Source organism: Atlanticothrix silvestris CENA357, assembly GCF_016056295.1.
Taxonomy (GTDB): Bacteria; Cyanobacteriota; Cyanobacteriia; order Cyanobacteriales; family Nostocaceae; genus Atlanticothrix; species Atlanticothrix silvestris.
This window is the reverse complement of the sequence record NZ_JAECZB010000072.1, coordinates 1-40,930: the sequence shown is the minus strand read 5'-3', so window position 1 is coordinate 40,930 and position 40,930 is coordinate 1. Positions and strand designations below refer to the sequence as shown.

The 40,930-nt window shown below is 40.6% G+C and carries 38 protein-coding genes and 2 pseudogenes; 18 read left to right on the top strand and 22 right to left on the bottom strand.

The genetic code is table 11. From position 1 onward, the window contains the following. Window positions 1-415, bottom strand: a 415-nt coding sequence (locus tag I8751_RS18990) for a transposase (protein ID WP_214440679.1), incomplete at its 3' end; no start/stop codon positions are given. A 357-nt stretch (window positions 416-772) separates the two neighbouring features. Beyond that, window positions 773-2,278 carry a bifunctional metallophosphatase/5'-nucleotidase gene (locus I8751_RS18985; protein WP_214440678.1) on the bottom strand — a complete coding sequence of 502 codons (1,506 nt, stop codon included), beginning with the start codon at window positions 2,276-2,278 and terminating at the stop codon, window positions 773-775. 251 nt (window positions 2,279-2,529) lie between these two features. Here I8751_RS18985 and I8751_RS18980 point away from each other — a divergent pair, with 251 nt between their 5' ends. After that, complete coding sequence (locus tag I8751_RS18980; protein ID WP_214440677.1) at window positions 2,530-3,084, top strand: Uma2 family endonuclease; 555 nt, start codon at window positions 2,530-2,532, stop codon at window positions 3,082-3,084. 171 nt (window positions 3,085-3,255) lie between these two features. On the opposite strand, the gene I8751_RS18975 is transcribed toward I8751_RS18980, so the two are convergent. Then, complete coding sequence (locus I8751_RS18975) at window positions 3,256-3,636, bottom strand: hypothetical protein (RefSeq protein ID WP_214440676.1); 381 nt, start codon at window positions 3,634-3,636, stop codon at window positions 3,256-3,258. A 421-nt stretch (window positions 3,637-4,057) separates the two neighbouring features. Between I8751_RS18975 and I8751_RS18970 the strand changes: the two genes are divergently transcribed. Next, the gene (locus I8751_RS18970; RefSeq protein ID WP_214440675.1) at window positions 4,058-4,771 is read left to right on the top strand and encodes a rubrerythrin family protein; all 714 of its coding nucleotides are present in this window, start codon (window positions 4,058-4,060) and stop codon (window positions 4,769-4,771) included. A gap of 228 nt (window positions 4,772-4,999) precedes the next feature. On the opposite strand, the gene dhaK is transcribed toward I8751_RS18970, so the two are convergent. The 6 genes from dhaK to I8751_RS18940 all read right to left on the bottom strand — a co-directional run bounded on the left by dhaK (window position 5,000) and on the right by I8751_RS18940 (window position 10,597). Beyond that, the gene (dhaK, locus tag I8751_RS18965; RefSeq protein ID WP_214440674.1) at window positions 5,000-6,067 is read right to left on the bottom strand and encodes a dihydroxyacetone kinase subunit DhaK; all 1,068 of its coding nucleotides are present in this window, start codon (window positions 6,065-6,067) and stop codon (window positions 5,000-5,002) included. Between the two features lie 114 nt (window positions 6,068-6,181). Then, window positions 6,182-6,766, bottom strand: a complete 585-nt coding sequence (locus I8751_RS18960) for an HMA2 domain-containing protein (RefSeq protein ID WP_214440673.1) — start codon at window positions 6,764-6,766, stop codon at window positions 6,182-6,184. 202 nt (window positions 6,767-6,968) lie between these two features. After that, the gene (locus I8751_RS18955) at window positions 6,969-7,277 is read right to left on the bottom strand and encodes a DUF5132 domain-containing protein (protein ID WP_214440672.1); all 309 of its coding nucleotides are present in this window, start codon (window positions 7,275-7,277) and stop codon (window positions 6,969-6,971) included. Window positions 7,278-7,467: 190 nt separating this feature from the next. Next, window positions 7,468-8,595: an HMA2 domain-containing protein gene (locus tag I8751_RS18950; RefSeq protein WP_214440671.1), complete on the bottom strand. Its 1,128-nt coding sequence runs from the start codon at window positions 8,593-8,595 to the stop codon at window positions 7,468-7,470. A gap of 93 nt (window positions 8,596-8,688) precedes the next feature. Continuing rightward, window positions 8,689-9,222 (bottom strand): peptide deformylase, encoded by a 534-nt coding sequence (gene def / locus I8751_RS18945; RefSeq protein WP_214440670.1) that lies wholly within the window; start codon window positions 9,220-9,222, stop codon window positions 8,689-8,691. A 103-nt stretch (window positions 9,223-9,325) separates the two neighbouring features. After that, window positions 9,326-10,597, bottom strand: coding sequence for an HhoA/HhoB/HtrA family serine endopeptidase (locus tag I8751_RS18940; protein WP_214440669.1), 1,272 nt, complete (start codon window positions 10,595-10,597; stop codon window positions 9,326-9,328). Window positions 10,598-10,739: 142 nt separating this feature from the next. Between I8751_RS18940 and dnaA the strand changes: the two genes are divergently transcribed. Further along, on the top strand, window positions 10,740-12,128 hold the full coding sequence (gene dnaA / locus I8751_RS18935; RefSeq protein WP_214440668.1) for a chromosomal replication initiator protein DnaA: 1,389 nt from the start codon (window positions 10,740-10,742) through the stop codon (window positions 12,126-12,128). Window positions 12,129-12,603: 475 nt separating this feature from the next. On the opposite strand, the gene I8751_RS18930 is transcribed toward dnaA, so the two are convergent. Together I8751_RS18930 and I8751_RS18925 are read right to left on the bottom strand one after the other, a co-directional pair. Further along, window positions 12,604-13,236, bottom strand: coding sequence for a class I SAM-dependent methyltransferase (locus I8751_RS18930; protein WP_225894250.1), 633 nt, complete (start codon window positions 13,234-13,236; stop codon window positions 12,604-12,606). A 113-nt stretch (window positions 13,237-13,349) separates the two neighbouring features. Beyond that, window positions 13,350-13,610 carry a hypothetical protein gene (locus I8751_RS18925; protein WP_214440666.1) on the bottom strand — a complete coding sequence of 87 codons (261 nt, stop codon included), beginning with the start codon at window positions 13,608-13,610 and terminating at the stop codon, window positions 13,350-13,352. Between the two features lie 198 nt (window positions 13,611-13,808). On the opposite strand from I8751_RS18925, the pseudogene I8751_RS18920 reads away from it, so the two are divergent. Next, window positions 13,809-14,372 (top strand): annotated as a pseudogene (locus I8751_RS18920) (Uma2 family endonuclease). 61 nt (window positions 14,373-14,433) lie between these two features. Here the strand turns inward: I8751_RS18920 and I8751_RS18915 are convergent. The 3 genes from I8751_RS18915 to I8751_RS18905 all read right to left on the bottom strand — a co-directional run bounded on the left by I8751_RS18915 (window position 14,434) and on the right by I8751_RS18905 (window position 16,789). Next, on the bottom strand, window positions 14,434-15,114 hold the full coding sequence (locus I8751_RS18915; RefSeq protein WP_214440665.1) for a Uma2 family endonuclease: 681 nt from the start codon (window positions 15,112-15,114) through the stop codon (window positions 14,434-14,436). A gap of 38 nt (window positions 15,115-15,152) precedes the next feature. Continuing rightward, window positions 15,153-15,851, bottom strand: coding sequence for a 5'-methylthioadenosine/S-adenosylhomocysteine nucleosidase family protein (locus I8751_RS18910; RefSeq protein ID WP_214440681.1), 699 nt, complete (start codon window positions 15,849-15,851; stop codon window positions 15,153-15,155). A 101-nt stretch (window positions 15,852-15,952) separates the two neighbouring features. Then, window positions 15,953-16,789: a dienelactone hydrolase family protein gene (locus tag I8751_RS18905; RefSeq protein WP_214440664.1), complete on the bottom strand. Its 837-nt coding sequence runs from the start codon at window positions 16,787-16,789 to the stop codon at window positions 15,953-15,955. A 299-nt stretch (window positions 16,790-17,088) separates the two neighbouring features. On the opposite strand from I8751_RS18905, the gene I8751_RS18900 reads away from it, so the two are divergent. Then, window positions 17,089-19,755, top strand: a complete 2,667-nt coding sequence (locus I8751_RS18900; protein ID WP_214440663.1) for an efflux RND transporter permease subunit — start codon at window positions 17,089-17,091, stop codon at window positions 19,753-19,755. Between the two features lie 119 nt (window positions 19,756-19,874). On the opposite strand, the gene I8751_RS18895 is transcribed toward I8751_RS18900, so the two are convergent. Together I8751_RS18895 and I8751_RS30480 are read right to left on the bottom strand one after the other, a co-directional pair. Beyond that, window positions 19,875-20,237 carry a hypothetical protein gene (locus I8751_RS18895; protein ID WP_214440662.1) on the bottom strand — a complete coding sequence of 121 codons (363 nt, stop codon included), beginning with the start codon at window positions 20,235-20,237 and terminating at the stop codon, window positions 19,875-19,877. A 406-nt stretch (window positions 20,238-20,643) separates the two neighbouring features. Continuing rightward, a complete protein-coding gene (locus I8751_RS30480; RefSeq protein WP_404800441.1) occupies window positions 20,644-20,766 on the bottom strand; it encodes a hypothetical protein in 123 nt (40 codons plus the stop codon). Window positions 20,767-20,856: 90 nt separating this feature from the next. On the opposite strand from I8751_RS30480, the gene I8751_RS18890 reads away from it, so the two are divergent. After that, the gene (locus I8751_RS18890; protein ID WP_214440661.1) at window positions 20,857-21,054 is read left to right on the top strand and encodes a hypothetical protein; all 198 of its coding nucleotides are present in this window, start codon (window positions 20,857-20,859) and stop codon (window positions 21,052-21,054) included. Next, window positions 21,051-21,434 (top strand): type II toxin-antitoxin system VapC family toxin, encoded by a 384-nt coding sequence (locus I8751_RS18885; RefSeq protein WP_214440660.1) that lies wholly within the window; start codon window positions 21,051-21,053, stop codon window positions 21,432-21,434. The genes I8751_RS18890 and I8751_RS18885 overlap by 4 nt, the downstream gene beginning before the upstream one ends. Here the strand turns inward: I8751_RS18885 and I8751_RS18880 are convergent. Beyond that, window positions 21,426-21,572 carry a hypothetical protein gene (locus I8751_RS18880; RefSeq protein WP_214440682.1) on the bottom strand — a complete coding sequence of 49 codons (147 nt, stop codon included), beginning with the start codon at window positions 21,570-21,572 and terminating at the stop codon, window positions 21,426-21,428. The two genes, I8751_RS18885 and I8751_RS18880, sit on opposite strands and share 9 nt — an antisense overlap. A gap of 135 nt (window positions 21,573-21,707) precedes the next feature. Here I8751_RS18880 and hpnA point away from each other — a divergent pair, with 135 nt between their 5' ends. Continuing rightward, window positions 21,708-22,736, top strand: coding sequence for a hopanoid-associated sugar epimerase (gene hpnA / locus I8751_RS18875; protein ID WP_214440659.1), 1,029 nt, complete (start codon window positions 21,708-21,710; stop codon window positions 22,734-22,736). Window positions 22,737-22,815: 79 nt separating this feature from the next. Next, window positions 22,816-23,835 (top strand): adenosyl-hopene transferase HpnH, encoded by a 1,020-nt coding sequence (gene hpnH / locus I8751_RS18870; protein WP_214440658.1) that lies wholly within the window; start codon window positions 22,816-22,818, stop codon window positions 23,833-23,835. Window positions 23,836-23,975: 140 nt separating this feature from the next. Here the strand turns inward: hpnH and I8751_RS18865 are convergent, their stop codons facing one another. Further along, window positions 23,976-24,845 carry a shikimate dehydrogenase gene (locus tag I8751_RS18865; protein ID WP_214440657.1) on the bottom strand — a complete coding sequence of 290 codons (870 nt, stop codon included), beginning with the start codon at window positions 24,843-24,845 and terminating at the stop codon, window positions 23,976-23,978. 150 nt (window positions 24,846-24,995) lie between these two features. Here I8751_RS18865 and I8751_RS18860 point away from each other — a divergent pair, with 150 nt between their 5' ends. Together I8751_RS18860 and I8751_RS18855 are read left to right on the top strand one after the other, a co-directional pair. Beyond that, window positions 24,996-25,949, top strand: coding sequence for an alpha/beta fold hydrolase (locus I8751_RS18860; protein WP_214440656.1), 954 nt, complete (start codon window positions 24,996-24,998; stop codon window positions 25,947-25,949). Between the two features lie 373 nt (window positions 25,950-26,322). Continuing rightward, entirely contained in the window at window positions 26,323-26,697 is a 375-nt protein-coding gene (locus tag I8751_RS18855; protein WP_214440655.1) for a 2TM domain-containing protein, read from the top strand. A 169-nt stretch (window positions 26,698-26,866) separates the two neighbouring features. On the opposite strand, the gene I8751_RS18850 is transcribed toward I8751_RS18855, so the two are convergent. Both I8751_RS18850 and I8751_RS18845 read right to left on the bottom strand, forming a co-directional pair. Continuing rightward, window positions 26,867-27,529 (bottom strand): hypothetical protein, encoded by a 663-nt coding sequence (locus tag I8751_RS18850; RefSeq protein ID WP_214440654.1) that lies wholly within the window; start codon window positions 27,527-27,529, stop codon window positions 26,867-26,869. A gap of 384 nt (window positions 27,530-27,913) precedes the next feature. After that, complete coding sequence (locus I8751_RS18845) at window positions 27,914-28,564, bottom strand: class I SAM-dependent methyltransferase (RefSeq protein WP_214440653.1); 651 nt, start codon at window positions 28,562-28,564, stop codon at window positions 27,914-27,916. Between the two features lie 141 nt (window positions 28,565-28,705). On the opposite strand from I8751_RS18845, the gene I8751_RS18840 reads away from it, so the two are divergent. The 5 genes from I8751_RS18840 (at window position 28,706) to I8751_RS18820 (ending at window position 34,914) form a co-directional block, all read left to right on the top strand. Next, window positions 28,706-30,310, top strand: a complete 1,605-nt coding sequence (locus I8751_RS18840) for an ArnT family glycosyltransferase (protein WP_214440652.1) — start codon at window positions 28,706-28,708, stop codon at window positions 30,308-30,310. A gap of 532 nt (window positions 30,311-30,842) precedes the next feature. Next, window positions 30,843-31,910 carry a DUF1350 family protein gene (locus tag I8751_RS18835; RefSeq protein ID WP_214440651.1) on the top strand — a complete coding sequence of 356 codons (1,068 nt, stop codon included), beginning with the start codon at window positions 30,843-30,845 and terminating at the stop codon, window positions 31,908-31,910. 184 nt (window positions 31,911-32,094) lie between these two features. Further along, window positions 32,095-32,616, top strand: a complete 522-nt coding sequence (locus I8751_RS18830; RefSeq protein WP_214440650.1) for a hypothetical protein — start codon at window positions 32,095-32,097, stop codon at window positions 32,614-32,616. Between the two features lie 259 nt (window positions 32,617-32,875). Next, a complete protein-coding gene (locus tag I8751_RS18825; RefSeq protein ID WP_214440649.1) occupies window positions 32,876-33,343 on the top strand; it encodes a MarR family winged helix-turn-helix transcriptional regulator in 468 nt (155 codons plus the stop codon). A 293-nt stretch (window positions 33,344-33,636) separates the two neighbouring features. After that, a complete protein-coding gene (locus I8751_RS18820; RefSeq protein WP_214440648.1) occupies window positions 33,637-34,914 on the top strand; it encodes an MFS transporter in 1,278 nt (425 codons plus the stop codon). A 215-nt stretch (window positions 34,915-35,129) separates the two neighbouring features. Here I8751_RS18820 and I8751_RS18815 read toward each other — a convergent pair whose 3' ends face one another. Then, complete coding sequence (locus tag I8751_RS18815; protein WP_214440647.1) at window positions 35,130-37,847, bottom strand: DUF3536 domain-containing protein; 2,718 nt, start codon at window positions 37,845-37,847, stop codon at window positions 35,130-35,132. Between the two features lie 513 nt (window positions 37,848-38,360). Here I8751_RS18815 and cax point away from each other — a divergent pair. After that, window positions 38,361-39,452 carry a calcium/proton exchanger gene (cax, locus tag I8751_RS18810; protein ID WP_214440646.1) on the top strand — a complete coding sequence of 364 codons (1,092 nt, stop codon included), beginning with the start codon at window positions 38,361-38,363 and terminating at the stop codon, window positions 39,450-39,452. Between the two features lie 345 nt (window positions 39,453-39,797). Continuing rightward, on the top strand, window positions 39,798-40,493 hold the full coding sequence (locus I8751_RS18805) for a peptidoglycan-binding domain-containing protein (protein ID WP_318780348.1): 696 nt from the start codon (window positions 39,798-39,800) through the stop codon (window positions 40,491-40,493). Window positions 40,494-40,664: 171 nt separating this feature from the next. Here I8751_RS18805 and I8751_RS18800 read toward each other — a convergent pair. Then, window positions 40,665-40,930, bottom strand: a pseudogene (locus tag I8751_RS18800) (IS4 family transposase); the annotation flags it as partial.

The following is a 40,930-nucleotide window of genomic DNA, read 5'->3' as shown; positions in this document are numbered from 1 at the left end:
CTATCCCATTCTCTATCTTTCCTAGATTGCCTATATATTGTCTATCTACATAGTCCGTTGTTGTACCTTTCTTTTTATCCCCTGTTTCATCTATACACACAAGGAATGATGCACCATTTAGGGCTTTATTTAAAATTTTCAATCTTCTATTTTTTAGGTTTTTTACCTCCCAAGGCGACTTCCATAAAAAATGATGTAGCCCTTGAGCATCTTCTAATCCTACGGCACGAGCAATTGCTGGCAATGTTTTCCTTTTTATTTCCGAAATCATTCCCAAATGTAAATATTTAAAATACTCGAAACTTCTTACTTCTGGAAATAAATCTTGGTACAACTTACAGTATTCATCAATCAACGTTACTGTTTCAATTGCTGGTCTTGCTTTATGTTGCAGCACTTCGAGTGGTACATCCATTACTCCAAGCAGCCTTCAACGTCTGCTAGCATCCTTTCAAATATTTTACTCTTTGGAGAGTGATAGAAGAGGGATAATACCAATTCGCAATTCGCAATTAAAGAACTTAGATGCAGCAAAGTTTTCAGGGTTTACATCTGTATCAGATTTTTTGTGAAATGGTATAAGACAGGGGGTGCATCCCAGTTTTTAAAATGCCCACAGGCTATAAGCCTGGGGCTACAAATACGAAGCCTACCTTTCCTTTCGGAACGCTACGCGAACGCAGGCTTTGTTCGTGTAGCAATACCCTTCTAGGGTATTTATTGAAAAAGTGGGATGCTCCCTAAGACAGGCGATCGCTTTTCTTTTACCAATTTATTTTAAAATTTGATTAGCCGCTGCTTGGATCTTTAATTGGTCAATCACAGCAAAACGGATATCTCGTTTTTCTGTAATCAGCTTAATCCCTGGTTGTTGAAGATTTAAGAAATCTAACCCTTGTTCTTTACCACTGAGTAAGAAGTCATTAATGGCGACTTTGTAAGTTTGTTTGGGATCAAGAACTTTACCATTAATTAACCAATTATCTGAATCTAATTTTTGAGTAATTTTGGCTGTTTGCAGATATCCGCCAGAACCTTTATTGGCTTGTCCTTGCTCCAATACTCTTTTCAACAACGCCCCATTTATTTCTACCGCTACTATTTTGCCTCCAAAAGGCAATATCCGAATGACATCGTACTGAGTAATTGGGCCTGGAGGAATTACATCATCAATCCGAATTGAACCGCCGTTAAATAATGCTAAATCAGCATCTTGCACTTCTTTCAACATCGCTTGAGTAATTAACTCTGTTAACTTAGTAGATTTGTTGCGGACGCTAGATTCTAAACCATCTAGAGCATCTGTAACTTTGGCAATTTCTTGTTCTGGCTCGAAACCATTGGCGCGAAATGCTTGATAACCTCGTGCTAACCATTGTTTGATCACTTTAGCTGTTTTAGGTTCGTCGGGTATTTCGTCGGTAATCGGTACGAGACGGGAGTTAATCTCAAGGCTGCGCTTGATTGTATCGTAACTCAATTTATGAACGTATACTGTCCGAGCATTGGCATCTGCTTTAAATATCGGTGTAAAATCTCGACCCCGCCATTGCTGCATATTTTCATGTTCGTGACCACCAATAATGATGTCAATTTCTGGTACAGTTTCCGCTAGTTGGCGATCGCTTTCAATGGAAAGATGGGTAATAGCAACGATAATGTCCGCTTTACCCTTGAGTACCTGCACCTGCTGTTTAGCTGTGGCAATCGGGTCGGTGTAACTAACGTACTGGGGCTGATTACTATTAAGAGTTACACCAATTAACCCAACTCTAACTGTAGCACCGCGATCGCCTTTGACATTCAATACTAGCGATCGGGGAACTCCAGAAAAAGGCTGCCCTTTACTATTTGATACATTACTAGAAACCCAGCGAAAGCGAGATTCTTTCAATCTTTGATAAAAAAAGTTTTCCGGTAGGTCAAATTCATGGTTGCCAAAAGTCGCATAGTCAAACCCTAAAGTATTCATCACAGCTACCATTTGCTGACCTGCTAAGGGTATACCGTTAATTTTGGCAGTTCCTAAAGCCGAAGGACTAAAAGCATCTCCAGCTAACACAGTGTAGGTGCGAGGGTTTTCTTTATAAAGTTGTTGTCGTAGGGTAGCGACACGCGCCAAACCACCACGAGTTCCCCCTTCTACAGGAGTAATTTCGTAAATGTCGTTGAGTTGTAGCAGATTGATATCAACGATTTCTGCAAATGCAGGAGTAGCTAAAGTGACTGTCGCTAGTACCTGTAAAACTACGCTGAATCCTTTTTGGATAAGTTTCATATTTAGCTTTGAATAACTGTAATCTACGGAATCGATTTTAAGCGTTACTGTTTGTCAAAGCTAGTCCAAAAATTACTTTAAACCAATATTCTTAACCAACCAGTATGGGATTTACTATTTTCCACCCCCTACTACTCCCGGATGACCATTTATATATCGTGAATGAAGAAATATAGCAATTTTCTTAAGGATAGAATACACAACTGTAGCCCCTAATCCCTAGTTCCTAGCCCCTTTTCTCCAAGTTATTTATGACTTCATCTCCATCTTCTTTAGCAGAGTTTTTTAAATCACCAGAAACTAAACCAGCTAGTGAGTATATTGATGGCAAAATATACCAAAAGCCAATGCCTCAAGGAAAGCATAGCAGAATCCGAACTGAGTTATCATCTGCTATTAATACTCTCAGTGAATTTGAACGTAAAGCATTAGCGCTAATCGAGTTACGCTGTACATTTGATGAAAGTTCTTTGGTTCCAGATATTGCTGTATTTGATTGGTCACGCCTTCCTGTCGATGAACATGGAGAAATTGCCAACAGATTTGAAATATGTCCAGATTGGATAATTGAAATTCTGTCACCTGACCAGTTTCCTAATCGCGTCATTAATAAAATTATTTTTTGTGTTAACCAAGGAACCACGTTAGGTTGGTTAATCGACCCTGAGGATAAATCTGTAATGATATTTAAACCTAACCAATTGCCAGAGGTGAAATATGATGATGATAAATTACCTGTTCTGGGTGTGTTAGCAGATTGGCAAATTTCACCCGTAGATATATTTAGTTGGTTGAAAGTAAAATAAGTTGCTTGTTTGTAAAATTTATTTTCTTACCTTTGAGCCTGTTAAATACTCAGCATTAGTTTATCGATATTTTATACCACAATTTGCAGCGACAAAATAATATAAGGTAGGTAAGAGCGATCGTTCTTACCTACCTGTCATGTTGAATGAAGATTTGTTTGTGAAATACTTTTATTTGACTTCGCCAGGGGCAAATTTAGTTATCTTGCCCTTTTTCACTGCTACAACTACATCATAAGTTGCACAGTAGGAGATCGTTAAATCATTGGCTTTATTGTAAAGGTTAACTACCATACCTGCACCACCAGGTTGAACTGCGATCGGTTCAAGATCACCAAAAAAGAAACGACGTAATTGATCACCGCTACCAAACTGACCCTTATTCTTGATCAGCATGTCAATTTTTTGTTGCGTACTTAAGCCTGTAGCATCTTTCTTTTCTGCGGCTGATGCTTGAACCAATGAAGGGTTTACAACCTGAAGTGGAATATTCCCAACTGTCAATATACCAGCTAAGGCAGCACTTGCAAGCAGCGATGAGCTAAGTTTCATTTGTTACTCCTGTTGTTTCAGTTGACCGACTCAATAAAGCATCTCATCTGTTACTGAAGCTCATCTGAAGCCAAGCTATAAAGTATCTGAATTTATTCCTTGAGAATATTAATTTTTAACTCAGCATTTTCTCAGATATAGGACTATTATTGGATTTTTAGGGAGATCGAACTCGAAAATTCTTTTTTTCATTGCCTACTAAGCAAAGTAAGTTCAGAAATCAAAATGGACTGCTATATAAATGAAAAATATAATTTACCAGCTACAAAACTTTTCAGTTTTATAATTGTCCTGGAGCAATGAATAAAACGGGTAGTTCGTGGATATTAAACGTTTCTAGCATATTTATTTATCTACTTATTTACCCCGATTTTAAGTCTATTGGTCTCCGTAAAATAGTACATTACTGCATCCCAAAATTATGGATTTATCAAACTTTACAACCCTCCAAAACTTAGAAGCTGCCTTTGGTGGTGAATCGATGGCCAATCGAAAATATCTATTTTTTGCTGAAGTGGCGCGTAAACTTGGTTTTAAAGACTTAGCGAAACTGTTCAAAGAAACAGCAGAACAAGAAACTGAACATGCTTTTGCACATTTTGTTTTGCTACATCCAGAACTCGTTGTAGAAGATCCAAATGCTTTAACTGATGAACAGAAACGAGAAATTATTTCTCGCTGCTTGTCTTTAGCAATTGAAGGCGAAACCTATGAATACACTACAATGTATCCTGATTTTGCCGAGGCTGCTAAACGCGATCGCGATAATCCGGCTGTAGAAGAATTTCTCAAACAAGCTAAAGAATCTACCGATCATGCCAATACATTTCGAGAAGCTGCACATCGTTTTGGCTTATTAAAATTCATCGAAAATTATCACGCAGATCGCTATGCTGAAGCTTTAGAAGTATTAAATGGAGGACAAGCAGCAACCAGAGTTGCAGGCGATGATCCTCAAACTCGTAAGTGGATTTGCAGACAATGCAGCATGATTTACGATCCTGTAACTGGTGATCCTGATTCGGGAATTGCTCCTGGGACACCTTTTGAAGAAATTCCTGATGACTGGAAATGCCCAATTTGTGGTGCTAGCAAAAAAACTTTTCAACCATTTGAAGAGAAAGCTGCTGCTTAAAATTTTTATTCAAAATTCCACCCACAGGGGGATAGAGTTTTGTCAGTAGTCAGTGGTCAGTGGTAAAGAAACAACTGACAACTGACTACTGACTACTAACAACTGGCCAAAGAGGTGTAATCTATTTAACTATTACGAGTGAAAAATACCGCAGCCAGCACAATTAAACCTAACAACGCCAAGGGTATCCAGAGATTAGGAAGATCTGACCAACTCATAAATTTATTATTACCAACGTAAACTTGCCGTTTTTACGGGTGTATCCCATAACTGAATCATTTCATCATCCAACTTCAGCAATGTAATCGAGCAACCTTGCATTTCCAAAGAAGTGATATAAGAACCAATCAAGTTTCGTACAATTTGCAGTCCTTGTTGTTCACAAATTTCAGCTAATTTGCGATAAACAAGATATAGTTCAGAAACAGGAGTACCTCCCATACTATTAACGAAAGCTAGCAAGCGATCGCCTGTTTGCAAGGATTGATTTATCAGTTCCACATCAACCCACTCTCCTTGATCTTCGTCCCATTCTCTGACTACACGACGATAAGGTACATCATCAATTATTGATCGTGCTAATCTTTCAGTTATCTGATCAACTGATTCTAAAGAAATACGCTCTCTACCTGGCTCACCATGAATCCCAATACCTATTTCTATTTCGCGATCGCTTAATGCAAATGTCGGTGATCCTTTTGCTGGTACTGTGCAAGATGTTAGGGCAATTCCCATACTCCGCCCATTCAGATTTACCCGACGGCACAAATCTGCTATTCGTTTTAAATCATATCCCTGCTCAGCTGCCGCCCCACAAATTTTTTCTGCCAATACGGTCGTTCCCACACCCCGGCGACCTTGAGTATAAAGACTATCTTGTACAGCCACATCATCATCAATTAAGATATTTAGCACTCGGATACCCTCACTACGAGCTATTTCCGTCGCCATCTCAAAGTTCATGACATCGCCGCTATAATTTTTGACGATATAAATAATACCCGCACCACCATCTACCTGTTTGGCTGCTGCCAACATTTGGTCAGGAGTAGGTGAAGTGAACACCTCTCCAGGACAAGCAGCATCTAACATTCCTTTGCCCACGAAACCAGCGTGCATCGGATCGTGTCCACTGCCACCACCAGAAATAATTGCTACTTTACCTTGTATAGGTGCATCGGCTCGATAGACAAAGTTAGGGTCATAGTTGACTTTAATCAAATCTGAATGAGCCGCCGCCATACCTTCTAGACTCTCTCGCACAAAGTCTTCTGGCTTGTTAATCAGCTTCTTCATAGTCTATATCTGGTTGAGAAGGTGCTAAAACCCAGGATAAACGACTATATGTCTGGTTTTAACACCAGATATTTGCATTTTTTCAACTAGGATCAAACTAATTGGGAAAATATTTCAGCCTATTTGCTCGTCTAACTCTTTCTGGCTTGTACCATTCAGTTTCATAAAACTATCAAAGGCATACCATGCCAATACATACCAGGGAATAGCTTCAAATTGCAAACCCTTAACTAATAGTTGTCTAATAGCAAGCATACTTAATCCTAAAGGGAAAAGAACGCGCAAATCAATTTCACCATTTGTGACTCGTTCAACTCGTTTATTGAGATTAATAATTGCATTTGTAATTCCTTTTGCTGCCTCAGATTCTTCTTCAGTAATATCTGTGAAGATAATTCCTAAATCTATGAGGGTGGCAACCACATTTTTTAAACTTTCATCTTTACCATCATGGTTAATGACAATACTACCGTGGCTGATATTAGTTCGTACTTGGCTAATATTTGGTTGTGCTTTTAAACTATTAACAATACGTTGCATTTCCTGCGGTTGACGATGGCATCTAGTAATTCTTAACCGCAACCTTCCTGGGGTATCACTAACAATTTTTGTAGATATAGATTTGGATGCCTTGTTTGAGGCTCTTTGTTCCATATTTTTGGATATTTTAGTAAGATTAATATGACTATTTGTTAACACATTGTCATCCTCAATTACGAATTACGAATTATATCTCTAGTGGCAATAAATAAGATTTGAATAATTATAAATAATCAAGAGATGGGCAATATACCCATCTCTGACTAACAGGACTATCTTATTTTGGCGAATTGTAGTCACTGTCTTACAAACTAAGTCCGCAGACTTTATCTAACTCACCCATAAAAATTGGGTTTCAAATTTATACGCCATTACCTGTGGTGCTATCAGCAGGGTTGCCAGCAGCTTCAAATGCTGGTGTTTCCTTATCTTCTGCAAGTTCGGCTTTCGCTTCGGCTAGAATGTCTTCCCAGGTTTCGCCCAGTTCTGCAAAAGCTCCCTTGCTTTTTTCGTAAGCAACAATTCCACCTTTGATTAGTGACTTGGCTATTGGTTTACCAATTCCTGCCATAACGGGAATGATAACGGGTGCTAATAGTACTGCTCCAATGCCGGCGATAATTCCAGGAGCGCCAGCGTCTTCTACAAAATCGGTAATTTTAGGTGCCATAGTTAATTTACCTCTATTAAAATTACAAAATTGTTGGAAAGCTATCTACCGTAATTCACCTGCAATAGAGATATCATCTTGCTGATGGTAGAGTCTTATAAGGTGAATGTTTAATAATTGGACGCAAACAGTATTTTGCTGAATTAGTTGCTGAGCTTGGCGATCGCTCGCCTCTAATCAACCATGCAAGTCAAAAACACAAGTTCGCCATATAGTCTAGAGAAAAAGACAACCCTGGAGATTTCATATCAGCCCATACACTCGATAAATCTATAGCTTGATTTTCAGGCTCAGACGTTGTTGTTGTGTCTATAGCTTGTGCAGGCTGACTCACCGATTCTACAGGCAACTGCTGATCTACCGTCTTAACAAGAGGTGTTGGTGGGTTCTTCTCTAGGGCTAATTCTATCAAATTTACCCAATGAGTTACACTCACCTCACGAGGTTGATAAGCGATCGCGATCGATGCTGCATCATAGTTTATCCGCACGCTGTTGACTTGGGGATCTGTTTTGATTAACCTTTCCAATCGCTCTGCATAAGCGCGATCTTGGGCGAGTTGAGGGATATGAAACCTCATCCTCCCAGGAATTGCATGGGCTACTTTGTAGTCTACTTTTGCAGGTTGGGGAATTTCTGATAGGCGATCATCGCTTGTTGAAGAAGAAGACTGAGACGATTTGGTTACAGAATTAGTATGTGAACTTTTGCTGCTTTCTGATGCGGAAACTTGTGGTTCTAGATAATCAATCACCCGACGAGTAGCACTTGATGTAATCATGTAGACTGGAATCGCTACAAAGCCATTGATTTTCAATCCAGTTGTCACCGCCAACCCTGTCATCAACGGGATCAAAGAAACGGTTTGCTCTTTCCAAAAATCAAAGGATTTCCACGCCGCAAAGGGATCTATATTGTCCACTGACTGAAGCGGAGTTTGAGATTGTTGAATATCCAATTTGTGTAGAATCTCCAACATCTGCGGCAATGATATGAGATTTTCATCAAAGGTAACTACCAAACTCCCTGTTTGCTGATTGACAGAAGCTTCTTTTACCCCTTTTCCCCGCCGTAAATGTTTGGATATAATTTCTAGTTTTGAGTTCAAACTAGCGTCAGTAGTGCGAATACGGATGCGCCCATTGGTTGCATGGACAATTTGCAGTTCCTCAGTCAATGCTGGCACTTTTGACTGTGCAACTGATTCATTAGTGCTTTTATTTACTTTTTCATCAGGGTTTTGACACTGCGATGAGATTAAGTCAGGAGGAATTGTTGACTGCGGACTTAATTCACAACTACTAATAGCTTTTGTCATTTAACCGATAGTTGCACCAAAAGCAAAGTTAACAATAGGTTAAATATAGCTTAAGTTTCAGTATTCTTCCTCATACTTAAGAGTTATTCTGCATTAAGCATTGTTAACTACTCGATTTTGGTATTCTTGCTCAGTGATCATGTCGAGAGTAGTTTCTAGGCGATCTACAAATACGATACCGTCAAGATGATCATATTCGTGTTGAAAGATGCGTGCGACAAAATCAGTTAATTCTTGTGTTTGTAATTTACCATTGCGATCGCTGTATTCAACTTCAATTGCTTGATACCGGGGAACCAGTCCTCTAATACCAGGGACACTTAAACAACCTTCCCAGCCTTTTATAACCTCAGGCGAATGAGTAACTATCCTAGGATTGATCATGGCAGTAGGTTCCATTTCTGGGGCGTTGGGATACCTGGGGTTAGGATGAGATGCCACAATAAATAAACGATAAGGTTGTGCTACTTGAGGTGCAGCAATGCCTACGCCATTAGCTTTAGCAACTGTAGCGATTAATTCATCGATTAATTGTTGAATACTTTCATCTTGAATATTGTCAACCCAAGCAGCTTTTTGCCGCAATTGAGGATCACCTAATTGAATGATTGGACTTATTACCGTCATGAAAAAACTCCTAATAATTCGTAATTCGTAATTCGTAATTGTTAGAGGGACAGAGCAACCACTAATTGTCTTTCCCCCCTGCCCCCTGCTCCCTGCCTCCTAATCACCCTTCACGTTGTATTGGTAAAGGTGCGGGGGTAACTACAATTTGAGCAGCTTGCCCATTACGATCTACTTGGATTTGGAGGGGACTACCGATTTTGCTACTTTCTACTAGTTTTTGAACTTCTTCAATTTTGGTTACAGGTTGGTTGTTAATGCTTTGAATGACATCGCCTGATCGTAGTCCAGCAACCGATGCTGGGGAGCGAGGAACAATATCAATTAACAGAACACCTTTGTCTACTGCTAAGTTTAGGCGATCGCCTCCTGCATTAATTTTTTCTTTAATTTCTGGCGTTAATGTCACCATCTGAATGCCCAAATAAGGATGATCAACCCTGCCTTTAGTGATTAATTCCTGAGCAATTCTTTGCACTGTGTTGATGGGAATAGCAAATCCCAAACCCTGAGCGCCTCTAATAATGGCTGTGTTCATCCCAATTACCTGACCGCGAGCATTCAGCAATGGCCCGCCAGAGTTACCTGGGTTAATCGCTGCATCAGTTTGCAAATAGTCAACGCGCTTATCGCTAGCACCAATGTCATTACTAGAACGGCCTGTAGCACTGATAATTCCAGAGGTAACGGTATTGTTTAACCCTAAAGGATTACCAATGGCGATTACAGCTTCTCCTGGCTGTAAAACATCGGAATTACCCAAAGCTAAAGTTGGCAAATTATTAGCATCAATTTTAATCGCAGCTACATCTGTTACCGGATCTTCACCCAGTACTTTACCGTTAAAAGTTCTACCATCCTTCAAGGTAACGGTTACAGTATCAGCACCATCCACTACATGAGAATTAGTTAAAATTCGACCTGAAGAATCAATAATAAATCCAGAGCCGCTACCTCGTTCAACCCGCTGTCTAGGCTCTGATGGTACTGCATTGCCAAAAAATCGCCGGAAAAATGGATCGTTAAATTCATCTGGTACGCGAGAAGTGATTGTTCTGGAAGAATCAATGCGAACTACTGCACCTCCGATCTTTTGTACTACTCCAACCACAAAGTTAGGATCTCCGGACGATGAAATAATTGGCGGGGGAGCAATTATCGGATTGGTATTATTTGTCTGTTCCCCTGGAACCTGAGACAAAGGATCATTGGTTTGCTTTTCAAAGATTCTGGCAGGTAAAAGAGAGCAGCTCCCTAGGGACAACGCTGCTACCCCACCCAATAGCATTAACATAATATTGGTTGATCCTCTCCTGTGGGTCAAGCCCCAGGTATCATTTCCTTGGCCTTCCAAGTTATGCTCTGTTGTCTTCATGTGTCTTTGCTTCTCCGTGCTAGTCAGTGGGTGGTAGGATATATTACCTACCTAATATGTCCCAGGTCTAGGGCTGATGAATGATAAATTTGTGCTTGCTTATATCTTCTATTGTGACGATTAGCAGCAAAGGTGGTAAATAATGGAAATTCCCATTGAAAGTCTATGGAATCAGGTACTAGAGCGTCTACAGGTAGAACTATCCCGTCCCACCTTTGAAACTTGGATTAAAACTGCTAGTGCGGAGCGCTTGGAAAACAACTGCTTGGTAATTATCACTCCTAACCCTTTTGCTCGTAATTGGTTACAAAAATATTACATCAACACTATTGCCAATGTGGTACAAGATATTCTGGGTGAACCTGTAGAAATTTATATTACTGTTGCTCAGGGTGATGGGGTCTCGAATCTGGATGAACAAAAAGTTACAGGGTACTTACCAAACCAAAGCATTGCTGCTGAAACTGTTCCGAAAAAAGGACAGGCAACTACGGAATTAAACTCTAAATATGTATTTTCTCGCTTTGTAGTTGGTGCTAACAATCGTATGGCTCATGCAGCATCCTTGGCTGTTGCTGAATCTCCAGGTAGGGAGTTTAATCCCTTATTTTTATGTGGTGGTGTCGGCTTGGGTAAAACTCACCTCATGCAAGCTATTGGTCATTATCGCTGCGAAATTTGCCCAGATTCCAAAATATTTTATGTGTCTACCGAACAGTTTACTAACGACTTAATTACAGCAATCCGCAATGATAGTATGCAAGTTTTTCGAGAGCATTATCGGGCTGCTGATGTGTTGTTAGTAGATGACATTCAGTTTCTTGAAGGTAAAGAATATACCCAAGAAGAGTTTTTTCATACTTTTAATACTTTACATGAAGCTGGCAAGCAAGTTGTGATTGCGTCCGATCGCCCTCCTAATCAAATTCCTCGGCTGCAAGAACGTCTGTGTTCTCGTTTTTCTATGGGTTTAATTGCTGATGTGCAAACTCCAGACTTAGAAACCAGGATGGCCATTCTCCAGAAAAAGGCTGAATACGAAAATATTCACCTTTCCAGAGATGTCATTGAATATATTGCTGCTAACTATACTTCTAATATTCGGGAACTAGAAGGAGCTTTAATTCGGGCGGTAGCTTATATTTCCATTTGGGGTTTATCTATGACTGTGGAAAATCTCGCGCCAGTTTTAGAGACACCCAGCGAGAAAGTAGAGGCTACCCCCGAAGCAATTTTAACGGTTATTGCTGATGCTTTTGGTATTTCGATTGAAGATCTCAAGAGCAACTCGCGGCGACGAGAAATTAGTTGGGCGCGTCAAATAGGGATGTATCTCATGCGTCAACATACGGATTTGAGTTTGCCGAGAATTGGTGAAGAGTTTGGTGGTAAAGACCATACAACGGTGATCTATAGTTATGACAAAATCAACCAACTCCGAGAAAGCGATCGCGCTTTAGTACAAACTCTACGTCAACTGAGCGATCGTATCAACATGACTACCCGTTCTCAAAAATCATCGGGAAAATAAGTTTCATTTTCCTCAACTAAGAATAGTATCATGTCCCTCAATACCTTGGGGTGAAGGGGCAAAGGTGAAGGGAAAAGGGGAATAAAAAGCTTTAACCTTTTCCCAAAATCTAATTTAAAGTTAAAAATGTTTAACCGAGCAGTATTGTCATGCACCTTGCTGACGGAGTAATTAATTGAGTGTATTAAGTAAAGTATAAAAACTGATTAAGTTTAACTTTCTCTGTGGAAAAATAATAATATTTTGGGGAAAACTTATATTAAGTATAATTACCCTGTGGAAAAACTAGGGAAGTTTTCCACAAGTTTTCCACAGATATTAATCCACCAAACCATCATTTCAATAGATTTTTAAGACGTTTTCCACAGTTTCCACAACTCTATACTTGTTGCTAGGAATCAACCTCAGTTACTAATTATAAACATTCCTGTTTCAACCACAAAATGAACATAAGTAATTGAGGGATCAAGAAACTTTACTTTGTGGCAACCCCAATAATATGAGGACTAACAATCGGGAATGGTGCATCAAAATGCTCATAATTCACGCTGGCAAATCCTGCTTTTTCCAAAGCTAACCAAGTTTCTCGATCGGGATGACAGCCATCACCCAGAAACTGCCAAATTGGGCGAACTGTAGTTTGAACTTTTCGCAATAAAGTACCACGAGGTGAGGCAACATGTTCAATAAATAAGAAGCGTCCACCCGGTTTGAGAACTCTTAAAATTGCCTGTAGTGTATCCTCTAACTTGGGTACGGAACATAACACTAATGTACTAACCACAGCATCTATGCTGTTATCTTCAGCATCTATCCATTCCGCAGTTCCCACGCGGAGGTCGATGTTTAAACCCAACTTTTCAGCTTCTTGTCGTAGATAGGAATGCATATATAGGTTTGGCTCAATTCCTATCCAGTCGATATCTTTTGGGTAATAGGGTAGGTTGGGGCCAGTTCCTGAGCCAATTTCTAATACTTTACCGTGGAGATTGGCAAAAAGTGCGCGCTTGCGATCGCTTACCGCCTGTTCGTATGTACTGCTACCTTGAGCCATCATCCAGGCAAACAGACGTTTACCACAATTGCCGCAAGCTTGATTTACTGCCATTGTCTGCATCCCTAATGTTTTAGTCTTGTTTGTTAATCTCAGATTACAAATTGACGCGCAGACTACACATCAGCCAGTCGGTTCATCTAACTGGGTGATTTTAGAGGGATTAATTAAGCATGAAGGTTTGCTTGTTCTTGTAACCAAGGATCTACAGGCTGTCCATCTTTGCGATGCAATTCAATTTCTACTACCATCACTTCTTTTGAACCAGGGGGAGCAGGTTTTTGATGGAAAATAATGTCATAATCCAAGGGATCGTGATTGCGTTCCTTTAACCAGTCCTGCACTTTAGTAGTAGCAAAGAATGATTGCCCTTGTTCAAACATTCGGGTAATTTGCATTTGTAGCGTGTAGGGATTGATGCGACCCATGTTTTACCACCTATGTAAAGTAATTTGTACTGTGAAAAATGTCTGAGTTGTCTAAATTAATAAATGATCTGATATTAATTTAACTTTAGATCAAATGCCTATGCTTTTGAATAGAAGGTAATCACGTTAATTTACCCCTGCTAAACTTTTAACTAAAGGTAACTGAGTATTAGCAAAAAAGGCACGAGGAAAGGTTCAATGAATACTGTTGTGCTTAATCTAGAACCGATCGCTCATTTGACTGATGAGCAATTTTATCAATTATGTATTGCCAATAGCGATTTAAACCTAGAAATGAATGCAACGGGAGAATTAATAATTGTGCCACCAGTAGGAGGAGAAAGCGGAAATCAAGAAGCTGAACTGATAACCGACTTGGAAATTTGGAATCGTCAAGCTAAATTAGGCAAAGTTTTTAGTTCTTCAACTATCTTCATATTTCCAAACGGTGCAAAACGTTCCCCTGATGCGGCTTGTGTAAAGTTGGAACGCTGGGAAGCTTTAACACCAGAACAGTGACAAAAATTTCCGCCACTTGTACCCGATTTTGTGATTGAATTATGTTCCCAGACAGATCGCCTTGCATCTATCCAAGCGAAAATGAACGAATACATCCAAAATGGGCTGCGTTTGGGTTGGCTAATTAATCCTCAAGATCAGCAAGTAGAAATTTACCGACTGGGAAAAACTGTAGAAGTTATTCAAATGCCAGCGATTGTTTCGGGCGAAGATGTATTACCTGGATTGGAGTTGCAAATATAACTACTATTACTGCATTGTCCTAAAAAAGACTACACTGATAATACAGCGCGATCACTTGAACTTATTCTCCATTCAACTTTTGCATAAATTCTTGATGTTCAGTGGTAGCTAAACCTGCCTGTAACACAGATAACACCGTTGCCATTTCTCCTAACAGTAAAGCGGTTACTGCCAACCATAACCCCGGAAACACCTGAGAGCGAATTATTCCTTGTTCATCTGTTGATAGTGAAACATATTCATCCGCTTGCAGCCTAAACCAATCCAACTGATTATCTAATGTTCGCCAGACAATATATTCCTGCACTCCATTCCGTCGATAAGTGCGTTTCTTGTCATGTAAATCGATTGCTGCACTGCTTGCTGCTACTTCTATCACCAGTTCAGGTGCGCCTTCGATATAATCATCTTCACTAATCAACGCCTGTCTACCCGGAATGAATAATACTGCATCAGGCTGGGGTTCATTATCTGGATCTAAACGCACTGTGGGTTCAATCCCTAGAACAACACTAGGCGTTGCCGTTTTATAATTCCACAACCACCCGATCAGGTTTCCATGTGGTTCGCCATGACTTTTAATTCTCAATGGCGATGCCATGATATACACAACTCCTTCAACCAGTTCAGCTTTTCTTAAATGCGGCATTGCCTGATAGCGACGCTCAAACTCGCACCTAGATAAGCGATCGCCATTTTCTAGAGGTAAAATCGAAATCATTTTTTTAGGAGTTGTAGCCATTACTTTATCCTCTGGCGCACATACCTATGATAAAAGACCTATGACTTATTTACCCATAGCGATGTTGTTACTTCTTCTAATACTTTGAGTCCTTTTAAAGAACCTCTAATTAATCTAATAGCAGCAAGGGGTTGTTTAAGTAAGCCAATTGCTAAGGGTAAAGGATTAAGGGAACCATCAGAGTTGATTGCTGCTGTCAGGTCAGGAATATCATGGTGACAGTCGTCACTAACTACTCGCAACATTGCCACTGCTACCCCAGTATTTTTGAAAAACTCTAAAGCAGCAAATCCTTCCATGTCAACAACATCAACCTTTAATGTTTCACCGAGATGGTATTTTTGGGCAGCAGACCAAACTACGCGATCGCTTGTTAATGATTTGACCAAAGATACTTTTTCTAGTAAAGCAGATTGCATCTGTGCGGTAAAACTGCGATCGCACTCTTGTAGTTTCCCTTGATAAACACAATCCTGGTACAGCACAATGTCACCGACTCTATAACGCTGGCTTAAGCTGCCACATATACCCATAACCAGCACTCTTGATTGTGGTCGGTTCCAGGAGTTTTTATCCACTGGTAATTGTTGCAGATATTGAGTTAAAGGCTTGATGCCAACTGGTATCGGCATCACAGTTGGAGTAGTACCAGAAACTCGGCTTAAGCCGCGACACACAGCTTTGTATTCGGCTCCCTGCGGTACCAAAATTGTGTTAAGGCTGGGGAAATGAAACATTAAACTAAATAATTCGTAATGACGCTCCTGCGTCGCTAACGCTGCGCTAACGTAATTCGTAATTAAAGAGGGCACAAACCCCCATTGATTGCAATTACGAATTATGTTGACAAGCTATGCTGATTAAACCATGCTTTTAAGCGTTGCCAACCATCCTTAGCTGCTTGCTCGCGGTAGGAAGGGCGATAATCGGCAAAAAAGGCATGGGGTGCATCAGGATAGACAATGATTTTAGATTCGCTGCTGCTAGACTTAAGAGCCTCACGCATTTGCTCTACTATATCGAGAGGAATGCCCGTATCTTTACCACCGTAAAGTCCAAGAACAGGAACTTTTAAATTAGCTGCAATATCTACAGGATGCTTGGGTGTTAGTTCAGTCTCATCGCCCACCAATCGGCCATACCATGCCACACCAGCATTAACTTGAGGATTATGTGCCGCATACAACCAAGTAATACGACCACCCCAGCAGAAACCCGTAATCCCTAATTTATTGGCATTACCCTTTGATGACTTCACAGCCCAGTTTACTGTGGCATCGAGATCAGACATGACTTGGGCATCTGGAACTTTAGCTACTATGGGGCGAATTTCATCTATATTACTTAACTTCGAGACATCACCCTGACGCACAAACATTTCTGGGGCGATCGCCAAGTACCCCAATTTAGCAAAACGACGACAAATATCCTGCAAGTGTTCGTGTACACCAAAGATTTCCTGGATTACTAGGATAGTCGGGAAATTTTCACCCTTAGCAGGCATCGCTCTGTATGCTGGGATTTCCCCATCTTTGACAGGAATTTTCACTGCACCAGCTACCAATCCCTTGGTATCAGTAGTAATAACTTGGGCAGAAATGGGTTGCACTGCTAGAGCAAAACCCGTCGCCAAAGTGGCGGTGGCGATAAATTGGCGGCGTGTTATTTCTTTCATTGTTTTTATACTTCTAGCTATCCAGTTCTTATCTTAAATGAACTGCAAGTTTCTTGTATGCTCAGACACATAGGAATCAAACGAAATCTCTCTGTTCATGCCCCATGCCCAATACTTCGACTCCTTTCGACTTCGCTCAAGGCAAGCCGCTCAGTACAAGTGCCCAATGCCCAATGTCCCATATCTAAATAATTAAGGCTACATATCCTATATGCTTTTTTAAGAGGACAATTAATCAATATTGCTGATTAAAACCACTAGGTTTCCAAACTCCCACGAGTTTTTTATGATTTTCCAATATGGTAAAGCTTAGTAGCTCAAAATCCGCACGAGAACGTTTCAATATTTCCAAGTTGGCAATTGACTTTTCGTGGTTGACGGTAAGTTTTTGGATTGCTGTAACGGTAGCTGGAATTTTAGCTTTCAGTTCCCTCAAATATGCTTTGTTTCCAGATATTACATTTCCAGTGGTGGTGGTGAATGCTACAGCATCCCTAACCAATGCTCTGGATACAGAGGCCAAGCTCACCCAACCTCTTGAAGAAAACCTCCGCTCTTTGGAAGGATTAGAAAATATCCGTTCCTCCACTTATCCTGGTCAAGCTGCCGTTAGTTTATCTTTTGCTGTTGGCACGAATTTAGAAACATCGACTCGCAGTGTTGAAACTGCGCTGAAACGGTTGACTTTACCTGAGGGAGCGAATTACAAAATTATTCCCCTGAATTTGAACGAGTCAGCCGCCATTAGCTATGCCATTGAGAGTCCCAAACAGAGTCTAACAGCACTGAGTCAATTGGCGAAAAACCAAATTGTGCCAGCGATCGCTAAACTGCCAGGAGTTCTCAAAGTCTCACTACTTGGTGATCCTACTTTAAAACCATCGAATACAAGCGCAACTGCTCTTCCTGTAGGAGGGGCGACATTAGTGCGCTTTAATGGTCAAGAAGCTTTGGCATTTCAGGTAATTAAACGCGGTAGCGCCAACACTTTAGAAGTGGTGAGTCAAGTAGAAAAAGAAGTCCAAAAGTTACGTACTAACCTCAAAGATGTCAAACTCACCTTGGCTGCTACTCAGGCAGAATATATCCGCCAAGCCACTCAGTCAACAATAGATGCGCTGATGGAAGCCGTTGTATTGTCGATTGTGGTAATTTTTCCTTTTTTATGGAACTGGCGAGCCACTCTGATCTCTGCTTTGGCGATTCCTACGTCTTTGTTGGCAACGTTTATCGTCATGGCAATTTTTGGCTTTAATCTAGAAACGATTACGTTACTAGCTTTAGCCTTGGTAATTGGCAGTGTAATTGACGATGCAATCATTGATGTAGAAAACATCATGCGACACATCGAAGATGGGGAAAGTCCTCGTCAAGCTGCTTTTTCAGCTACAGCTGAAATTGGTTTAACAGTCGTCGCCACCACTGCTACTGCTGTAGCAGTTTTTTTACCCATTGGTTTGATGGGTGGAGTCGTTGGGCAATTCTTCAAGCCATTCGGGATTACGGTTTCAGCAGCGATGATTGCTTCAACGCTGGTTGCTCGGACTTTATCCCCAGTGTTGGCTATTTACTGGTTGAAACCTGCCGCATCCAGTTCTGTGAGGCGAGAAGGAACTAAATGGGCTGCTTTTACCCAAATTTACCGAAATTTACTGCACTGGTCTTTAAATCACCGCAAAATAGTGATTGGATTAGCCATACTTAGCTTTATTGCAGGTATGGCAATAGTTCCCCTGATTCCCAAAGGATTTATTCCTAAATTAGATCGGGGTGAATTCAACATTACTTATACGGCTCCTTTGCCGAGTATCCCTGCGGGTTTAGAGGGGCTGAGGAGCAGAGGAGCAGAGGGGCTGAGGGGAAATGTTAGTCCTCAATCTCCAATTCCCAATCCCCTAAATGATTCTTTGGAAGTTGCTAAAAAACTAGAAGCAGTAGTCAGAAAATCCCCAGCAGTGGAAACGGTATTTACTACTGTTGGTTCTCGTGAGGGTGAGCCAAATAAAGGCACGCTATATGTGAAGCTCAAGGATGACCGCAATATCCAAACTGCGGAACTACAAGACCAGTTTCGCTCGACTTTGCCTGTTTTACCTGGGGTAACTACCAGTGTCGAAGATATTCAATTTGTAGATACTGGCGGTCAAAAACCACTCCAGATCTCTTTAAGGGGCAATGATCTGCAAGCTCTCAATAAAGCTGCTAAGGCTATTAAAGAGAGAATTGAGAAAAAACCAGGATTCGCTGATGTCACAGTCACTGGTGAAGCAAATCAACAGGGTGCGGTTTTTCAGATTGAGCGTCTCGACAATCAACGGGTAGCTTATGTCAGCGCTAACCTCGGCAAAGATTTGTCTTTGGGCGATGCTACAGATCAAGTCGTAGCTGAAGCTAAGGCGGTGTTACCTCCGAACGTCTCCCTTGATTTGGGAGGAGATTCTGCCCGCCAAGGTGAAGTGTTTAGCAGTTTCGGCACTACCCTGATTTTATCGGCACTATGTATTATCTTGGTACTGATTTTATTGTTTAGAAGTTGGGTAGACCCGGTGGTAATTGGTGTCTCTCTACCTTTGGCAGTTGTAGGGGCGATGCTGGCATTACTCTTCACTAAAAGCGACTTCGGCATGATTTCGTTGATCGGCTTTGTATTTTTATTAGGATTAGCCAACAAAAATGCCATTTTACTGGTAGATTACATTAACCAACTCCGCAAAACTGGTTTAAGTAAAAAAGAAGCGATTCTCCAAGCTGGGCCAGTACGTCTAAGACCAATTATGATGACCACTGCTTCCACCATTTTAGGGATGTTACCACTGGCTTTAGGCTTTGGTGCTGGTTCGGAATTACGATCGCCTATGGCAATTGCGATCGCTGGTGGATTGGTAACTTCAACTATTCTCAGTTTGATTGTCGTGCCTGTGGTTTACGCCATTTTAGATGATTGGTTTCCCCAGAGGAGATTTTAGATTTTCCTGCTGAACGCTGCGCGTATGTCTACAACAAGCTACGGCGTAAGTTCCCTTACATCCCCGACTTTTTTAAGCAGTTGGGGATGTAAGTCAGAAATTTTGCGTCCGCTTTAGCTTTAGGTATTAGTCAAAACCATACTTTGACGCACAGTACGCTTGCGGTCGCGCTTCCGTGTACCTCCAGCCATTTGATACTCATGGCTATTATTACCAAATTTATAAGCAATACCACGTAAAATATTCTCAGAATAATCTCCTAAATCTTGTTCATATTCGACAATCTGAGTTAATAAAACATCAATAGTAGAAAGGGTAGTATTGTATGCCTCCAGAGATGTTCTGAGGCTTTCGATTTTCTTGGTATAATCTTGAACCGTCAATCCCTCTCCTAAATCTAGAGTTGGACTAATAGATTTAATGCTTGCTAGACGTATCTCAGCTTTATCAAGCATACGTGAATTGCGTTTTTGCCTTGCCATAATTAATACTCCACTTCCAAATTGACCCTAACTCTATAGTGGACAATTGTTTAAGGCGTTGTCATACGTAAAATTGTTGATTTTTATGAAAAAATCTCAAGATTAACTACTTAACGTCAAGGCAAAAGCTGCTACAGACTACGCAAAACACTTAAACGGGAAGGCGAAAGTAACTTTAGGGAAGGCGGAAATAACTTCAAGGAAAACGGAAGTAGCTTCAGGGAAGACGGAAGTTTCTTCAAGGAAGACGGAAGTTTCTTCAAGGAAGACGGAAGTTTCTTCAAGGAAGACGAAACAGAGAAATTTGTCAGTATATGAAGTTTTTTACCACAGTTGTTAATGGTAAGGGTTTAACACTGATGATTTGAGAGTTTAGATTTGCGCTGACTCTGAAAGAGTATCGCCTTTAATCTTTCTCCAAAGCGCAAAGGCTAAAACCCTTTTTTCCCTGCTCAGTAGCAATGGTTTTTCCATAGGGGCTGAAACTCACACTATTGACACCTTCCTGATGCCCCTTAAATTCTTGCAGCAGTTCCCCCTTTAAGTTCCACTACCATCCAGAGGTGAGCCGTAGGGTTTTTGTGCTTTTATAATTATGGATATTTGGGAGAGATAAACTGTGCCACTAATCAAAATACCAAGACATTATCTTGTGTCTCAGGATGAAGATTCAATTACGGTAGATGTGCCAGAGTCAATCCTGTTACATTGGAAAAGGGATTATGAAAAAATCACTAAAGCCAAAGGTATTTTAAAGGATAAAAAAGAAGCAATACTCACTCACTTAGACACTCTTCGCCAAGAGTGGGATGAATGAAATATATTTACGATACAAATATTTTCATCTACTATCTTGCTGGTGAGCCAATAGTTGATTCATTGTTTGCAGAAGACTTTTTGAATTTACATGACATTTTAATGTCGCCGATTGTCCGTATTGAATTACTGAGTTTTTCCGGCTTATCAGAGGGTGAGGAGCAGGCTATCGAAGATTTACTTTCGCAGTTTAGCTCGGTTTCATTATCGCAAGAAATTGAAGACCAGACAATCGAGTTAAAACGACGGCACAAAATTAAGCTCCCCGATGCAATTATTGCGGCAACTGCACTAAATCAAGATGCATTTTTGGTTACAAGAAATGTCAGGGATTTTAAAGGAATTTTTGCACTCAAAGTTGAGAATCCGTTTTCAGATTAAGGAAAATTGAGTGCAGTTCTTCTTAATCAAGGTTTTCAACCCCTGATAGGCATCTTTCACGGCTGTTCCTGCGGTATCTTTAGCAGCAGCGATCGCACCAGCGCCTAAAGCAGCAATAATTATAGAAATAGGTTCCATAGTTAATCTTTAATAATTTATAGCAGTGAAAATAGTTATTTTTAATGTTTAGACTATCACAGAAAGCATACAGGCTTAAATTGTCATCAGTACTTCCCAGTCCCCAATCTCGAATTTAAAACAGGAAATTCCAAATTGCTAAATCCAAAATCTCAAAAGGTTTTTGTTACAGGGGGTACGGGTTTTGTTGGCGCTCACTTGGTACGGTTGTTATTGCAGCAGAAATACACAGTGAAAGCGCTGGTACGCCCTAGCAGCAACTTAGAAAATCTCCGTGGTTTAGAGGTGGAAGTTGTCAAAGGTAACTTAAATGACCCAAATCTCTGGCGACAGATGGTAGGTTGCCAATACCTATTTCATGTAGCAGCCCATTACTCCCTGTGGCAAACAGACCAAGAATTACTTTACCAGCACAATGTTTTAGGTACGCGCAATGTACTAGCAGCAGCCCAAAAAGCAGGGATTGAACGCACTGTTTACACTAGTTCGGTGGCGGCGATTGGGGTGGGATCATCTGGTAAAGTCGTAGATGAAACTCATCAAAGCCCTTTAGAAAAATTGGTGGGTAATTACAAAAAATCTAAGTTTCTCGCAGAACAAGAAGCCATAAAAGCCGCTGCTCAAGGTCAAGAAATAGTTGTAGTCAATCCCAGTAGCCCTATTGGATCGTTAGATATCAAACCTACTCCCACAGGTGATATTATCCTGCGGTTTTTGCGGCGACAAATGCCAGTATACTTAGATACTGGTTTAAATTTTATTGATGTGCGAGATGTAGCTTGGGGACATTTACTAGCTTTGCAACGAGGTAAATCAGGCGATCGCTATATTTTAGGTCATCAAAACCTCACCTTGAAGCAATTACTAGAGCAACTTGCTGAGATTACAGGGCTTCCAGCACCCCAACGGACTGTACCTGCTTGGTTGCCCCTCAGTGTGGCATGGATTGATGAAAAAATTCTCGCACCACTAGGAAAAATACCCTCAGTACCTTTAGATGGTGTGCGGATGGCGAAACAACCTATGTATTACGATGCCTCAAAGGCAGTACGAGAGTTGGGTTTACCCCAGTCTCCGGTGCAAGCAGCGCTCAAGGATGCTGTGGATTGGTTTGTTACTCAGGGTTATGTCAACCCCTCTGGGGAATTAAAAATTAAAAATTAAAAATTAAAAATCAAAGACCCCACAGATAATCTTGGGGTTGAAAACGTGGTGTTTTGATCAATAGAGGAGTGATTGGAAAATGGCAGTTAATCTACAACAAGCTATGGATATTGGGAAGTATCTTGTTACTCAGCGTTTCTTAGGACGCAAACGCTTCCCATTAGTATTGATGCTAGAACCGCTTTTTAGATGTAATTTAGCTTGTACTGGTTGTGGTAAAATCCAGCATCCAACGGAGATACTAAAGCAAAACCTCACCCCAGAACAGTGCTTTGCCGCAGTGGAAGAGTGTGGCGCACCTGTTGTTTCAATTCCTGGTGGAGAACCACTACTACATCCCCAAATTGATCAGATTGTGCAGGGATTAGTTGAGCGCAAGAAGTATGTTTATTTGTGTACCAATGGTTTGTTATTAGAAAAAAGCTTAGATAAGTTTCAACCTTCACCTTATCTGACTTTTAGTGTCCACCTTGATGGAATGCGAGAGTGGCACGATAAATGTGTAGATCGCAAAGGTGTTTTTGATGTTGCTGTGCAAGCAATTCGCGCTGCTAAAGCCAAAGGCTTTCGAGTCACTACTAACACTACTATTTTTGAAGGTTGCGATCGCCAAGAAATGCAGGAGTTTTTTGACTTTCTAGGAACATTGAATATCGATGGAATGATGATTTCTCCTGGTTACAGCTATGAATGGGCACCAGATCAAGATCATTTTCTCCAACGCGAACAAACACGCGCCCTCTTTCGGGAAATTCTCTCTCCCTATAAAGCTGGCACAAAAAACTGGAACTTCAATCACAATCCCCTATTTCTAGATTTTCTTACTGGTGAAAAGGACTACGAATGTACCCCTTGGGGTAGCCCTAGTTATAGTGTTCTCGGTTGGCAAAAACCTTGCTATCTATTAAATGAAGGTTATTACAGTACCTTTAAAGAATTATTAGCAGAAACTGACTGGAGTCAATACGGCCGCGCCAGTGGTAATCCTAAATGTGCTGATTGCATGGTTCACTGTGGTTACGAACCAACAGCAGCAATGGATGCGATGCAACCGCAAAATATGGCGCGTGCCCTTGGTAGTGTGTTTGGAAAGAATTAGGGCGTTGCTGAATCATGGGATGAAATTGGATTTATTAGAATCTCAAACTCGTTATCCTCTCTGCGTCTCTGCGCCTCTGCGTGAGGTAAATCATCCCGCATTTATGCAACGCCAGAATTAGGAGTTATCCCAATTCTTTTTCAATCTAAATTTAGGTGATTTCGCACTGCAAAACGCATCTCATCGACAGGCACTATTTCTCGTTGCAACCAGATTTTTAAGGCTGTAACTCCTTGTTGCACGAGCATTTCTAAGCCATCGATCGCAATTGCACCGTGTTTTTCTGCTAACTGAAGAAATTGCGTCGGCTGAGGAATGTATATCAAATCATAAGCGATCGCACTTGGTGGCAAGTTTTTAATTTCATCTGCACTCAAAGGTGACTCATCCACTTTGGGATACATCCCGATAGGGGTTGTGTTTACCAATAAATCTGTTTGAGGAATCAGTTTTCCTAGTTCATCCCATGTACCAACTTGCAAATTCTCTTCTATAGGGGAATTGCTCCAACTATTGCAGAATGCTTGTAATTTCTGTACATTGCGCCCCAACACATAAATTTTGGCAAAACCTAGTTGGTGACAACCTGCGACAACAGCCCTAGCTGCACCACCATTGCCTAAAATTACCGCCGTTTTATGACTCCAATCTTGTTTATAGGTTGTTTGCAGAGGAGCGATAAATCCCTCTATATCTGTGTTTGTCCCTATCCATCTATTATCTTGACGGCTCACAGTATTAACTGCGCCTATGGCTTGGGCAATAGGTGTAATTTCTGAAAGTAGGGGCATAATTGCCTGTTTGTGAGGTATTGTAACGCTAAAACCGACAACCCCAACAGCGGCGAAACCTGCGATCGCTACTTCTAAATTTCCTGGTGCTATAGGAAAGGGAAGATAAATATAATCTAATCCCAACTTGGCGATCGCTGCATTATGCATCACCGGCGACAGCGAATGTTCCACCGGATGTCCAATTACTCCTAAAAGTTTCGTTTTGCCTGTAATCATAATTTTGTCAGTTGTCAGTTGTCAGTGGTCAGTGGTCAGTGGTCAGTTGTTAGTTGTTATTCTCCTCTGCTTCCTCTGTTTCCCCTGCTCCCTCACATCCCCTTGCCCTAGCCTACAATTATTAGAAGTGACTTAACATTTCTTTATATCATGCAGGCAACTAAAGTCTCTTCTACAACTCCAATTCCTGGTCAATACTGGCAGTGGCGAGGGCATAAGATTTACTATGTCCGTGCAGGAGAGAAACAACCGCAACGTCCACCCTTACTATTGGTGCATGGGTTTGGTGCTTCTACTGACCACTGGCGCAAGAATATCATAGGACTGTGCCCAGATTTTGAAGTATTTGCGATCGATCTTTTGGGATTTGGGCGTTCAGCAAAACCGAAATTGCAGTATGGCGGTGACTTATGGCGCGACCAACTGAATGATTTTATCAGTGAAGTAATTGGTCAAAAAGCCGTATTAGCAGGTAACTCTCTGGGTGGTTATGCTTGCTTGTGTGTTGCTGCACAACGTCCTGATAGTGCAGCTGGTTTAGTATTGCTCAATAGTGCAGGCCCTTTTAACCAAATTCAGTCTACATCTGAACCGGAAGCTTTACAAACCCAAATTCAGCCACCCAAACAATCTTCCTCTTTACAGAAACTCTTAGGTGACTCTGTAAAGTGGATGTTTCAACAACCTTTAGCTCAATTTCTCTTATTTCAATACGTGCGGCAACGTTGGGTAATTCGCCAAACCCTAGAAAAAGTTTATCTAGATAAAAGCGCAATTACAGACCAATTAATAGAAGAAATTTCTCGCCCTGCTTATGATACTGGGGCGCTGGATGTGTTTGTTTCAGTGTTTAGCACTCCCCAAGGGGAAAAAGTGGATGTGCTATTGAAGCAGTTAACTTGTTCTTTGTTGCTGTTATGGGGAGAAGCTGACCCTTGGATGAATGCTAGAGAACGTTCTCAAAAGTTTCGTCAATATTATCCTGAACTTACAGAACATTTTCTCAAGGCGGGTCATTGTCCCCATGACGAAGTACCCAATCAGGTAAACCCTCTTTTACGCGATTGGGCTTTGTCTATTCCCCATTCAGGGACTTCTAATTAAAAAAACTATTTTGTAGTGTGCGTTACGGCATTTTGCCTAACGCCCTGCAATAGATGAAATTAAAATGAAAAATAAGGAAATAAATTCATCGAGCCTTTGATAGTAACTTCTCTATGAGAATATAGCCAATATTTTAGTCATTAAATTAATCTTATGTTTATTTTCATAGTTTAGATTAGCAATAAAAACAAGATAGACGTATTGACAAATACAGTAGTAACTAATCAAGGATGAGAAAATAATCAAGTTGTGAATGCAACTAAGTATTGGGTGCAAAATGTGGATGCGATCGCTAATTAAATTTGTCGAAAAAAAATCGAGAACTTCGCGAGGTTAACCGCGCATTTACACACAAACTTATCAGGTAATTAAAATGGCTTATGATTCGGAAGATGTAGAAAAAATACTGCAAATAGCCCTTACTCGTAAACAAGAAGGTGAATTTTCACGAGAACAGCTTCTAGAAATGGCATCTGAGTTAGGCATTTCTGCTAGTACTTTGGAAAAAACTGAACAAAAGTGGTTAATGGAACAAAAAGAAGAACGTTCACGGCGCAGATTAAATACTTCCCGACGCAGAGGCTTCTGGGGACACTTGGTTGCCTACCTAGCAGTGAATTTATTCCTAATTCTGTTGAATTTAATAACTAGTCCTGGTTATTTTTGGGCTATCTTCCCACTATTGGGATGGGGATTAGGACTATTTTTTCATTGGTGGAATGTTTATCAGACTAATACAGAAAAATAGGAAATAGCTTTTGAGAAATGGTGCGCTCAAGCTTAACTTCTTTCTACTTTGATCAACTACCGTTTTTGTAGTGGCGTGGCGCGACTAAATTTGTACATGAACAAAAATTTTAAGTGTGCCATTAGGTCATGATCTAGAGGTGATTGAGATTCGGTGACAGCGTTATCCATCACCTCTGGCTTAATATATTGGCTTTTTGATTATGTCGGCATAGCAGGAAAGTAGTACTAATCGCGCCCATAGCCACCAGCGCTGCAAAATTTCCCGGTTCCGGTACAGACGCAGGTGTTTGGAAGGAGCCTTCAATTAAAGCCTGACCTATCAACGGAGCAGTTGGGTCTGGACTAATGGTGTAATTTTCGGTAAGGGTTAGTGTCCCAGTAGCAGCGCTAAATCTACCTGTACCACCAGTAATATTCAGAATAGCAAAAGCTGATGCTGTCAGATTTTCGAGGTTAATTGTAGCAGTAGTGGTACTGTTTCCAATCAAACTATTATCACTTTCGTTGCTATAAAGCCTGTCACCGAACACTGGTAAACCTTCTAAACCAAACACTGCTGCGTCTGGAACGATTGTAGACACACCAGTAGTAGGATCGAGCCGAGAGTAACCCATGCTTGATAATTGAGTCAAGCTATATGGAGCATCAAGACTATTACCAACCGCCGTTACCACCGAGATGTTCGGCGCGATTTCATTCAACCTAATTTCTAGATTGTAGATAGCTTCAAATTCATAATTAGTTTGCGCGATTGCTTTTGTAGTATCTAAGCCTAAACTTGCTAGCGAAAGAACTACGGGAACAAACCATACACTGTTTGAACGCAGCATTAATTTACTTCATTTTAAGGTTAATTTTTAGGTAAAAAAGTCTTACCTTTGTGCTTGTTGAAAACAGCATACAGCACATTGAATTGCGGCTGCAATAAAAAAGTTTGTTGATATGCTTGATCTATCTTTAGATATTTTTGTTAAGTCAGGTTTAACTCATTCAACAAACCTCTGATGATCATCAAAGACGTGTGTAATTAAATCTAGAAATTTATGAGGATGTTAAGTAATTGTCTAAAAATCATTGAGCATCACTCTACAAGTCGGGGAAACCGACTTGTAGCAACTGTCGTCTTCCTACCCTTCGGGTGAATCCTACGGATACGCTGCGCGATCGCCCACGTCCACCGGAGTGGCTCACCTCCTGCTATATATTGCGTTTGTTTAAACTTCACTACGATGAGCTATCACCGCATAAAATGGATCTCCTCCGGCTGCACCCAACCACTGCAAAAAGTTAGGTGCTGTGGACTTATGGACAATGGCTTCTGGGGTAGTAAATCCTGGTATTGAAGTGAAGTAGTTTTTAACTAATTCCACCCTAGTAGCTTCTGAAGCATCCCGCCAAGCTTGAATTGCTTTTTGAAAAAACATGCGGTTAGAAAAGCTGATAATAGCTATACCACCGGGTTTGAGAATGCGATAAATTTCAGAAAAGACTGCCTCTGGATATTGGATATATTGCACTGAAACGCAATTGAGGACAGCATCAAAATCTTGATCCCGAAAGGGTAACTGCGGATTTTCGTTGATATTTTGTACAAAGTAATGATCTAAGCGGGGATTACGTGAGAGTTCTTCAGCGTTAAGTCCATGTCCCTCAACATGGGCAAATTGCATTTCTTCTGGTAAATGCGATACCCAGCTACCCATCATATCTAGTATGCGCGTGTTGGGTTGCAGGCGATCGCGATATAAATCTGTCAGCTGTTGAATAAATCCTTCATCGACATGGGTGACGAAGCGTGGATAGGCATAAAATAGCTTGTCGTCTGCGTCATCTAATTTTTGACGTTGATTCGGTTTTAGCATCATAAATCTCTGTTTTGCAGGTCTTTTTTACCAAAAGTGGTGCAACTTCAGGTATTATTTGGAGCAAGTATATGTAACATATTTTAATAACAAAAAGGCTCCTAAACGAGGCCAGTCAACAGCATTCTTTTTGCATCAATATCAATGTTGTATAGATTACATTCTTTGCGGCCTATCTGGCGGCAAATATATTTATCCTCTGTATTTCCTTATATCAGTTTGTTGATTTGGATACTCCCGTTATTGCTATTCAGTTCTGGACAGAATAGCTTGATGGCACACGATGAAGGGCTGTACGCTTGGCGGGCGCGCCAAATGTTCGACTCTGGCGACTGGATAGCTCCTTGGGATAATGTTCATCATAAAACCCCTGGCCCTTATTGGTTAATTGCTATTTCCTACACGCTATTTGGTATTAGTGAATTAAGTACGCGAATTATTAGCATGATTGCTGGCATTTTCAGCCTATTACTGGTATATGAAATCGGCAAAATTATGCTAGGTAAAAAGTTAGCTTGGCTAGCTGTGGCGATTTTGAGTGTAGAATTTCTCTGGCTGCAATATTGTCGCTTAGGCACACCTGACGTGCCAATGATTTTTTTGGTACTTTTAGCTATTTGGTCTTTGTTCAAAGCTGAATTGCATTTTAAATATCGCTATTTTTGGAGTTTGATTGCTGGTTTAAGTTTGGGTTTAGGCTTTTTAGTCAGAAGTTTTATGATTTTCTTGCCGATGATGGCTTTATTACCTTATTTAATTGGTGAACATCGCCGTCATCGTCATCTTGCTAACCCCATGTTGTATTTAGGGTTTGTCATCGGCTTAATTCCTACTTTGGGTTGGCTGTGGTTCAGTTGGCTACGCTATGGAAACGCTAGTTTTGCAGAATTATTTAGGTTTGTTTTTCAATTAGGTACTCATGAACGTGGTGGCAATGGAATAATATTCTATTTCTGGAATGTGCCAGCCAAAGCTTTTCCTTGGTCTTTTTTGAGTCTTTTAGGTTTAATTTTAGTATTTCGCCGTCCCATTCCTCGCTACCATCTGATATTAGTGGGCTTTCCGCTGGTGCTATTTGCTGAACTGAGTATTTTCTCTACTCGTCTATCTCACTATAGTCTTAGTCTTTATCCGTTTATCGCTTTTTTGGCAGCGGTTGGTTTAGATTGGTTGAGCAAAATCTATCAAAGAGGCTTGACAAAAAATATTCCCCGTAACCTCAGTTATGCTTCTGGTGCATTAGGTATTTTACTTATGCTTGCGGGTATAGTCATTTTGGCGTGGGGTAATGCCAATATGCGTCACTATGCAATTCTGGGCTTGGTTGTGGGATTGAGTTGGTTAATTTTACCTTTGATATGGATTGCTCGTTACCAGTTTGGTATGAAGTTTCTCACAGCAAGATACTGGGTGGCTGGTTGGCTAATTCCCTGCTGGCTGGCTTTGGCTATGACTGGTAGTCTCGGCTTGTTAGGTAACTATAATCCTGATGTTAAGGCATTTATTCAAAAACCTGCGATCGCCTCAATTCTGCAAAATCATCCTATCTACTTTGTGCAAGTCGGTGGAAAAACTGCTGTATTACTTAATTTTTACACTCCCGTACATGGCACAAAAGTAGACTCCATTTCTCAAGTTCCTGTCTTGAACTACGCTTGGATTTCTCCAAAACAGGTGGCTAAATTATCCATACCTCACCGTGTTCTTGGGAGTGTACAGAAACATCAATTGATTCAAGTTATCCCATAAATCGCCGTCTTTACAAGAATCTATCCTTCGTAGAGACGGCGACTTCTCGCGTCTGGTGCCTTAACTAAAACAACTGGTCAAATGTAAATAAAAGTTACAAAAAGCGTAATCAGCAGTTAATCTTAAGTATTTAATCACAAATCACAAAAATAATTACCGGAATTTCTGGAAAAGCTCCTGTTTAACTTTTGAATCACAATATTAGGTTCTTAGCAGTTAGCTTATTTTATATTTCCAGAAAATATTCCGATTTTATTTAACGTGAGTTCGACGGTTGAAAAAACCTTGCTTCCAAACCTCTCCCCTGCAAGGATAAGCCACTGTGTTGGGCGGCTTTACCGACTTAAAGTATATGGCATCAGAGGCTTTAAAACCTTAATTTTTCTTCGTGGTTTAAGCTATTTAAGCCCCTCTCCGCGTCGGAGAGGGGTTGGGGTGAGGTTCATCGAATTCACATTTTATTTAATGTCACTGTGGTGTTTTCTGTAGTGAAAATACCGTCATTTTTTGCTGTCGCTAAATCAGGATAATCATGAGTTTAAAACTGAAATTCCAACCAGTATCTTTTAGTTGGGTTGCTTTGCATCCCCAACCTAAAGGAGTAATTCAATTCATTGGCGGGGCTTTTTTTGGTACATTTGGCCCAATGTTTTTTTATCGCTATCTACTCGAATGTTTATTCAAGCAAGGCTATACAATCATTCTTTTGCCATTTAACTTTACTTTTGACCATTATACAGAGGCGAGTTTTCTCATTAGAGAACAGTATAAACTCATCCCAGAATTAGTAAGGATGGCAGAATTAGCAGGTTATGAATTTAAAACTTACCTTGATGATTCTAACTTTTCTTGGATAGGTCATAGTATTGGTTGTAAATATATTGCACTTTTAGAAGCTTTCAGCGCGTTGCCTAAAAAACGCAACGAACTAGAAGCCTTTATTCGTGAAATAGTCAAAAAAACATCAGGTAGTTTATCTCCAGAAAAACAAGATAAAAAAGTTCAAAGCATTGTCAACGATCTAGAAAATCTCATTAATGGCCTTGAAGATAAACGTTCAGAGGCGAAAAGATTAACTTCTTATTATGTCAATCAATATGTAGCAAAACGTTCAATTTATTTTGATGATTTAGAGGTAAAAATTACCAGCATTTTTATTAAAAACCAAGCATCTCTACTATTAGCACCAGTTAATACTGGGCTTGACAGCGCCATTAAACCTAAGACCTTGGCAGATTTTCTTAGCCGTCTTGGTTTTAACGTCAAACCAACCCCTGAAGAGACTTATGCTTTAATCAAAAACAGTAATTTATTTAATTTGCTTGGCTTGGTTTATTTCTCTTTAGATAACATAGGCAAATCTACACGGGAATGGTTCTTCAATCATTTGAAAAAACCTCCAGAAGATTTCAGAGCAAAACTTAAGGGCGGACATTTAAGACCTCTGGGATTACGTCTAGGTAATTTCGTTCTCAATTTTCCAGATACTTTTTCTGTCCCTTTCATTCAATCAGTCAATCAAAGAAACGCAGAATTTGAAATTTACATACTTCAGTTGCTCGATTATCTAGAACAAAAGCATCAAGACATTAAAAAATAATTTCAATTACCTATCAATATTTATCCTGGCTTGCTTTGGCATTATTAGGATACTGAAAGCTGAAAATGAAATAATTGCCGAGATGATCTTTGAAAGATTACCCTCCGGGGTACTACATGTAACTGATGAAGTTGCTTACACTGAAAAATAGATAAAACAATTTTAATTAAGTGAGGTATTTAACATGAATTCAGCTATTATTTCATCATTTGAGCTTTTGGTTAAACCAATTGCTCCTCCTGATGCTCCAGTTAATCGTCGAGCTATTCAAGCTTATTTTTTATTCATCTCCAACCTGAATGATGCTTCTGAACCTACAGTGACGCTATCACTTAAGTTCACTGCTAATGGTATGCCTTTAGTAACTGATAAGCTCGTTACTATCTTTGATGCTGGATTAGGCAATAACTTTGGTACATTAAACCCCGATGGAACAACAGAAGATTATCTTCTTCCATCTGGTTATACCGGACTGTTTCTCCTACAGCCTAAAAATCTTGCGCCGGATGCACCAGATTTGGAAATTCGGGGCGTAGCAGAAATTTCTTTGCTTCCCGGTTCTGAAGCAAATTCAGCAAACTTGCTTTTAACTCCGCAACAAAGAGGTACGTTTTTACCTGTCCAACCAGGAACGGAAGACTTTGATCAGCAGGCTTATACGTTACCAACTCCCGACGGAAAATATATGTTTGAACTGACTAAATAGCAAGGCGGTACATTCAACAATGATGTGACATGAACACAAGTTTTATATGTGTTAAATGTGACAAATTTTATCTATTTATTATGGAGAAAGGTCTCGTCACTTTTCTCTTTTTCTCATAGTAATTTTCTATTGGCGGTATGAATAACTCTTTATTTCACCGCCAACTTTCTGCAAGATACAAAATTTTAAATCCGTCTGTCTTGCCAAGATGAGGCAATTTAGCTAGGATAAATATTACGTATGCTAAATAATTAATTAAATGATTGCTCAATCAGATCATTCATCAGGTTTAGAGTCGTGGCAGCAAACTTTAGCACCATACAATTTGGGCTACAGAATCAAATTGCTATCGCAACTACTCACGCGCAAGTTTACAGAAAAGCTAGAACCGTTTGGATTAACGCCATTTCACTGGCTGGTATTATGTTGTCTGTGGCAAGAAGATGGTTTACCAACTTCTAGTATTGGAGACAAACTCCAGCAAGTGGGAGGAACTTTAACAGGGGTTTTAGATCGGATGGAAGAACGGGGTTTGGTACGTCGAGAACGCGATTCTCACGATCGCCGCATCTGGCGAATATGGCTAACTGATGCCGGTAAAGAACTAGAAGCAGTTTTGCCCCCAATTGCCGCCCAAATGCGCGATGCCGCCATGCATGGTATTTCTGGCGCTGACCGTGAACTATTTTCACAAATTCTCAATCGGGCGATCGCTAACCTTTCCTAAGACTATGCCATAATCACCCCATTGGGTGAAGTACTATTGAAATCTTTTTGTAAGAATACTACGCACACAAAATAAACGTCATAAAAAAGATTATAAGCGGATATTATTTACTCTATTAATTTTTTAATAATGAAATGGGGATGTCTGCAAAAAAGTGGCTATAGAAGTTAAGTAATACCAAATTACCTTGAAAAAAATTCTGGTGTTGTAATATTTTTCTCCACCTAGGTAGAGGGGTTACAGCTACTTCGAGATGATATTTATAAAAGCATTATTGGTGGAAAAAACCTGATATGAATAGACAAGCCACCCAAAGAAATTCGTTACTACCGGCATTAAGATCAAGAAACTACCAGTTGTTTTTTGCCGGACAAGGTATTTCCCTCATCGGGACATGGATGACACAACTAGCTACAATTTGGTTAGTATATAGCCTGACAAATTCCCCATTCATGCTGGGTGTTGTGGGATTTACCAGTCAAATTCCTAGCTTCTTTTTAGCTCCTTTCGGCGGAGTATTTGTAGATCGCTTTTCTCGATATCGTACCTTAATTGGCACGCAAATATTAGCGATGATTCAGTCGTTAACCTTGGCTGTGCTGGCGCTGAGTGGAATCATTCAAATTTGGCACATCATAGCTTTAAGCTTGTTTCAAGGATTTATTAACGCTGTGGATGCACCAGCACGGCAAGCATTTGTGCCAGAATTAATTGAACGCAGAGAAGATTTAGCTAATGCGATCGCTATCAACTCTACCATGATTAATGGGGCGCGATTAATTGGGCCAGCTGTCGGGGGTTTGCTAATTGCTAGTGTGGGAACTGCTTACTGTTTTTTAATTGACGGTTTGAGTTACATTGCTGTAATTGCTGCTTTATTAGCGATGAAAATTAAACCCTGGAAATTTACAGTAACTCAGGGTAGTCCCTTGCAAAAAGTCAAAGAAGGGTTTGTGTATGCCTTTAGCTTCCCACCAATTAGATCTATATTATTGCTATCAGCTTTAGTGAGTTTAATGGGGCTGCAAAACACTATTCTTGTACCAGTTATTGCAGAAGAAACCCTCAAAGGAGGTGCAGAAACTCTAGGGTTTTTAATGGCAGCATCAGGAGTTGGAGCTTTATCAGGGGGGATTTATCTAGCTACACGGCAAACAATCTTAGGAATTGGTAAGTTGATTAGTTTAGCACCAGCTATTTTAGGAATTGGTTTAATTGCCTTTGCATCATCTCGGTTTTTACCTATTTCTTTGTTTACCATGCTGTTTGTTGGTTTAGGAACAATTCTCCAAATTGCTGCTAGTAACACCTTTTTACAAACAATTGTTGAAGAAGATAAACGCGGAAGATTGATGAGCTTATATACAATGTCATTTTTAGGAATGATACCCCTAGGTAATTTATTAGGGGGTGTATTAGCAAGTCATATTGGGGCTGCTAATACTTTAATTATTGATGGGGTAGTCTGTATTATAGGCTCTATAATTTTTAGCAGACATTTGCCTAATTTAAAAGAAATGGTTATACCAATTTATGAACAAAAAGGAATATTAATTAGTCAGAAAAAATAAAATAAATTATTATTTAATAGAGAAGAAAAACAATTTACTCAATTTTTAAACTTTTTAATAAATGTTGATTTTTATAACATGTCGGTAAAGTCTTAAGTTTAGGTAGCGGGTATGGAGAACAAGGAAAAAGAGAGATTTCTTCCTTATTTTTCATCCATACCCAAAAGGACTGAAAAAGCAGCGCATACAAGTTTCCTCGTCTTGCTGCAAAATCTCTATTCCAACTTACTTAAAACCATACTGACATCAACGGCTAACTTTTGGCCCAACCTCAGCAAATGATCGCACTGATTACTATCTTCTGCATTGGCAAGACTAGTTAGACACAAAGGCATAATTTGACTATGCAGACAACTGAAGTAGAGTTCTTGGGATCGTTCTAGGGAAATGCCAAGATTTAGCTGATATCCAACATCAATTAATCGCTCAAATAGTTGGATATCTGTATTAAAACTACCATTAGCATCGTGCAACAATTGCCAAAGCGATCGCGCAATTAATTGTTCTAACATTTGCTTGGCTTCGGGGACATTCAGCCGACAACGCAGATGTTTAGCTTCGGTGGCGATCGCTTCTAATTCTACAATGTGATTCCAACACAGTTGAGGTTCAGTGATGTCTTGCTCTAGCGATCGCAATGTCATCATACAGCGATAACCTAAAGCAATTTCCGCTGCCACTTGCAACTCTTGTGGTACTTCTAGTCCATCACGGTGGAACGCCATCAATACGCCATAATTTTCCCGGTACGCCTGGGTATATAGTTGATCTAATCGTGTCAGGGTTTCCTGACTAATTAACCGCATAATTCGATGACGTTCTTCAGTAAAGAGATTCTGCAAACTATAAGCCTCTTCTCCAAAGAGCTGCGTCATCACTAAAATAGAGTGAGCTGCACTCGCTTGTTGTAGCGCCCCAAACAGCTTTTCTTTCAATTGACTGTAGTCACGCCGTCCAGTAAATGGTTGAATGCAACAGTGAAAATCCCAGCCTCCCAAATGGAGAACGGCAAACACTAAATGTTCGCTTTCCCAGGTAATTTCTGACACCAATTTCAAGTGCCCTATAACCAAAGTTAGCGATCCCATCCGTTGTAGCTGGTAATCTAACTCATTGGCAGTGTAGCAATAAACTCGCTTTTGATAAGGATGGAGATTTTTACTCGCAGCATTTTCTCCAGAGATGAAATTGCGCGTTTCTGTGGGTTGGTGATTACTGAATAGTGAAGTAATCGCATAATGGGCTGCAACTTGTTTAAAACCCACCTGAGCAGTTAGCACCAATTGTCGATAAATTTCCGCACCATGCTTGAAACTATCAACATTACTAGGCGCTAAACCCAGACGTTTGAGGAAGCCTTTTTCCAATTGCACACCCGCCACATCTCCTGCTAGTTCCAAAGCACGGGATGCGTAACGGAGAATCTGCGTTCCCTCTGGACGAGAAATTTCTTCAAAAAACCATCCACAACTAGTAAACATCAGCAAAGCATGACGCTGCATTTCTAGTAGACGTAAAGCGTCTACTTGTTCGGCTGCTGTGAGTTTGTGGGTTTGATGGCTAGAAAGGAAACGGCTGACATTGGCAGGAGAGCGATCGCGCATGACTAGAATATATTCATCTCGTGCTTGCCAGGGATCGCGGAAAATCTGTTTGCCACATTCCTCATATACTTCTGTGATCTGATCCCGCAACCAGTTTAAAGCATTTCGCAGAGGTCGCCGCCATTTTTGATGCCAAACACCGCCTTCACCACCGCAACCACAGTCATCTTGCCATCTATCTACACCGTGGGCACAACTCCAAGCTGTAACTGACTTTAATTCGACTTCCCAAGTGGGAGGATTAAGGCTGAGGTAGTGGGCAAAGTTTGTCACTGTCCAACCATGTTGGGGAAACTCATTGACAAAAGCGTAGGCTAAAGTTTTTTCAGTTCCCTTCTTGTGGTGTCCAAAGGTTTCTCCATCTGTCGCCACAGAAATCAATTGTGCCGGACGATGATCCCCACGCACAGCTGAACCAATGCGTCCGGCAAAGTGATGAGAATTATAAACGACATCACTAAAACCCATGTCCCGCGAGATCGGGCCATCGTAGAAGAAGATATCGATGTAAGGACGGGAATCTTCATTGCCCCCACTCCCTTCCTTGATTGTGCTGAGGGGTGAAGTTGAATTGCTAAGCGTAGGCTTTAAATAACAGCGATAAGGACGTGTAGGATCAATTTGACTACCGCCAACTTCATGCCATTCTGGCTGGGGGTGATCTTGGGTGGGTAAGGGACGGCAACGCTGGGCTTGAGATGGTGCAAGGATAATAAAGCGAATACCTTCAGCAACAAGAGCTTCTAGAGTGGCATAGTCAACGCCGGCTTCTGCTAACCACATACCTTCGGGATCACGACCAAAGCGGGAACGGAAGTCTTCTTTACCCCAGCGAATTTGGGTGTATTTATCACGCTCATTAGCCAGGGGCATGATGATGTGATTGTATACTTGCGCGATCGCATTGCCGTGACCTTGCAAGCGCTGACAACTCTTGGTATCTGCCTCGATAATCCGCTGATAAACTTCCATGTCGTGGCGCTCTAGCCATGACATCAGCGTTGGCCCAATATTAAAGCTGAAATACTCATAATTATTTACGATCCTCACAACTTCACCTCGGTCGTTTAAGACTCTGGCAAAGGCATTTGGGCGATAACATTCCCAGTGGATGCGTTCATTCCAATCATGGAAAGGTGCAGCACTTGGTTGGCGCTCAATCGCGTCCAGATAAGGATTTTCCCGTGGTGGCTGGTAAAAGTGCCCATGTACCGTTACATAAACACCAGTTGCCTTGCTCAGGGGATCGCCTTGGTGAGTATCTTTATCAGTTAAATTTGATGTGAATGTTGAGCCAGAATTAGCTGGCATTTCAGCAGCAGAAGTCATGTATATTTATCCAAAACAAAAAACTTACATTTGCGCCGAAAACATTGTGTTTAAACCTTCCTACAGAGGTTTGAACACAAATTCCGGTATATATGAAAACTATGGGTATAGAATACAGTTAAATCTCCGAGAAAGCTTTCTTACTAAAGTGGGAAATCTGCGTTATCGCACAGCATTTTCCTACAGACTCGAAATAATCAGCCATTGAATAACGCCTCAATTAGGGGTTTTCTCGTTGGCAGTGCCAATAAAAAATTTAATTGTCTTTTAATACATTAAACCCCATTGTTGATGTAACATTTCAGCTAAAGTTGATAGTTTTGCTAAGAAAGATTGCAAAAGCTCCATAAATTGCAATCTTATTTTACATATCTCGTGCCAGTCTAGGAACAGTGTAATCTCTGAAAGGATTCGTGGACAGTTGAGAGTATCCTAGAATCTGGTTATAAACCCCTCAAACATCTTGATTGATCACAGACATCTGTGAATGGTACTCTCAGATTAAGGTAGCAAATGTCCGGTAAAAATGCTCTTTTTCTAGTTTTCTTACTGTTTATCCCAGTTTCCTTAGTAGCCCACTTTCTGGAGTGGGGAGACTTAGTAGTTTTTATCACAGCTGGTTTAGCAATTCTGCCCTTAGCAGCTTGGATGGGTACAGCCACAGAAGAAATTGCTGTCGTGGTTGGCCCAACATTGGGGGGATTGTTAAACGCCACCTTTGGCAATGCGACAGAATTGATTATAGCTTTAATCGCCCTCAATGCTGGGCTGGTGAATGTCGTCAAAGCCAGCATCACGGGATCAATTATCAGTAACTTATTGCTGGTGATGGGTTTTTCAATGCTGTTAGGTGGACTACGTTATAAAGAACAGACATTTCAGTCGATTGTGGCGCGGGTGAATGCTTCATCGATGAATTTGGCGGTAATTGCCATGTTGCTACCAACGGCGATGAATTACACCTCCATTGGAATTAACGAAAAAACCCTGCAAGATTTATCTCTTGCCGTTGCAGTCGTGTTAATTTTGGTCTACGCTCTCACACTGCTATTCTCAATGAAAACTCACGCCTATCTGTATGATTTGGGTATAGCAGAAATTGAAGCAGAAGAACCCCCTCATACCAAGCCCAACATTTGGCTGTGGGGTGGTGTACTGCTAGCATGTACTCTATTAGTGGCACTAGAGTCAGAATTATTGGTCGATACTTTAGAAGTGGCGACATCCCAGCTAGGTTTAACATCGTTATTTACAGGGGTAATTTTAGTTCCCATCGTCGGTAACGCCGCTGAACATGCTACAGCCGTTACTGTAGCCATGAAAGATAAAATGGATCTTTCTGTATCTGTAGCTGTGGGATCAAGTTTGCAAATAGCTTTATTTGTTGCTCCCGTTTTAGTGATCGCAGGGTGGATAATGGGTCAACCGATGGATTTAGATTTTAATCCTTTTGAATTAGTGGCTGTGGCTGTATCGGTATTGATTGCCAACAGCATTAGTTCAGATGGGAAGTCCAATTGGTTAGAAGGCACTTTACTATTAGCTGCATACGTAGTGTTGGGTTTTGCCTTTTACTTTCATCCAGTCATCGAAGGTATTGGGTAGTGATGGGAGCGATCGCTTTTTAGTTTAATAAAGAGCGATCGCTTTATGCTTATAGATAGAGGTAATTTTTTTACTATTTATATATATGGAATCGTGCTTAAGCAATGAAATTGGAAATATCAAAACCCTACCTATAGATATACTGCTTAGGGTAGAATAAATTTTTTCTTATCTAGAGTTTATTATTGTTGACAGGGTAAGTAAAGAAAGCAGGACAACCAGTGGATAATTTATCCACTTCTTCAGCAATCACTGAATTATTGCCATAATATTGTGGCAATTTCGTGACTTGTGGATACACACCATTCCGGAATTACGGCAATTTTTCTGTCAAAGGAAATATGGGTGTTAGTAACATCAAATGCAATGAATGATATTGTCCTGCTGATGACAGGTGTGTTGATCACAAAACAACCATCTCCGTCCAATTTACTTAAGCAGCCTGTGATTCAGCTAGACAATGGCGTACAAAAGTCTACAAGGAATCATTTATATAAGTTAGTTTCAACTTCCAAGATTGCACCACCTGAATTTATACAGTTAGCTGAGATTTCCCCAGTCACTCGATTAGCCCCCAAGCCTGAGCATCAAAAAACTCTGATGAGTAAGACAGATAAAAATCTTGTCAAAGACTTATATAGCTTGGCTGAGTTCCAGCATTTCCAGGCTGTTAGGGTGAAGTTTCCTGGTGAACAACCCCTAATAGCTAAACAAAGCCGTGACAAGATTGTGGTTACAAAATCTCAAGGAGTACGTTTTTCTCATAAACAACGCCTAATAGCTCAACAAATTGATGACGACATTGTTGTAGCAAAATATCCTAGATTTAGTAACCCTACTGTGCCAACTCTACGTTTTAATAGTTCAGGCCTTGCTGTCAGAATATTACAACGGCTATTAATTGCTAACGGTTATGCTATTCGAGTGGATGGGGTTTTTGGTGCGCTGACAGAGAGTGCAGTTAAGGCATTTCAAAACCAGCAAAATTTAGCTGTGGATGGCATAGTAGGGCCAAGAACTTGGCATTCTTTGACAAGATAAGCTGTTACGCATTTAACTTGAAAATTTACATGAAGGCTGATGACCGATGACTGATGACTGATAACAGTTAACAGTTAACGACCGTAAAGAGTGTTTATAGAATTTAGGCGCGCATCAGCTTATACCAATTCGCAATTCGCAATTAAAGAACCTGAAGGGGTGACAAAGAAGCTACAAAGCAGACTGGATAAGAGACATAGCACGTAGACCCTTGCGAAAATAGGGTAGTTTACTGGGCTTTAAACGCATTAAATCATGAGCTAAATCAGCCCAAAACTCCATTGCACCCACCCATAATTGGCCATACAAACCAACCCAAAATGCGCTATGTCGGCGATGTAGTCGGTTTAATTCCTTCAGACGACCAATATATTTTTGTAATCCCATTTGACGAGAGTTACGACCTGCTAAAACAGCACAAGTATAGGCGATAGCAA

What these genes read in the sequence shown, in the direction of transcription:
- I8751_RS18955 (WP_214440672.1), bottom strand. Translation starts at nt 7,277, where the DNA reads ATGGCACCTAAAATTACCGATTTTGTAGAAGACGCTGGCGCTCCTGGA.
- I8751_RS18930 (WP_225894250.1), bottom strand. Translation starts at nt 13,236, where the DNA reads ATGGCAGTAAATCAAGCTTGCGGCAATTGTGGTAAACGTCTGTTTGCC.
- dhaK (WP_214440674.1), bottom strand. Translation starts at nt 6,067, where the DNA reads ATGAAGAAGCTGATTAACAAGCCAGAAGACTTTGTGCGAGAGAGTCTA.
- I8751_RS18845 (WP_214440653.1), bottom strand. Translation starts at nt 28,564, where the DNA reads ATGATGCTAAAACCGAATCAACGTCAAAAATTAGATGACGCAGACGAC.
- I8751_RS18985 (WP_214440678.1), bottom strand. Translation starts at nt 2,278, where the DNA reads ATGAAACTTATCCAAAAAGGATTCAGCGTAGTTTTACAGGTACTAGCG.
- I8751_RS18820 (WP_214440648.1), top strand. Translation starts at nt 33,637, where the DNA reads ATGAATAGACAAGCCACCCAAAGAAATTCGTTACTACCGGCATTAAGA.
- I8751_RS18885 (WP_214440660.1), top strand. Translation starts at nt 21,051, where the DNA reads ATGAAATATATTTACGATACAAATATTTTCATCTACTATCTTGCTGGT.
- I8751_RS18975 (WP_214440676.1), bottom strand. Translation starts at nt 3,636, where the DNA reads ATGAAACTTAGCTCATCGCTGCTTGCAAGTGCTGCCTTAGCTGGTATA.
- I8751_RS18815 (WP_214440647.1), bottom strand. Translation starts at nt 37,847, where the DNA reads ATGACTTCTGCTGCTGAAATGCCAGCTAATTCTGGCTCAACATTCACA.
- I8751_RS18940 (WP_214440669.1), bottom strand. Translation starts at nt 10,597, where the DNA reads ATGAAGACAACAGAGCATAACTTGGAAGGCCAAGGAAATGATACCTGG.
- I8751_RS18970 (WP_214440675.1), top strand. Translation starts at nt 4,058, where the DNA reads ATGGATTTATCAAACTTTACAACCCTCCAAAACTTAGAAGCTGCCTTT.
- I8751_RS18915 (WP_214440665.1), bottom strand. Translation starts at nt 15,114, where the DNA reads ATGGCTACAACTCCTAAAAAAATGATTTCGATTTTACCTCTAGAAAAT.
- I8751_RS18980 (WP_214440677.1), top strand. Translation starts at nt 2,530, where the DNA reads ATGACTTCATCTCCATCTTCTTTAGCAGAGTTTTTTAAATCACCAGAA.
- I8751_RS18910 (WP_214440681.1), bottom strand. Translation starts at nt 15,851, where the DNA reads ATGTTTCATTTCCCCAGCCTTAACACAATTTTGGTACCGCAGGGAGCC.
- I8751_RS18925 (WP_214440666.1), bottom strand. Translation starts at nt 13,610, where the DNA reads ATGGGTCGCATCAATCCCTACACGCTACAAATGCAAATTACCCGAATG.
- I8751_RS18825 (WP_214440649.1), top strand. Translation starts at nt 32,876, where the DNA reads ATGATTGCTCAATCAGATCATTCATCAGGTTTAGAGTCGTGGCAGCAA.
- I8751_RS18830 (WP_214440650.1), top strand. Translation starts at nt 32,095, where the DNA reads ATGAATTCAGCTATTATTTCATCATTTGAGCTTTTGGTTAAACCAATT.
- I8751_RS18900 (WP_214440663.1), top strand. Translation starts at nt 17,089, where the DNA reads ATGGTAAAGCTTAGTAGCTCAAAATCCGCACGAGAACGTTTCAATATT.
- I8751_RS18880 (WP_214440682.1), bottom strand. Translation starts at nt 21,572, where the DNA reads ATGGAACCTATTTCTATAATTATTGCTGCTTTAGGCGCTGGTGCGATC.
- I8751_RS18895 (WP_214440662.1), bottom strand. Translation starts at nt 20,237, where the DNA reads ATGGCAAGGCAAAAACGCAATTCACGTATGCTTGATAAAGCTGAGATA.
- I8751_RS18850 (WP_214440654.1), bottom strand. Translation starts at nt 27,529, where the DNA reads ATGCTGCGTTCAAACAGTGTATGGTTTGTTCCCGTAGTTCTTTCGCTA.
- I8751_RS18865 (WP_214440657.1), bottom strand. Translation starts at nt 24,845, where the DNA reads ATGATTACAGGCAAAACGAAACTTTTAGGAGTAATTGGACATCCGGTG.
- hpnH (WP_214440658.1), top strand. Translation starts at nt 22,816, where the DNA reads ATGGCAGTTAATCTACAACAAGCTATGGATATTGGGAAGTATCTTGTT.
- def (WP_214440670.1), bottom strand. Translation starts at nt 9,222, where the DNA reads ATGACGGTAATAAGTCCAATCATTCAATTAGGTGATCCTCAATTGCGG.
- I8751_RS18860 (WP_214440656.1), top strand. Translation starts at nt 24,996, where the DNA reads ATGCAGGCAACTAAAGTCTCTTCTACAACTCCAATTCCTGGTCAATAC.
- I8751_RS18840 (WP_214440652.1), top strand. Translation starts at nt 28,706, where the DNA reads ATGTTGTATAGATTACATTCTTTGCGGCCTATCTGGCGGCAAATATAT.
- I8751_RS18855 (WP_214440655.1), top strand. Translation starts at nt 26,323, where the DNA reads ATGGCTTATGATTCGGAAGATGTAGAAAAAATACTGCAAATAGCCCTT.
- I8751_RS18905 (WP_214440664.1), bottom strand. Translation starts at nt 16,789, where the DNA reads ATGAAAGAAATAACACGCCGCCAATTTATCGCCACCGCCACTTTGGCG.
- dnaA (WP_214440668.1), top strand. Translation starts at nt 10,740, where the DNA reads ATGGAAATTCCCATTGAAAGTCTATGGAATCAGGTACTAGAGCGTCTA.
- I8751_RS18835 (WP_214440651.1), top strand. Translation starts at nt 30,843, where the DNA reads ATGAGTTTAAAACTGAAATTCCAACCAGTATCTTTTAGTTGGGTTGCT.
- cax (WP_214440646.1), top strand. Translation starts at nt 38,361, where the DNA reads ATGTCCGGTAAAAATGCTCTTTTTCTAGTTTTCTTACTGTTTATCCCA.
- I8751_RS18950 (WP_214440671.1), bottom strand. Translation starts at nt 8,595, where the DNA reads ATGACAAAAGCTATTAGTAGTTGTGAATTAAGTCCGCAGTCAACAATT.